We start from the raw sequence: 57105 nt of genomic DNA on the forward strand, positions 1-57105 counted from the left end.
CGCCCGGCCAGTGGCCGGGCGCCCCTTCGGCGTGCGTATCGCTGACGCTGCCGCTACGCGGACTTCTCGTGGCGGCCGCCGTCGTCGTTCTTGCCGATCGTGCGCGGCTCGCGCGGGACCAGCGTCGGGTTGACGTTGTTGCGGACGACGTCCGAGGTGATGACCACGCGGGCCACGTCCTTGCGGGACGGGACCTCGTACATCACGGACTGGAGGACTTCCTCCATGATCGCGCGCAGACCGCGCGCGCCCGTCTGTCGCAGGATCGCCTGATCGGCGATGGCTTCCAGCGCCTCGCGCTCGAAGTCCAGCTCCACACCGTCGAGTTCGAAAAGCCTTTGGTACTGCTTCACCAGGGCGTTACGCGGCTCGATCAGGATCTGGAGCAGCGCCTCGCGGTCCAGGTTGTGGACCGAGGTCAGGACGGGAAGGCGGCCGATGAACTCGGGGATCATCCCGAACTTCACCAGGTCCTCCGGCATGACCTCCTGGAACTGGTCGCTCGCCTGGATCTCCAGCTTCGAGCGGATCGTCGCGCCGAAGCCGATGCCCTTGGCGCCGGCCCGCGACTCGATGATCTTCTCCAGACCGGAGAAGGCACCGCCCACGATGAACAGCACGTTCGTCGTGTCGATCTGGATGAACTCCTGGTGCGGGTGCTTCCGGCCGCCCTGCGGCGGTACGGAGGCGGTGGTGCCCTCCAGGATCTTCAGCAGGGCCTGCTGGACGCCCTCGCCGGAGACATCGCGGGTGATCGACGGGTTCTCGCTCTTGCGGGCGACCTTGTCGATCTCGTCGATGTAGATGATCCCGGTCTCGGCCTTCTTGACGTCGTAGTCCGCGGCCTGGATCAGCTTCAGCAGGATGTTCTCGACGTCCTCGCCGACATAGCCGGCCTCCGTCAGCGCCGTCGCGTCGGCGATGGCGAACGGGACGTTGAGCATGCGGGCCAGCGTCTGCGCGAGGAGTGTCTTGCCGGAGCCCGTGGGGCCCAGCAGCAGGATGTTGGACTTGGCGAGCTCGATGGCGTCGTCACGATTCGCGCCGCCGCCGTTCTCCCCGGCCTGGACCCGCTTGTAGTGGTTGTACACCGCGACCGAGAGGGCCTTCTTCGCGGGCTCCTGCCCGACGACGTACCCCTCGAGGAACTCGTAGATCTCGCGCGGCTTGGGAAGCTCCTCCCACCGCACCTCGGAGGTCTCCGCGAGCTCCTCCTCGATGATCTCGTTGCAGAGATCGATGCACTCGTCGCAGATGTACACACCGGGTCCTGCGATGAGCTTCTTCACCTGCTTCTGGCTCTTTCCACAGAACGAGCACTTGAGCAGGTCGCCGCCATCACCGATGCGTGCCACGAGGTGCTTCCCCTTCGCCTGGGAGCAGCCTGGTTCAGCGGCTCCTGGTGCCTCTATCCGACGGTACCTTGCCTGGCCCCCCGTTCGGGCCCCCCTTGGCACGGTTCACACGGCCGGGGCCGTGCTCATGGAATGTGCCAAGGGGAAAGACCGACGTCAGACGGACGCGCCGGCTGTGGTCTTGCGGGTGGAGACAATCTGGTCCACCAGACCGTACGCGAGTGCGTCGTCGGCGGTAAGGATCTTGTCGCGCTCGATGTCCTCGCTGATCTTCTCCAGCGGGGTGGTGGAGTGCTTGGCCAGCATCTCCTCGAGCTGGGTGCGCATCCGCAGGATCTCGTTGGCCGCGATCTCCAGGTCGGAGAGCTGCTCACGGCCGGTCTGCGAGGACGGCTGGTGGATCAGCACACGGGCGTGCGGGAGCGCCATGCGCTTACCCGGGGTGCCCGCGGCGAGCAGGACGGCGGCGGCGGAGGCCGCCTGGCCCATGCAGACCGTCTGGATGTCCGGCTTCACGAACTGCATCGTGTCGTAGATCGCGGTGAGCGCGGTGAACGAGCCGCCCGGGCTGTTGATGTAGATCGAGATGTCGCGGTCCGGGTCCATCGACTCCAGGCACAGCAGCTGCGCCATGACGTCGTTGGCCGAGGCGTCGTCGATCTGCACGCCGAGGAAGATCACGCGCTCCTCGAAGAGCTTCGCGTACGGGTCGTACTCGCGCACACCCTGCGAGGTGCGCTCCACGAAGCGCGGGACGACGTAGCGGTTGTCCACCTGCGGGCCGGTGTAGAGGCCGCTCGCGGAGGCGCCGGGGAAGTTGTTCATGTGGGTGTTCACCATCCTGGTGGCGTTCATGTGGGCTGGGAGTCTCGGCGTACGAGAGGGTGCGGCGTGGTGCCCGTCCGGGTGAACCCGGATCAGGCGCCGGTGCCGCCGCCGCCCGGGATGCCCGACGCGACCGTGATGATCTCGTCGATGAGGCCGTAGTCCTTGGCCTCCTCCGCCGTGTACCAGCGGTCGCGGTCGCCGTCGCGGATGATCGTTTCCACGGTCTGGCCGGAGTGATGGGCGGTGATCTCCGCCATCCGCGTCTTCGTGCGGAGCAGGTACTGGGCCTGGATCTTGATGTCCGAGGCGGTACCGCCGATGCCGGCCGAACCCTGGTGCATGAGGATGTCGGTGTTCGGGAGCGCGAAGCGCTTGCCCGCCGTACCACCGGTGAGCAGGAACTGGCCCATCGAGGCCGCCATGCCCATACCGATGGTGACCACGTCGTTCGGGATGTACTGCATGGTGTCGTAGACCGCCATGCCTGCCGTCACCGAGCCGCCGGGGCTGTTGATGTAGAGGTAGATGTCCTTGTCCGGGTCTGCGGCAAGGAGCAGAAGCTGTGCGGTGATCTTGTTGGCGATGTCATCGTCGACCTGCTGACCGAGGAAGATGATGCGCTCGCCGAGCAGTCGGCTGTAGACCTGGTCACCGAGGCCTCCACCGAGGGACGGCTCTCCGGCGGCGTAGGGCATCAGATTCGTCACGTATCCACCTGCTCGTCTCTGACGGCTCCGGCCGTCTCAGCGTCTTCGTACCGGGTGGGCCGGGACTGACCGACCCTTCCTCTTCATGGACCCTAACGCGCAGGTGGGACAACGCCATCCCGCTTCCCCAACTGTTCGCTGGGAGCGCAAGGTGAGCAGTCCGCACAAGGGTTCTGGGGGCGCGGGGCCGATACGCCGACGGGCTCCGGACGTGGTGCGTCCGGAGCCCGTCGTATGCGGATCAGATAAGCCGATCAGTACGAGGATCAGGCCTCGGTCTTCTCGTCGGCGGCGACCGCGTCAGCGGTGCCCTCGGCGGCCTCGACCGTCTCGATGGCCTCTTCCTCGTCGTCCTCGAGCTCGACGACCTCACCGTTGGTGTCGACGACCTTGGCGGCCTCGACAACCACGGCGAGCGCCTTGCCGCGGGCGACCTCGCCGACGAGCATCGGCACCTGGCCGCCTTCGACGACGGCCTGGGCGAACTGGTCGGGGCTCATGCCGGAGGAAGCAGCGCGCCGCATGAGGTGCTCGGTGAGCTCCTCCTGGTTGACGTTCAGCTTCTCCTTGTTGACGAGCTCGTCAAGGATGAACTGGGTCTTGATGCCCTTGATGGCCTGCTCGGAGGTCTCGGCCTCGAACTCCTCGAGCGTCTTGCCCTGGATCTCCAGGTACTTCTCGAGGTCGAGACCCATCTGGCCGAGCTGGTGGTGCTCGAGGTTGTGCTTGCGGGTCTGGACCTCGTCCGCGAGAAGCTTCTCGGGGATCGGCACCTCGGCCAGCTTCAGCAGCTCGTCGAGGACGCGCTCCTGGGCCTGGGTGGCCTGGTCGTACTGCTTGGTGTTCTCGAGGCGCTTGCGGCTGTCCTCGCGGAGCTCGGCGAGCGTGTCGAACTCGCTCGCCATCTGCGCGAAGTCATCATCCAGCTCGGGCAGTTCGCGGGAGGCGACGGTGGTGACCTTGACGGTGACCTCCGCTTCCTTGCCCTCGGCGGAGCCGCCCTTCAGCTCGGAGGTGAAGGTGGCCTCGCCACCGGCCTCCAGGCCGGTCACGGCGTCGTCGATGCCCTCGAGGAGCTCGCCGGAACCGATGGTGTACGAGACACCGGCGGCCACGCCGTCCTCCAGGACCTCTCCGTCGACCTTGGCCTCCAGGTCGATCGTGACGACGTCGCCCTCGGCGGCGGCGCGCTCGACCGGGTTGGTCGAGGCGAAGCGCTCGCGGAGCTGCTCCACGGCCTTGTCGACGTCCTCGTCGGTGACCTCGAGTGCGTCCACGGTGACCTCGATGCCGGAGTAGTCCGGAATCTCGATCTCGGGACGGACATCCACCTCGGCGGTGAAGGCCAGCAGCTCGCCGTCCTTCAGTTCGGTGATGTCAACCTCGGGCTGGCCCAGAACGTTGAGCTCACCCTCGTTGACAGCCTCGGTGTAGAACTTCGGAAGGGCGTCGTTGACGGCCTCCTCCAGCACAGCACCACGGCCGAACCGCTGGTCGATGACGCGGTTGGGGATCTTGCCCTTACGGAAGCCCTTCACCGTGACCTGCTGGTTGATCTTCTTGTACGCCGCGTCGAGGCTGTCCTTGAGCTCCTCGAAGGGCACCTCAATGCTGAGCCGAACCCGGGTCGGGTTCAGGGTCTCCACGGCGCTCTTCACGGTTCGGTCTCCTTGGTGGCTGACTTCTTGGGGTTCTGCTGGGCCGCCGAGAGGCGGCTTCGCGGATCGAGCCCGGTACATCAGACACACGGGCACGCAATTTGCATAGTAACGGCAAGCGGGATGACTCCCACAACGCGATCTTGTCCGGTGATCTTGCCGGTGGTCGGGGTGGCCGGATTCGAACCGACGACCTTCCGCTCCCAAAGCGGACGCGCTACCAAGCTGCGCCACACCCCGTCGGTGCGACACGTAGGGTACATGCCGACAGGCAGTGCGCAGCACTCTTTACGAAGCCGGTCACGGACAGTCACACCGATACAGGTGTGCGCGCACCTTCTCCGACCCGCTACGATGCTTTTCGTGCCGCGGTCCACCGGACCTGCGGTGCGGTGCTTGCGGGCGTAGCTCAATGGTAGAGCCCTAGTCTTCCAAACTAGCTACGCGGGTTCGATTCCCGTCGCCCGCTCCAATCACTCAGGGCCAGGTCAGAGGTTCATCCTCCGACCTGGCCCTGATGTGTTTCCGATCCGGCCCTCCGAGGTTGAAGACCTGCTCGACCGGTGTCGATGTAGCGTCCCCCCGAGAAGGGCGGCACGGGGGGGAACACAGCGTGAGCCGGAGACGGTATGTGGCCAGAGGGGTCCCGGGCGGCTATCGCATCTGGGACAACAGGGGGCGCCGGTGGTGGGGCGACCACTACGAACTCTGCCCCGATGATCTCCTCGCCGAACTGAACGGTGTCGCCGACCACGGGAGGATCACGGCTCTTCTCAAGCGGTACAGGGCCCTGAAGCGCTGAACCGTCGCACCCGGCACGTGCCCGGTCGTTCGGAGCCGAAGACCACGGGCGCATGGATGAGTGGGGCATTTCACGGGATGAGCTGACACGCCTCGCCACCGAACGGGAGTCACGCTCAGATGGTCCTCAACACTTTCCGTTTCCGGTTCCACGTGCACGAACGGGGTGGCAGGTTCATCTCCACGCGGGAGCATGATCGTGTCTCGCGGGCCGCTGCCATCAGGCGACGAGGGGGACGAGGGGGACGAACACGCTGGGAACAATGGACCTGGGAGTCAAGATCGGCGTAGCAGTCACGATCATCGCCGTCGCAGGTCTCGCCCCTGCCGGTCGCCAGGTGGTTCAGGGTGCAGGGACGGTGGACCGGGCGCGGCAGACCGCCAGGATCGGGTGATGTGGACGCGTCCGCCGCATGCCGGGGTTCGGCCCGACGGTTGCTCGTCGGACCGGGCCGTTCGCGTGTGCGGATCAGAAGCTGATCTGGTTGATCGTCTCGGCTATCGAGTTCATGAATCTGTTGATCGACGGCGCCATGCCCGTCGATGCCAGAAAGAAGCCGAAGAGCACGGCCACGACCGCCGGCCCGCCCTTGATGGACCCGCCGCGGATCAGCACCACCAGGATGATCCCCAACATCAGCACCACAGACAGTGAAATGGCCACGACTGATCACATCCTTGGTCGGTCCGCCTTGCCGGCCCGGCGGCGTGCAGCCCAGCACACCTCCGTTGCTTCCATCGTGCCACCAACTCCCCTGCAGGTGCTGCCAGGTGACGGATAGCACTGACCGGATCACGCCATCCTCGCGCCCGCGCGCGCCTCGGGGCGGATCGCCGCAGGGGGCGCCAGGAGTAGACGCGGCAGGGCTCTGCGGGAAATCCGTACGCCCGCTGTGTGCAAGGCAGTTCGAATATCGACTGCCGTGATCGTTTCCATACCCCCACAGTTCATTCACAGTATTGCGCCGTGCGTTCGTGCGACGAAATTCACTCTCCTCAACTTCACGCCGATATGCCCTATTTAAGGGGGATTAACCATCTGATAGCGGGCGGTTGTCGGTGGTTTCATTTTCGAATGGGCGGGAACACGCGATATCTCTTGAGAGATTTACGCATGGCAATCAACAGGTCTAAGGTGCCTTAGATGTTCCAAGCTCCGAGCGAATTCAAGAGGGCCCCGATCCCCCCGGAGACCCGGGAGTCGGAGCCCAGACACCAGCGGACGACGTCGACGGCCGTCAGGACTCCCCCGGCCGCCGAGGCCCCGGCCCCGGCCCGCTCACCGGCCGCCGAGGCCCCCGCTCCGGCCAAGCGGCGCGACGCCTACTTCGACAATGTGAAGTACCTCGCGATCGTGCTCGTCGCGGTGGCCCACGCCTGGGAACCCGTGATGGACGGCAGCCGCGCCACCCGCGCGCTGTACATGGTCGTGTACTCGTTCCACATGCCGGCCTTCATCCTCATCTCCGGTTACTTCTCACGGTCGTTCGACATGAGTCCCGCCAAGGTGAAGCGACTGGTCACCGGGGTGGCTGTGCCCTACGTGCTGTTCGAGACGGCGTATTCACTGTTCAAGCGGTACGCCGGCGGTTCGGACGACGTGCCGGTCACCCTGCTCGATCCGCTGTTCCTCACCTGGTTCCTGATCGCCCTGTTCATCTGGCGGGTCACCACTCCGTTGTGGCGCTCACTGCGCCACCCGCTGCCGGTCGCCCTCACGATCGCCGTGCTCGCGTCGGTGACTCCGGGCATCGGTGACGATCTCGATCTGCAGCGCGTCCTGCAGCTCCTGCCGTTCTTCGTGCTGGGTCTCCTGCTGAAGTCCGAGCACTTCCAGCTGGTCCGACGGCGTGAGGTACGGCTGCTGGCCCTGCCCCTGTTCGCCGGTGCCCTGCTGTTCGCCTACTGGGCGGCGCCCCGCATGCAGCTCGGCTGGTTCTACCGGAGCAGTGCCGCACAGGAACTGGGCGCTCCCTGGTGGTCGGGGGCCGTGATGTCCCTGGCGATGTTCGGATGTGCGCTGCTTCTCACGATCGGCTTCCTGGCCTGGGTGCCGCGCCGTCATATGTGGTTCACCGTGCTGGGAGCCGGGACGATCTGCGGCTATCTGCTGCACGGCTTCCTCGTGAAGGGCGCCGGATACTTCGGCCTGTTCGACCGCTACGAGTGGCTCACCGGGCCTGCCGGCCTGGTGGTCGTCTCCCTCGTCGCGGCTGCCGCCGTCACCCTGCTGTGCACCCCTCCGGTCCGGCGTGTACTGCGTTTCGCCACCGAGCCGGATCTGCAGTGGGCGTTCCGCCGGGACACCGCCAAGCGCTGAACCGGCCGGGGGCTCGTCGGCCGGGACGGGTTCCGGCCGTCGCGTGGACCGGCCCCGGACCGGTCCCGGATCAGCCTGTCGTGGGGTTGGCTTGATCCTGCTGGTCGGTGGGCAATTCGCCTCCCGGGAGCCCCAACAGCCCACGCACCTGCGCATATTTCGCTGTCAGCCGGGTACGCGTCGCCGGCTCCAGGATCGCGAGGCGGTCCGGATCCGCATTGTGCGCCAGGTCCGACTCCTTGATCAGCAGCGCGCCGGGGGTGGCGAGAATCCGCCCGGTGTACGCGAAGAGGTCCTCGCCGTCCCGCTTGGTGACGGCGAGGACCATTTCTTTGACCTGCCGCGTCAGCGGGGCCTCGTCCAGCCACTGCCGGGACAGCGCATCGTCCTCGACGGCGTCGTGCAACCAGGCGGCGGCGATCTGCTCGTCGCTCCCGCCCCGGATCCGTACGCCCTCGGCGACCGCGGCGAGGTGCTCGGCGTAGGGGCGCCCCGCCTTGTCGGTCTGGGTGCGATGGGCCTCGCGAGCGATCGACTCGACCTCGGCCAGGGTCAGATACGGGGTCGGCATGCGCCCGACTGTACGCCGTCGGGGCCGGAGTCCGAGGGGTTCATAGTTGCAGCGTCAATCGTTCGGTAAACTAATTACTGACGATTCCTTGACGCCCTCTTGACCGAACGAAGGATCAGGCTCATCGGACACGCAGACACGCTCATCGCCATGGGCGGCGCCTTCCTGGCCGCCGCCGTCCTCGCCCGCGTCGGCGGCCGGATCGGACTGCCGACCATCCCCCTGTTCATCCTGGCCGGGATCCTGCTCGGCCCGCACACACCAGGTGTCGTCATCGTCGACGACCCCCACGAGCTGGAGATGCTCTCCGCACTGGGCCTGGTACTGCTGCTCTTCTACCTGGGCCTGGAATTCCACCTCGACGACCTCAAAGCGGGCGGGCGCAAGATGGTGCTCGCCGGCACCGTCTACCTCGTCCTGAATGTCGGCGCCGGACTCGGCTTCGGCTTCGTCCTCGGCTGGGGCAACGCCGAGGCGCTGGTCCTGGCCGGCGTCATCGGGATCTCCTCATCGGCGATCGTCACGAAGATCCTGGTCGACCTGAAACGCCTCGGCAGCCCCGAGACCAAGCCGATCCTCGGCATCATCGTCGTCGACGACGTGTTCCTCGCCCTCTATCTGGCCGCCCTGCAGCCGATCCTGTCCCACTCGGACGGACTCGGCGCGGCCCTGCGGGACGGTGGCAAGGCATTCGGATTCCTGTTGCTGCTGGCCCTCGTCGCCCGCTTCGGCACGAAAGTCATCAGCAGGCTGATCGACACCCGGGACGACGAACTCCTCGTCATCTCCTTCCTCGGAGCCGCGGTCTTCGTCGCCGGCGTCTCCGACTGGTTCGGCGTCGCGGACGCGATCGGCGCCTTCATGGTGGGTCTGATGCTCGGCAGCACGACGTCGGGAGACCGCATCCTCAAACTGGTCCATCCGCTGCGGGACGCGTTCGGGGCCATCTTCTTCTTCGCATTCGGACTGTCCATCAACCCCGGGGACCTGCCGAGCGTGATGTGGCCGGTGCTGGCCGCGGTCGTACTGACGGTCGCGATGAACATCCTGTCCGGCATGTTCTCCGCCCGGGTGTACGGCTTCGGCCCGCTGGCGGCGTCGAACATCTCCACCACGCTGATGGCCCGCGGGGAGTTCGCCCTGATTCTCGCGACCATGGCTGCGGGCGCGGGGCAGGACGAACGGCTCTCCCCGTTCATCGCCGGTTATGTGCTCCTGCTCGCGGTCCTGGCACCCTTGGCGGCCGGCCGCTCGGACTGGCTGGCCCGCTTCCTGCCCGGAGGTCCGACGAAGGGCCGGGAGACCGAGAAGGCGGCGGTGCCGGTCTGACCGTCGCGTACGGGTACGGGGCCGCGTCACCGTACCCGTACCCCACCCCGGTGATCACGTTCGAGTGAAAGCGGCCAGCCGCATTGACGGTTGCACCTTTTCGGATACTTCCGTACGGTTCAGGCGCGACGGGACAGGAGCAGCAGCGCACGGTCGTCGTTGACGTCCTTCGCGCACGCCTCGATCAGGTGCCAGGCCGCGCCTTCGAAACCCGTGGCGACATAGCGGTCGGCCTCGCCGGTCAGCCGGTCGATGCCCTCGGCCATGTCCCGGTCGGACGCCTCCACCAGACCGTCCGTGAAGAGCATCAGCACGTCACCGGGCGCCAACGAGCCCTTCACCGCGTCGAACTGCGCTCCGTCGTACACACCGAGCAGCGGCCCCTCCGCGGCCTTCTCCTCCCACTGGCCACTGCCTGCGTGCAGTTGCAGCGCCGGGGGGTGGCCGGCGGACAGGAGTTCGTAGTCGCCCGACTCCAGATCCAGGACCAGATGGATCGATGTGGCGAAGCCCTCGTCCCAGTCCTGCCGCAGGAGGTACCCGTTGGCCGCGGGCAGGAAGCCGTGCGGCGGCAGTGAGCCGAGAAGACCACCGAAGGCGCCGGACAGCAGCAGAGCCCGGGAGCCCGCGTCCATGCCTTTGCCGGAGACGTCCGTGAGGACGACTTCCAGGGCGCGCCCGCCGTTGGTACGGGCCGCGACGACGAAGTCGCCGGAGAAGGACTGGCCGCCGGCCGGGCGCAGCGCCATCTCGCGGTGCCAGCCCTGGGGCAGCAGGGGCAGGGCGCTCTGGACCCGGATCCTCTCGCGCAGGTCGAAGAGCATCGTGCCGCCGCGCCTCCACGGCACACCGACTCTCGCCCGGAACTGGGCGAGGACCAGCCCGAAGAAGCCGCAGGCGGCGACGACCAGCACGGTGCCCGGAGTGACCCCGGCCGGTTCCTTCATGTACGGGCCGAGGCTGAGCGACTCGACGATGAGGGCGGCGGCCGCGGCCGCGTACAGGCTCAGCAGGCTGGCAGGCCTCAGCAGCAGTCCGCCGGCGACGATCGGCAGCGCCAGCGCGGCCGGTGAGAACCACACGGGGTTCAGCAAGGTGGCGCAGGTGATCGCCGGAATGATGAGCAGGAGGCCGACGAGCGCGATCCAGTCGGAGCCGTCACCGCGGAAGTAGTCGACGCCCGACTTGCGCAGCGCGATGCGCGCCCGGTGTGCCGATCTTCGCCACCGGGCCGGGTACGCGTCTACTCCTCTGCGACGGGCCATTGCCGGGACCCTATCCACCCGACAGCCTCCGGTGCAGGGGGACCCCTGTGACAATGCGTTCGAAATCGGGCCGACTCAGTCCGGTGCGCGTGCTCCGGGGGTGCACCGGGGCCGCTTTGTCCTCAATCGCGGGACGGACCCGATGCGGCCGCAGCCCGACTTGACGTGCCCTTCTGGCAGACCGGGCACCAGAAGAGGTTGCGCGCCGCAAGGTCCGCGGTGCGGATCCCGGTGCCGCAGATGTGGCAGGCCTGCCGTGCCCGGCGGTAGACGTAGACCTCGCCGCCGTGGTCGTCGACGCGCGGCGGGCGGCCCATCGCCTCGGGCAGGTGCTCGGGGCGGACCGTGTCGATCCGGTTGTTCCGTACGCCTTCGCGCATCAGCTCACCGAGGTCGGACCAGATCGCGTCCCACTCCTGGCGCGTGAGGTCCTTGCCGAGGCGGTACGGGTCGATGCCGTGCCGGAACAGGACCTCGGCGCGGTAGACGTTGCCGATGCCCGCGACCACCTTCTGGTCCATCAGCAGGGCAGCGACGGTGACGCGGCTCCGGGAGATCCGCTGCCAGGCCCGCTCGCCGTCCTCGCCGGTGCGCAGCGGGTCGGGGCCGAGCCGGTCGTGTATCGCCCGCTTCTCGGGTTCGGTGATCAGGGCACAGGTGGTGGGGCCGCGCAGATCGGCGTAGTGGGCGTCGTTGACCAGGCGGAGCCGGACGGTGTCGGTGGGCGGTGGCGCCGGAGTCGTACCGAAGCCGAGCTTGCCGAAGAGGCCGAGGTGGATGTGGACCCAGCCCGGCCCGTCGAAGCTGTGCCTGTCGAAGTCGTGCCCGTCGAAGCCCAGGAAGAGGTGCTTGCCGTGGGCGTCCACGCCGGTGAGGGTCCGGCCGTCCAGCAGCGCCGCACTGTCGGAGAACTTGCCCTGCGGGCTGCTCACCCGTACCGGACCGCCCGCGAACCGCTCATGGTGGTCCGCTGCGAGACGGTGGATCGTATGCCCCTCGGGCACGGCGGAACTCCTCGGTGACACGACTGTGCCGCCGGGTGCGGGACCCGGCGGCACAGGGAAGCGGGTGCGGGCCGTTCAGCCCTGCTGCGGGTGGTGGGCGGGGATCGGGGGGAGCTCGCCGGTCGCCTCGTACGCCGACAGCATCTCGATGCGGCGGGTGTGACGCTCCTCGCCCGAGTACGGGGTGCCGAGGAAGATCTCGACGAACTTGGTGGACTCCTCCACCGTGTGCATCCGGCCGCCGATGGCCACCACGTTGGCGTCGTTGTGCTCACGGCCGAGCGCGGCGGTCTGCTCGCTCCAGGCGAGTGCGGCGCGGACGCCCTTGACCTTGTTGGCGGCGATCTGCTCGCCGTTGCCGGAGCCGCCGATGACGATGCCGAGGGTTCCCTTGTCCGCTGCTGTCCGCTCCGCGGCACGCAGGCAGAACGGCGGGTAGTCGTCCTGGGCGTCATAGATGTGGGGACCACAGTCGACGGCCTCGTGGCCCTGGGCCGTGAGCCACTCGACGAGGTGGTTCTTGAGTTCGTAGCCGGCATGGTCGGAGCCGAGGTACACGCGCATGGTGCGAAGTGTGGCACGGACCGGGCGGGGTAGCCGTCAGCGGGGTCGGGACCCACCGGGGGTCGGGGTCCGGCGTCGGGGTCTGTGTGCAACGCCACTCGGGCAACGATCCGGTCAACGATCCGGAAGAGGGGGTTCCCCTTCCGGTGTCACTCGGGCTTGAATGCGTGGCCTTGCCTTCGCACCACCCCCGCAGAGGCAGGACCGACACACGTGATCAGAAAACGTAAGGATTCGATCCATGACGTCGCAGACGACTCTGGCTGAGCCGGGCCAACAGCCCGGCGAACCGGACAAGCCGGACTCCACGGGCGGGCTTCAGGCCGGCCTCAAGAACCGTCATCTCTCGATGATCGCCATCGGCGGCGTGATCGGCGCGGGCCTCTTCGTCGGCTCCGGCGCCGGTATCGCCGCCGCCGGACCGGCCATTCTCCTGTCGTACGCGCTCGTCGGCCTGATGGTCGTCTTCGTCATGCGGATGCTCGGCGAGATGGCCGTCGCCCGGCCGAGCTCCGGTTCCTTCTCCGCCTACGCGGACCGGGCCCTGGGCCGCTGGGCAGGCTTCTCGATCGGCTGGCTGTACTGGTTCTTCTGGGTCGTGGTGCTCGCCGTCGAGGCCACGGCGGGTGCCAAGATCCTGGAGGGCTGGATCCCCGGCGTTCCGCAGTGGGCCTGGGCCCTGATCGTCATGGTGGTACTCACCGCGACCAACCTGGTCTCCGTCGGTTCGTACGGTGAGTTCGAGTTCTGGTTCGCCGGGATCAAGGTCGTGGCGATCGGCGCCTTCGTCGTCGTCGGCCTGCTCGCCGTCTTCGGCCTGCTGCCGGGCTCGGACAACCCCGGGTCGGGTCTCGCCCACCTCACGGATACCGGCGGGTTCTTCCCCGAAGGTCCCGGCGCCATCCTCACAGGTGTGCTGATGGTCGTCTTCTCCTTCATGGGGAGCGAGATCGTGACCCTGGCCGCCGGTGAGTCGGAGGACCCGCAGCGCGCCGTCTCCAAGGCGACCAACAGCGTGATCTGGCGTATCGCCATCTTCTACCTGGGCTCGATCTTCATCGTCCTGACGCTCCTGCCGTGGAACGACCCGTCGATCGTCGCTGACGGTTCGTACGTGGCCGCGCTGAACGCCATCGGCATTCCGCACGCCGGCCAGGTCATGGACGTCATCGTGCTGACGGCCGTGCTGTCCTGCCTCAACTCCGGCCTCTACACGGCCTCGCGGATGGGCTTCTCGCTCGGCCAGCGGGGCGACGCCCCGAAGGCCTTCGCCCGGGTGAACAAGCGGGGCGTGCCGCAGGCGGCGATCCTCTCGTCCGTCGTGTTCGGTTTCGTGGCCGTCTTCTTCAACTACCAGTGGCCCGACACGGTGTTCCAGTTCCTGCTGAACTCCTCCGGTGCCATCGCCCTGTTCGTCTGGCTGGTGATCTGCTTCACCCAGCTGCGGATGCGCGGCATCATCCTGCGCGAGTCGCCGGAGAAGCTCGTCGTACGGATGTGGCTCTTCCCGTATCTGACCTGGGCGACGATCGCGATGATCTCGTTCGTCCTGGTCTACATGCTGACCGACGACGCCGGGCGTGAGCAGGTACTGCTCTCGCTGCTGGTCGCGGCGCTGGTCGTGGCCGTCTCGCTGGTACGTGAGGCACGCAGCCGCAAGGCGGCGGCCCCGGTCGAGTGATCGGCACCGATACCTGACGGCCGGTGTCAGGTTTACCCGGGAGGCTCTCCTTCGCCACGCAACAGCGAGCGAATGGAGAGCCTCCCTCATGACTGCCGCCCCGGCCGGCCCGGCCGCCCCCCTCAGCTTCCAGACCGGCTTCACCATCGCCCCCGATCTCCTGGTCGACGCCACCTGCCCCGCCGACGTCCGGGCCGCGGTGCGCAACGCCGCCTCACGTGGGCTGCCCGTCGCCGTCCATGCCACCGGGCACGGGCTGCCGGGCGCGGTACGGGGCGGGGTGCTGATCGGCACCCGCAGGATGAACACCGTGGAGATCGACGCCGAGCACGGGAGGGCCCGTGTCGGAGCGGGCGCTACCTGGGGGCAGGTGATCGAGGCCGCGGCACCGTACGGGCTCGCCCCGCCGAACGGGTCGTCCCCGGGGGTGGGCGCGGTCTCCTACACCCTCGGCGGCGGACTGGGCATCCTGGCCCGGGAGTTCGGCTACGCCGCCGACCTCGTCCGTTCGCTGGACGTGGTGACCGCCGACGGTGTCCTGCGCCATGTCGCCCCGGACAGCGAGCCGGAGCTCTTCTGGGCGCTGCGGGGCGGCGGGCACCGGCTCGGTGCGGTGACCGGGCTGGAGATCGGTCTGCTGCCCGTGGAGCGGCTGTACGGCGGCTCCGTCACCTTCGACGGGAGTTCGGCGGCGGAGGTGCTGGGACGCTATCTGGAGTGGACCCGGACCGTGCCGGACACCTGCACGTCCTCGGTCGCCGCGCTGCGCTACCCCGAGATCCCCCAGCTGCCGGAGCTGCTGCGGGGCCGCTATGTGATCTCGGTGCGGGTCGCGTACACCGGCAGTGCCGCGGACGGCGAACGGCTGGTCGCGCCGCTGCGGGCGATCGGGCCGGCGCTCGCGGATTCGCTGCGGGAGATGCCGTACACCGAGAGCCACACCATTCACAGCGACCCGCCGTTCCCGCACGCCTACTACGGCGACAGCGTGGTGCTCCGCGAGCTGGATGCCCGGACCGCCACGCGGATGCTGGAGCAGACCGGGCCCGCGGCACCGATGATGACGGTGGTCCAGCTCAGCCATCTGGGCGGGGCACTGGCCGCGCGGCCCTCGGACGACAACGCCGTGCCCTACCGGGAGGCGGGTTTTCTCCTGCGGCTGCTGTCGCCGCTGGACGGTACGGATGTGGCGGCGGTACGGGCGCTGTACACGGCCGTGGCCGGGGTGCCTGCGCCGTACGCCATGGGCCGTTCGCTGAACTTCTCCTTCGGCGGCGGGGACCGCACCGAGGGCTTCCACGGCCCCCGGGCACACGAGAGGCTCGCCGGTCTGGTGTCGCAGTACGACCCGGCGAGCCTCTTCGGTGGGGCCTACGGCATCAGCCGCGACGCCCGATGAGCTTCCAGGACGCGGGCAGCGCGCCCATGGCCAGCGCGGCCTTGACCGCGTCACCGATCAGGAACGGCGTGAGGCCCGCCGCGACGGCGGCGCTCATCGACATCCCGGTGGAGAGCGCCAGATACGGCACACCGACCGCGTAGATGATCACGGAGCCGACCACCATCGTGCCCGCGGTGCGCAGCACCGAGCGGTCGCCGCCGCGGCGGGCGAGGCCGCCGACGACCGTGGCGGCGAGCAACATGCCCAGCACGTAGCCGAACGAGGCACCGCCGGCACCGGAGCTGCCCTCGGAGAACCACGGCATGCCGGCCATCCCGACGAGCGCGTACAGCGCGAGGGAGAGGAAGCCGCGACGGGCGCCGAGGGCGGTGCCGATGAGCAGCGCGGCGAAGGTCTGGCCGGTGACGGGAACCGGGGAGCCGGGAACCGGGACGGCTATCTGGGCCGCGATGCCGGTGAGGGCGGCGCCGCCGAGGACCAGGGCGGTGTCCACGGCGTAGCGGTGCCGGGCTGCGGGCAGCAGGTCGGCGAGGACCGCTCCGGAACGGATGGGGGCGGCAGCAGTGCTCATCGGGACTCCGCGGGTGAGGGCAGCAGGACGGGTGGGGACGGACTGAGGGTGACGTTAGCCGACGGAATATCGCTCGATCACCATCAGCCGCCCACAAAGCGGTGGTTGAGGAGTTAGTGGGATTCACACAAAGAGCGTCATGCAATCGCTCATCGGCGTGATGCTTGTCACGGAGGCCGGGGCATGCGCGGCACCCTGTTCAGGCAGGGCCGTTGTCCCGTGAGACTGTAGGTTCCCCATAAATGATCCGAGAGTGACCCGCACCTCATGCACGACGCCCCTCCCCCCGCACACTCCCCCCTGCCGCCGGAGCCCCTGGCCCACGGTCTGAAGCAGCGCCACCTGACCATGCTCGGACTGGGCGGAGTGATCGGCGCCGGGCTTTTCGTCGGTTCGGGCGCCGGGATCGCCGTCGCGGGCCCCGCCATCGTCGTCTCGTACCTGATCGCGGGCACGCTCGCGATGCTGGTGATGCGGATGCTCGGTGAGATGTCGGCGGCGATGCCCGCGTCCGGTTCCTTCTCCGTCCATGCGGAACGCGCACTGGGCCGCTGGGCCGGTTTCGGCGTGGGCTGGCTGTACTGGTTCCTGCTGGTGGTGGTGCTCGCCGTGGAGGCGACGGCCGCCGCGCAGATCGCTCACGGGTGGGTGCCCTGCGTGGATCCGTGGCTCTGGGTGCTGGTGTTCATGGTGGTGTTCACCGTGGCCAATCTGACCGCGGTGAAGAACTTCGGCGAGTTCGAGTTCTGGTTCGCCGCGCTCAAGGTGACCGCCATCGTGGCCTTCCTGGTGCTCGGGCTGCTGGCCGTCCTCGGGATCCTCCCGGACACCGATCCGGTCGGGATGGCCAACCTCACCGGACAGGGCGGCTTTCTGCCGAACGGCTGGGACGGGGTCGTCTCCGGCGTACTCACCGTGGTCTTCGCCTTCGGCGGGCTGGAGGTACTGACGATCGCGGCCGCCGAGACCGACGATCCGGCGCGCGCGGTGGGCCGTGCGGTGCGCAGCGCGATGGTGCGGATTCTCTTCTTCTACGTCGGTTCGATGCTGATCATCGTGACGGTGCTGCCGTGGACCGCCCAGCAGGCGGGGCTCAGCCCCTATGTGAAGGTCCTGGACGCGATCGGGGTGCCGTCGGCCGGGCAGATCATGAACATCGTGGTCTTCGTGGCGCTGCTCTCGGCGCTCAACGCCAATCTGTACGGGGCATCCCGGATGATCTTCTCCCTGGCCGAGCGCGGCGAGGCTCCGCGCGGGCTGCTCAAGGTCTCGGGGAACGGCGGTGGCGGGGTGCCCCGGCGGGCCGTGCTGGCCTCGGTCGCCTTCGGCTTCGTCTCCGTACTGCTCAACCTGAAGTGGCCCGACACGGTCTTCCTCTACCTGCTCAACTCCGTCGGTGCGGTCCTGCTGTTCGTCTGGGGCCTGATCGCGGCCTCGCAGCTGCGGCTGCGCCGCCGCATCGAGCGTGAGGCCCCCCGGGCCCTGACCCTGAAGATGTGGTGCTTCCCCTATCTGACCTGGCTGACCCTGGCCGGTCTGCTGGGCGTGCTGGTGCTGATGCTCACCGATGACGCGGCCCGTTCGCAGGTCCTGTGGTCGGCAGGGGCCACCGGGCTGGTGCTGCTCGTGGCAGGTGTACGGGAGTTCCGGGCGCGCAGGGCCTGACCGAGGGTCACCTCGTATGCGGGTGTGCACCATGTGTGAGCCCGGTGACCGTATAGCGGACAACGGTTCCTTGTGGGCGGGCCTCATGCCCAGACTGTGGGCCGTCCCTCGTCCCACCCAGTGAACAGAGCCTGCCGATGTCCCGGACCTCCGCGCCGCCCCCCACGGACACCACACCCACCGCCGACTCCGCGCTCACCCACGGGCTCAAGCAGCGCCATCTGTCGATGATCGCTCTGGGCGGTGTCATCGGCGCCGGGCTGTTCGTCGGTTCCGGTGCCGGGATCGCCGCCGCCGGTCCGTCGATCGTCATCGCCTACGGCATCTCCGGGCTGCTGGTCATGTTCGTCATGCGCATGCTTGGCGAGATGTCGGCCGCCAATCCGGCGTCGGGGTCGTTCTCCGTACATGCCGACCGGGCGATCGGGCCATGGGCCGGCTTCACTGCCGGGTGGGCGTTCTGGGTGCTGCTCTGTGTCGCCGTCGGCCTCGAGGGCATCGGCGCCGCGAAGATCGTCACGGGCTGGCTGCCCGGCACGCCCGAGTGGGCCTGGGTCGCCCTGTTCATGCTGGTCTTCCTCGGCACGAACCTGGCCGCCGTGAAGAACTTCGGCGAGTTCGAGTTCTGGTTCGCGGCGCTCAAGGTCGTCGCGATCACGCTCTTCCTCGTGCTCGGCGTGCTCGCGATCCTCGGCGTGCTGCCCGGCACGGACTCCCCCGGCGGCTCGAACCTCACCGGAGAGGGCGGGTTCCTGCCGAACGGCTCCAACGGGTTCATCATCGGACTGCTCGCTTCCGTCTTCGCGTACGGCGGTCTGGAGACCGTCACCATCGCCGCGGCCGAGTCCGAGAACCCGGTGCAGGGCGTCGCCAAGGCCGTGCGCACGGCGATGTGGCGGATCGCGGTCTTCTACGTCGGCTCCATGGCGGTCATCGTCGCCCTCGTCCCGTGGGACAACCCGGCGGTCGCCGAGGTCGGCCCGTTCTACGCGGCCCTCGACCAACTCGGCATCAGCGGCGCCGCGGAGATCATGAACGTGGTCATCCTGGTCGCCCTGCTCTCCGCGATGAACGCCAACATCTACGGCGCTTCGCGCATGGCCTGCTCGCTCGTCGCACGCGGCCAGGGCCCGAAGCGCATCGGCACGATCTCGTCCGGTGTGCCGCGCAACGCCGTGCTCGTCTCCTCCGTCTTCGGCTTCCTGTGCGTGCTGCTCAGCTACTGGCGTCCCGACGATGTCTTCCCGTGGCTGCTCAACATGATCGGCGCGGTGATCCTGGTCGTCTGGGTCTTCATCGCCGTCTCCCAGCTGATCCTGCGCAGCCGGCTGGAGCGCGAGGCACCCGAGAAGCTCGTCGTGCGGATGTGGCTCTTCCCGGTCCTGACGATCGTGGCGCTGCTCGCCATGGCCGGCATCTTCTTCCTGATGCTCCGTCAGCCCGACACGCGTGACCAGCTGCTGGCGACCGGCGCGCTGACCGCGGTGCTGATCGTGACCGGTCTGGTGCGGCAGAAGCGGGCGGGGCGCGACCCGCGCGCCTGAAATTCCCGTGCCCATCGCACGGGCCTTCTGGGAGAGTGCCGGGATGAACCACGTCCCCGCCGATCCCACGGTGCTGCACCCGATGCCGGGCCAGCCCCGGGTGGTGCAGCTGAAGCCCCTGGTCACCTCGGCCCTGATCGAGGTCGGCGAGTACTCGTACTACGACGACCCCGATGACGCGACCGCGTTCGAGACCCGCAACGTGCTGTACCACTACGGTCCGGAGAAGCTCGTCATCGGCAGGTTCTGCGCGCTGGGGACCGGGGTGCGGTTCATCATGAACGGCGCCAACCACCGTATGGACGGCCCGTCCACGTTCCCGTTCCCCACCCTGGGCGGTTCCTGGGCCGACCATTTCGACCTGCTGACCGGCCTGCCGGGCCGGGGCGACACGGTGGTCGGCCACGACGTCTGGTTCGGCTACCGGGCGACGGTGATGCCGGGCGTACGGATCGGGAACGGCGCGATCATCGCCGCGGGTGCGGTGGTCACGGCCGATGTCCCGGACTACGGCATCGTCGGCGGCAACCCGGCGACGCTGATCCGTACCCGCTACGACGACGCGGACATCGCCCGGCTGGTCGCCGTCGCCTGGTGGGACTGGCCCGCCGAGCACCTCACCGAGCATGTGCGCACGATCATGTCCGGCAGCATCGACGAGCTGGAGGCGGCCGCGCCCGGGGGCTCAGCCCGGCCGGGCCGCTGAGTCGCGGCCCCGGCACCAGGGCTGCGGGGCACCTACCGGTCGTGGTCCCGTGAGGGCGTGACGCCCGGGGACATCAGCCGAGTTCGATGCGGAGCAACGGCAGTTCGCGCCCCGGGATCGAGCCCGACGGCGTCGCGCCGATACGGACGGCTCCCATGGCCACGTAGAACGGCTCGGCGTTCGGGTCGGCGTCGATGGTGAGCGCTGCGAAACCGAGCCGGCGCGCCTGCGCCATGGTGTGTTCGAACAGCATCCTGCCCACGCCCCGGCCGATCGTGTCCGGCTCCACGAACATCATGCCGAGGGCGCCTCGGGGAGGATCCCCGTCCAGGGTGGTGAAGCCCAGGATGCGCCCGTCCTCCTCCGCGACCTCCGTCCGCCGGGGGCCCACCTCCGCCGGGTGGACGGTGAGTTCGTCGCGGCAGGCGGCCAGGAACTCCTCGTCGTAGTCCCAGTGCCCCTTCGACCGCAGCGCCAGCTCGGTCAGTACCGCGGCGTCCTCGGGGCGCCCCTTTCGTACCTTCATCCGCGCCGTCCCCCTTCCGGGCCATCGGCGTTCGACGCCCGCCGACGACCCTACCCACGCCCGTACATGACGCCGCAAGCCTCTGTCCGCCCTGCCGTAACCCCTCGTGGCTTTGGTGGTTCCTCCGCCTACTTCCGGCCCGCACGAGGAGCTCGCATGTCCCAGCACCCGAGACGCCGTTCGATCCTCCTGGCCACGGCCGCGGTGTCGGCCGCCGCCGCAACCCCGGCCGTCGCCTCGTCCGGCCCCGGGCGTCCCCGGGGGCCCGTCGTCATCGGCCACCGCGGCGCCGCCGGCTGGCGGCCCGAGCACACGGCCGCCGCTTACACCTTCGGGGTGCGGGCCGGAGCCGACTGGATCGAGCCCGACCTCGTTGCGACCAAGGACCATGTCCTGGTCGTGCGCCACGAGAACGAGATCTCCGGCACGACGGATGTGGCCGGGCACCCGGAGTTCGCCGGCCGCCGCACCACCAGGACGGTCGACGGCAGGGCCGTCACCGGCTGGTTCACCGAGGACTTCACCCTCGCGGAGCTGAAGACGCTGCGCGCCGTGGAGCGGCTGCCGCTGATCCGTAACCGCAATACGGTCTTCGACGGCCGCGAGCAGGTGATGACGTTCCAGGAGGTCGTCGACCTGGCCCGCACCCTGTCCAAGGAGCACGGCCGCCGGATCGCGGTCTTTCCCGAGACGAAGCACCCGACGTACTTCCGCTCGATCGGCCTTCCGCTGGAACCGGAGCTGATACGGGTGATCCGGCGCAACCGTCTCACCGCCCGCGACTGCGTCGTCCAGTCCTTCGAGCCGTCCAGCCTGCACCGGGTGGCCGAGGCCCGGCTCGGTCTCCCGCTCTGGCAGGCGCTGGGCACGAGCGGCGGTCCGTACGGCCACGCGGCCACGTACAAGGAGATGATGACGCCGGCCGGGCTGCGCGAGATCGCCTCGTACGCGCAGTGGATCGGCCCGGACAAGTCCTCGCTCATCCCGCCCCTCACCTTGCTGGCCGACGCCCACGCGGCGGGGCTGAAGGTCGGCGCGTACACCTTCCGCGCGGAGAACCAGTACCTCCCTGCCCAGTACCGCAGGGGCACGGCACCCAACGACTTCGGTGACGCGTTCGCCGAGTACGCCTTCCACTTCGGACAGGGCGTGGACGCGGTCGTGACCGACTTCCCGGACCTTGCGGCGACCGCACGCGACGGGCTCCGGTCCTAGGACCAGGGGCTGATCACTTTCGGGCCCTCCTCCTGCTAGCCTGCAATTGCGAACGACTTGCAATAACAACAGGACAGCAGTTGGAGGGTTCGAACCCATGGCCACGTATACGCTTCCGGAACTCCCGTACGACTACGCGGCGCTCGAACCGGTCATCAACCCGCAGATCATCGAGCTCCACCACGACAAGCACCACGCCGCGTACGTCAAGGGCGCGAACGACACCCTGGAGCAGCTGGAAGAGGCCCGCGACAAGGAGGCCTGGGGTGCGATCAACGGCCTCCAGAAGAACCTCGCGTTTCATCTCTCCGGCCACATCCTGCACTCGATCTACTGGCACAACATGACCGGCGACGGCGGCGGCGAGCCCCTCGCGGCGGACGGTGCGGGCGACCTCGCCGATGCGATCACCGAGTCCTTCGGCTCGTACGCCGGCTTCAAGTCCCAGCTGACGAAGGCCGCGGCCACCACGCAGGGATCCGGCTGGGGCGTCCTCGCGTACGAGCCGGTCAGCGGCCGGCTGATCGTCGAGCAGGTCTACGACCACCAGGGCAACGTCGGCCAGGGCTCCGTCCCGATCCTGGTCTTCGACGCCTGGGAGCACGCCTTCTACCTCCAGTACAGGAACCAGAAGGTGGACTTCATCGAGGCGATGTGGCGCGTCGTCAACTGGCAGGACGTGGCGAAGCGGTACGCCGCCGCCAAGGAGCGCGGGGACGTGCTCCTGCTCGCTCCCTGACGGTGTGCAGACGTCCTGCCTCGTGATCGTCTTCTCAGCCTTCACCCGGCAGGCGGATCAACGAGGAACCCCCGCGAGGACATGACTCGCGGGGGTTCTTCCATGAGGCCGGGCCGTGCGACGTCCGGGCCGGGCGGACGTGCCGTCCGCTCGCCGTCGTCAGTCGAAGGACGGGCCCTGCGTGCGGGTCCGCTTGATCTCGTAGAAGCCGGGGACCGACGCGACCAGCAGCGTGCCGTCCCAGAGCTTCGCCGCGTCCTCGCCCTTCGGGGCGGGGGTCACGACCGGGCCGAAGAAGGCGATCTGCTCGCCGTCGGCACCCGGTACGGCTATGACCGGCGTGCCGACGTCCTGGCCGACCTTGTCGATGCCCTCCTTGTGGGAGGCGCGCAGCTCCTTGTCGTACGTGTCGGAGTCGGCGTACTCCGCGAGCTCCACCGGCAGGCCGACATCTTCGAGGGCACCCACGACGGCCTCGCGGGTCGGGCCCTCGCCCTTGTTGTGGAAGCGGGTCCCGAGCGCCGTGTAAAGGGGACCGACGACGTCGTCGCCATGCTTCTGCTGGGCGGCGACAACGACCCGGACCGGGCCCCACGCCTTGTTCGCCAGCATGTCCCGGTACTCCTCGGGCAGCTCGTCCAGCTTGTCCTCGTTGAGCACGGCCAGGCTCATCACATGCCAGCGGACCTCGACGTCGCGGACCTTCTCCACTTCCAGCATCCAGCGGGAGGTCATCCAGGCCCAGGGGCAGAGCGGGTCGAACCAGAAGTCTGCCGGGGTCTTGCCGTTCGACGTGCTGTTCTCGGGCATGTCTCTCCTCATGAGGTCGTCTCGCACCTGAGGTCCAGAACGCCGCGGGGCGCTCCGGCCATTCCCGGGTGCCGGGGTCTTCGGCCGCATGCGAGGATCAAAGCTGTTCGAATGAGACACAAAGGAGTGTTCCGTGCCCGGTGAAAACCTGTCCCGCGACGAGGCCCGTGAACGGGCCGAGCTGCTGACCGTCGACGGTTACGAGGTCGCCCTCGACCTGCGTTCCGCCGTCGGTGAGTCCGACGGGGGGTCCGGTCCGCGCACTTTCCGCTCGCTGACCACGATCCGCTTCCGCGCCGCGCGCCCGGGGGCCTCGACCTTCGCCGACCTGGTGGCCCAGGCCGTGAGCGCGGTGACGCTGAACGGGAAGGCCCTGGACCCGGCGGCCGTCTTCGACGGAACCCGGCTGGCACTGGACGGCCTCGCCGAGGGGGAGAACGTCCTGGTGGTCGACGCGCAGTGCGCGTACAGCCGGACAGGCGAGGGCATGCACCGCTTCGTCGACCCGGAGGACGGCGAGGTCTACCTCTACACGCAGTACGAGCCGGCCGACGCCCGGCGCGTCTTCGCGAACTTCGAGCAGCCCGACCTGAAGGCCCCCTACCGCTTCGCGGTGACGGCACCCGAGGGCTGGACGGTCCGGTCCAACGGCGCCGAGGAGTTCCACGAGGGCGAGGAGTGGCGGTTCGCCGAGACGAAGCCCATCTCGACGTACATCACGGTGGTCGTCGCCGGTCCGTACCACTGCGAGAGCGACCTCTACACCCGTACCTTCGACGACGGTTCGAAGCTGGAGATCCCGCTGGGCGCCATGTGCCGCAAGGGGCTCGCGCGGCACTTCGACGCGGACGACATCTTCCTGATCACCAAGCAGGGCCTGGACTTCTTCCACGACCACTTCGACTACCCGTACCCGTTCGGGAAGTACGACCAGGCCTTCGTGCCCGAGTACAACCTCGGCGCCATGGAGAACCCGGGCTGTGTCACCTTCCGCGAGGAGTACATCTACCGCGGCAAGGTCACCTCCGCCTCCTACGAGCGGCGCGCCAACGTCATCCTGCACGAGATGGCGCACATGTGGTTCGGCGACCTGGTCACCATGCAGTGGTGGGACGACCTGTGGCTGAAGGAGTCGTTCGCCGACTTCATGGGGTCGTTCTCGATGGTGGAGGCCACCCGCTTCACCAACGGCTGGATCACCTTCGCCAACAACCGCAAGGCCTGGGCGTACCGCGCCGACCAGCTGCCGTCCACGCACCCGATCACGGCCGACATCCGTGACCTGGAGGACGCCAAGCTGAACTTCGACGGCATCACGTACGCCAAGGGCGCCTCGGTGCTCAAGCAGCTGGTGGCGTACGTGGGACGGGACGCGTTCCTGGAGGGTGCGCGCCGCTACTTCAAGCAGCACGCGTACGGCAACACCCAGCTGGGCGACCTGCTCTCGGTGCTGGCCGAGACGTCCGGGCGCGACATGACGGCATGGTCCCGCTCCTGGCTGCAGACGGCGGGCGTCAACGTCCTGACGCCGGCGGTGACGTACGACGCGGCGGACCGGATCACGGAGCTGGTGGTGCTCCAGGGGGCCGCCGCCTCCCACCCGGAGCTGCGCCCGCACCGGGTCGCGGTGGGCCTGTACCGCCGCACCCCCGAGGGTGCCCTGGTGCGGTACGCCCGCGCCGAGGTGGATGTCGCCGGGCCGCACACCGTGGTCACGGAGCTGGCCGGCGCCGAGAAGCCGGACCTGGTCCTGGTCAACGACGACGACCTCACGTACTGCAAGGTCCGCTTCGACGAGGGGTCCCTGGCCACCCTGCGGGACCACCTGGGCGACATCACCGACCCGCTGGCCCGCGCGCTGTGCTGGTCCGCGCTGTGGAACCTGACCCGGGACGCGCTGCTGCCTGCCCGCGACTTCGTCTCCCTGGTCCTGGCGTTCGCCGGCCGGGAGTCGGACATCGGCGTGCTCCAGATGCTGCACGCCTGGGCCCAGTCCGCTCTCGTGCACTACGCCGCGCCGGCGTGGCGCGAGGAGGGCGGCCGGGCACTGGCCGAGAGTGCGCTGCGGGAGCTGCGCCTCGCGGAGCCGGGCGGTCAGCACCAGCTGACATGGGCGCGGTTCTTCGCGGCGGTCGCCGTCTCGGAGGCGGACTTCCAGCTGCTGAGCGGTCTGCTGGACGGCTCGGCCGTGATCGAGGGCCTGGACGTCGAGACGGAGCTGCGCTGGGCGTTCCTGTCCCAGCTGGCCTCGCACGGGGTGGCCGACGAGTCGGCCGTCGACGCCGAGCTGGCCCTCGACGACACGGCGTCCGGCAAGCGCCACCATGTGCGGTGCCTGGCCTCGCGCCCTTCGGCCGAGGTCAAGGCCCAGGCATGGGCGGCGGTCGTGGAGTCGGACAAGCTGTCCAACGCGCTCGTCGGGGCGACGATCGCGGGCTTCGTGCAGCCCTCGCAGCGGGAGCTGCTGGCGCCGTACACGGCCTCGTACTTCGAGGCGATCGAGCGGGTCTGGGCCGAGCGGTCCATCCAGATCGGCATGGACGTGGTCAAGGGCCTGTTCCCGGGGCTGCAGGACGACCCGGCGACGCTGGCGGCGACGGACGCGTGGCTGACCTCCCACCCGGACGCGGCCCCGGCGCTGCGGCGGCTGGTCCTGGAGGCTCGGGACGATCTGGCACGGGCGCTGCGGGGCCAGGAGTGCGACGCCGCAGCCTGACACGGCGACACGGCCGCCCCGTACGTGTGTGCGGGGCGGCCACCGCACAATCCCTGGCGCGACCACTCTTTTCGGCAGTCGAACTCCCGTACTTTAGGACGGCGTTGTCCTGATATGCCGACGGGTTCGTAACAGGGGTTAGCGCCCCCGAGACGTGCGGGAACCTCCGGGGCATGACCCAGAACACCCCGCTGTCCCCCCGCCCCCTTCACGATGCGCGGCAACGCGTGCAGTCCGCCGCACAGTTGCGCGCCCAGGGCGTGACCGCCGCGCAGACCGCCGCGCACTGCCTGCCGGGCGGGCCGTGGCAGCAGTTGCTGCCCGGCGTGTACCTCCTGCACCCGGGCCCGCCCACGAGCCAGGAGCGCGTGCACGGCGCCCTGTTGTACGGGGGCCGGCCACCGGCAGGCGCGCGGCGGACCGTACCGGCCCAGCCCGGGCAGGGGTACGGCGAAGCGATGATCACCGGGCTGGCGGCGCTGGCTCTCCACGGCTTCGCGTCCGCGCCGCCGATGATCGCTCTCCACCGGATCGATGTGCTGGTCCCACGCACGAGGCGACTGCGTTCCACCCGGTTCGTCGACGTGAAGCGGGCGGCCTCGCTGCCCGCGCCCGAACGGCGGCTCGGGGTGCCCGTGGCCCCGGTGGAGCGGGCCCTGGCGGATGCCGTGGCCGGGCTCACGGATGCCCCCACGGTGCGCCGGATGCTGACGGAGGCGGTCCGGGGCGGGCACTGCGAGCCCGCCCCGGTCGTACGGGAGCTGAGTGCGGCCAAGCTGCTGGGCAGGTCCCATGTGGTGGAGGCCGTCGAGGCGTTGCTCATGGAGGGCAGGGCGGTGGCGGAGGCCCGGCTGTACGAGATGGTGCGCAGCTACGGACTGCCGGAGCCGTTGTGGAATGTGGATCTGTGGCTGCAGGGCGGCACGTTCCTGGGCGGCGTGGACGCGTACTGGCCCGAGCAGGCCGTCGCGCTCGAGCTCGGCAGTCGCGGCCCCCGTCAGGAGCACGTCACATACACCGCAGAACGGGAGCATCTGGAACGGCTCGGGGTGACCGCCGTCCGCGTCACGGCGAAGAAGCTGCGCGAGACGATGGCGCAGCAGGCGGTGGTGGTACGTACGGCACTGATGGCGGCCGACGACCGTGAACCGGCCGCGTATGTGGTGGTCCTGCCGCGATGAGCCGCAGCTTTGGCCCCTTTCGTCCCGCATGACGCATTGGCACCGGTGGCGAATCTACGCCATGTCCAGTACTCGCCTCTTCCAAGTCTCCACAAACCCCTGCCATTTACGTAAGGCTGACCGGTCATCGGGTACCGAATTCCGGACTCTCTCTTTCTTTCACCTACAGGGATGCTGATGACCAAGGAATCCCCCAGCTCCATACCCGGGGCGAGACGCGCGGCGCGCATTGCCGCCGCTGCCGGCCTGGTGGCCGCACTGGCCACCTCCGGCGCCGCCCCGGTCTTCGCCGCCGACGACCCGGCGACCACGCCGGTGAAGTCTGCCGCCGCCAGCAACAAGGGCGACAAGCTCGGTGAGGCCGACGCCGATGTGCTGGCGAAGGCCGAGGCCAAGGGCGAGAAGAACATCACGATGATGGTCGCCACCGCCCCCGGTGCGACCGAGCAGGTCACCGAGCAACTGGACGCCGTCAAGGGGTCCGTGCTGGGGCAGACGTACGACAAGCTCGGCTATGTCCGGGCGACCGTGCCGACCGCGACGGCCGAGGCCACCATCAAGGCGGCTCAGAAGCTGTCGTCCGTCCACGGCATCGATCTCGAGCAGGAGATCAAGCTCGACGACCCGACGCCCTCGGGCGACCGGGCCGCCGGGGCGAAGCAGACGAAGTCCACGGGCAGTTACCCGGCGCCGGGCAAGAACACGCCGGCGAAGAACCCGTACAACCCGTCCTTCGAGACGGGTGCGGTCGACTTCGTCAAGCAGCACCCGAAGGCCGACGGCCGCGGTATCACCATCGGTGTCCTGGACTCCGGTGTCGACATCGCCCACCCGGCGCTGCAGAAGACCACCACCGGCGAGCGCAAGATCGTCGACTGGGTGACGGCCACCGACCCCGTGAACGACGGCGACCGTACCTGGCTGCGGATGACCGCGGCCGTCGCGGGCCCGACGTTCACCATCGCCGGCCGCACCTACTCGGCGCCGGAGGGGTCCTACAAGATCCAGCTCTTCTCCGAGGCCGCCACCAAGGGTGGCGACATGGCCGGGGACCTGAACCGGGACGGCGACACCACCGACGTCTGGGCCGTGCTCTACGACCCGACCGCCGGCACCGTCCGCGTCGACCTGAACAACGACGCGGACTTCGGCAACGACGCCGCGCTCACGCCGTACAAGGACAAGCACCAGGTCGGCTACTTCGGCACGGACAACCCGGCGACCCAGATCGTCGAGCGCATCCCGTTCGTCGTCGAGACCCGCAAGAACGTCGTCTTCGACGCGGCGGGCACCACGGCCGACTACGTCAACATCGGCGTCATCGAGAGCGAGCACGGCACGCACGTCGCGGGCATCACCGCGGCCAACGGCCTGTTCGGCGGCGAGATGAACGGCGCGGCGCCCGGCGCCAAGATCGTCTCCTCGCGTGCCTGCACCTGGTCCGGCGGCTGCACCAACATCGCACTGACCGAGGGCATGATCGACCTCGTCGTGAACCGCGGTGTCGACGTCGTCAACATGTCGATCGGCGGCCTGCCGCCGCTCAACGACGGCAACAACGCGCGCGCCGAGCTCTACAAGCGGCTCATCGACATCTACGGCGTCCAGCTGGTCATCTCGGCCGGCAACGACGGCCCGGGTGTCAACACGATCGGTGACCCCGGCCTCGCCGACCACGTCATCTCGGTCGGCGCGTCCATCTCCAAGGAGACCTGGGCCGCGAACTACGGCTCGAACGTCTCCAAGAAGTACGACATGCTGCCCTTCTCCTCGCGCGGTCCGCGTGAGGACGGCGGCTTCGCGCCGATCCTGACGGCGCCGGGTGCGTCGATCAACACCACCCAGACCTGGTTCCCCGGCGGTCCGGTCAAGGAGGCGGGCTACACGCTCCCCGCCGGCTACTCCATGCTGCAGGGCACCTCGATGTCCTCGCCGCAGGCCGCCGGCGCCACGGCGCTGCTCCTGTCCGCCGCGAAGCAGAAGAACATCGAGCTGCCCCCGGCCGATCTGCGCACCGCGCTGACCAGCACCGCCACCCACATCGACGGCGTGCCCGCGCACGCCCAGGGTTCCGGTCTGATCAACATCATCGGTGCCTGGAAGCAGATCGAGAAGAAGGGCGCCCCGGCGCACGAGTACACCGTGAAGGCCCCGGTCGACACGGCGATCGACTTCGCGCTGAAGGACCCGGGCTTCGGCACGGGTCTGTACGACCGTGAGGGCGGCCTGAAGGCCGGCCAGACGAAGTCGTACGACGTCACCGTCACCCGCACCACGGGTCCGGACCGCAACGTCGCGCACAAGCTGTCGTGGAAGAACAACGACGGCACCTTCAAGCTGACCGGTTCGAGCACCGTCTCGCTGCCGCTCGGCAAGCCGGTGACCGTCAAGGTCGAGGCGAAGCCCCGCACCGCGGGTGTGCACAGCGCGATCCTGCAGGTGGACGACAGCAAGACCGTCGGCGTGGACCAGCAGATCCTGTCCACCGTCGTCGTCGCCAAGGACCTGGTGAAGCCGGGTTACGCGTTCTCGACGACCGGCTCGGTGCAGCGCAACAGCACCACGTCGTACTTCCTGAACGTCCCGGAGGGCGCGGAGACGCTCGAGGTCGCGCTGAGCGCCCTGCGCTCGGGCAGCCAGACGCGGTTCATCTCCATCCACCCCTACGGGGTCTCGGTGGAGGACAGCTCCACGATCTTCTGCTACCCGAACTACGAGAACGCGGCCAACACCTGCCGTCCGGACACGCGGTCCTACAAGGCCCCGCAGCCCGGCGTCTGGGAGATCGAGGTCGAGTCGCGCCGTACGTCGCCGCTGCTGGACAACCCGTACAAGCTGGATGTCTCGCTGCTCGGCGCGTCCTTCGACCCGGCGGTGAAGACCATCGCCGAGGCGAAGATCGGCACCCCGGCCGCGGTGGACTGGAAGGTCACGAACAACGCGGGCGACCTGGAGGGCAAGCTCAAGGGCGGCTCGCTGGGTTCGGCCAAGGTCGAGCGTCCGTCGATCTCCACGGGTGAGACGTACGAGACCACGGTCACCATCGGCGAGGGCGTCGAGAAGCTCGACTTCGCCATCGGTGGCACCTCGGACGCCAACGCGGACATCGACCTGTATGTCTACAACGGCGACACGGAGGTCGGTGCGTCCACGACGGCCGGTTCCGAGGAGTCGGTCAGCCTGGTGAAGCCCGCAGCCGGTACGTACACCGTCGTCGTCGACGGCTACTCGGTCCCGGCCGGGACCACCGAGTACGACTACCGCGATGTGTACTACTCCCCGTCGCTCGGCGCGATCAACGTCGACGAGTCGAAGGCCGTGAACCTGGCCAACGGCGCCTCGGCCCAGCTCGGCGCCGAGGTCGTGGTCGCCGGAGCCGCCCCCGAGGGACGTCAGTTCTTCGGTGAGGTCCAGCTGGTGAACGTCCGCGGCACCGCGGCGGGCACCGGCAGCGTCGTGATCGAGAAGGTCACGCCGTAACGACCGGCAGTACGTGAGCAGCGGGGCGGGCGCTCTTCCGGGAGCTCCCGCCCCGCTGTGCGTCATCCCCGCCCTGGGCATTCCATGGAGCGCGAGGCGGGCAGGGCAGCCGTCATCCACTGCCAGGCGGCGGCCCGGTCCCCACCGGTGAAGGACATGACCCCCTCGTCGGGGAAGCGCGAGATGCCCACAACCATGGGCGTGCCGGGCCGGAAGTAGTCCTCCTCCCCGGCCGGGACGACGAACGAGGTCTCCCGCGGTCCCCGGTCCGGCTTGAGGTACCGGTCGACCCGCAGCACGACCCGTACGCGGGTACCGGCCCGTTCCGTACGGCTGATCGTGCCGTCCGCGACGACCCGGGCGCAGGCCATGAGTCCCTCCTCGGTCAGTTTGGCGCTGCCGCCCTCCTCCGACGGCTGGGCGACAGACCAGAGGATTCCGGTCCCGGCCAGGCATGCGGCGATCACCGCCGAGGCGGCAAGCGCGAGTGGCCCCTTCCGGGCCCACCGGGGACGCGAGGGCGTGAGGGTGCCCGGTGCGCCGTCCGTGGTGGCCAGGCGGTCCCCGATGAGGTGCAGCTGCTCGCGGAGCGCCGTCATGTCACGCCTCGCGGCGTCGTACCGGGCAACGGCGGGCGCGTCGCCCGGGTCGGACGCCGACTGCCCCAGCAGGACGGCCATCAGCTCGTCGGACTCATCCGTGTCCATCGTCACACCACCTCGTCCGCGTGAACCCGCGCGAGCCGCTCGCGCATCGCTCGGGCCGCCGCGTGCAGGCGGCTCTTGACCGTTCCCTCCGGGATGCCAAGCTCCGCCGCGATCTGCCGTACCGAGAGGTCCGCGTAGAACCGCAGGACCAGGGCCTGGCGCTGCGGTGCCGGCAGTTCGTCCAGCCCCTCGGCCACCGTGAGAGCCAGCAGGCGGGCCTCCTGACCGTCCTCGGTGCCCGGGTCGGCCGGGCTCAGCGCGGCGAGCCGGGCGCCGACCCGCGCCTGTCGGTTCCTGCTCCGGTGCCAGTCGGCGGCCAGGTTCGAGGCGACCACGGCCGCCCAGGCGCCGATCTCGCGGGGGGCTTCCCGGCCGCTCGCCGAGCGCTCCAGGAGGCGCAGCCGTATCTGCTGCACACCGTCCTGCAGGTCGGAGTGCGGAACTCCGCCCAGTGAAAGAACCGCCCTGACGCGGTTCACCTGTGCCGGGCCCAGAGGATCGTCCCCCGCACCGGCCGACTTCCTTCCCAGCAAGGAATGCCTCCCCTGAATGTGTTTCCCCTCTGACGCGGGAGTGCGGCAGAACGTTCGCCCGCCGCGGGCGTCGCCGTCCGAGGAACGGACAATGGATTGGACAAGGTGGGCGGGGACATACGCATCATGGAGTGGCAACCGTGCCCGTTCGTACGTTTGAAGGAGTCCCTGTGAAGGTCGGAATCGTCGGCGCCACCGGTCAGGTCGGCACAGTCATGCGCAGGATCCTGGCCGAGCGGAAGTTCCCCGTCGCCGAGCTGCGGCTCTTCGCCTCCGCCCGCTCCGCGGGCTCCACGATCACGTACGAGGGCACGGACATCACCGTCGAGGACGCCTCCACGGCCGATTACACGGGTCTGGACATCGTGCTGTTCTCCGCGGGCGGCGCGACGTCGAAGGCCCTGGCCGAGAAGGTCGCCGCCCAGGGCGCTGTCGTGATCGACAACTCCTCCGCCTGGCGCAAGGACCCCGAGGTCCCGCTGGTGGTCTCCGAGGTCAACGCGCACGCGATCGCCGACCGCCCCAAGGGCATCATCGCCAACCCGAACTGCACGACGATGGCCGCCATGCCCGTGCTGCGCCCGCTGCACGACGAGGCGGGCCTGGAGACGCTGACCGTCGCCACCTACCAGGCGGTGTCGGGTTCCGGTGTCGCCGGTGTCGCGGAGCTGCACGGCCAGGTGTCCAAGGTCGTCGCCGACGCGGACAAGCTCACGCACGACGGCAGCGCGGTCGACTTCCCCGAGCCGGGTGTCTACAAGCGTCCGATCGCCTTCAACGTACTGCCGCTCGCCGGCTCGATCGTCGACGACGGTTCGTTCGAGACGGACGAGGAGCAGAAGCTCCGCAACGAGTCCCGCAAGATCCTTGAGATCCCGGGCCTGAAGGTGTCCGGCACCTGCGTCCGCGTGCCGGTGTTCTCGGGCCACTCGCTGCAGATCAACGCCCGCTTCGCGCGTCCGATCAGCGTCGAGCGCGCCTACGAGCTGCTGAAGGACGCCGAGGGCGTCGAGCTCTCCGAGATCCCGACCCCGCTCCAGGCGGCCGGCCAGGACGCCTCGTACGTGGGCCGTATCCGGGTCGACGAGACCGTCGAGAACGGCCTGGCGCTGTTCGTCTCCAACGACAACCTGCGCAAGGGCGCGGCGCTGAACGCGGTGCAGATCGCGGAGCTGGTGGCGGCGGAGCTCAAGGGCTGACCCCTCGCACCCCTCACCCACGAAAGGGCGGCCCCCGATGTCCGGGGGCCGCCCTTTTCGCGACGTCAGAGGGCGAGGTGCCGCCGCAGGGCCGCGTCGATCTCGGTCATGCGCTGACGCGGGACGGTGCCCACCTGCCGCACGAACCGCTCCTGGGCCATGGCGCGTACCTGCTCGCACTGCACCTTGGAGTCTCTCGCCAGACCGGTCTCCCCAGCCCGCAGGAGCACCTGGAAGGGGTAGACGCGAGCAACGTTCGAGGTCAGCGGTACGACGGTGACGACCCCTCGCCCCGTTCGCGCCACAACGGCGTTCGCTCCATCGTTGGAGATGATCACCGAAGGGCGGGCCTTGTTCGCCTCACTGCCACGCACGGGCTCGTAGTCGACCAAATAGATGTCACCGCGTTTCATCAGGGATCCCGTCCCCCGAGAAGCGGTCCCAGAACGCGGCGTCCTCGCTCGCGTCCCATTCGGCGAAAGCCGCCTCGTAGTCCGCCTCCAGGTGGGCGGAGCGCAGCAACTCGATGGCGGCGTGGATCACCGCCGACCGGGAATCCGCCTCGGTCTTCGCGGCGTACTCGTCGACGAAGGCGACATCCTCCTGCGGCAAGCTCACACTGATCTTCATGCCACCTATCCTACCGTGGGTAGGAAAGCACTGGCTACCCGAGTACTACCGCCCGGGCCGGTTCGCTCGCACCTCGAAGTGGAAGCAGCCGTACTCCACGGCCCGCACGTGCACCAGCGCCACCTCCGGATCCGCGAACGCCTCCGCGAAGGCCGCGTCGAAGCCCTGCGAGGGGTCGGCGGGGATCTCCATCAGGCTGCCGCCGACGATGTGGCCGTCAGCGTTGTAGCGGCGGACCGTGCGCAGCGCACCGGGCCGGGCGAACGGGTAGCCGTCCCGGTCCGCCGCCGGCCCCTCGCACTCCTCGGCGTGGATGAAGACGGGGCCCTGCTCGTCGTACGCCCCCGGCCGGGCCCAGGTCTCCGCGGCCCAGCGGCGCAGCGGCGCGTAGGAGACGAGGGCGATCCGCTCCCCGGGCCCGCTCCCCCGCAGGCAGCAGCGCAGCGGATCGCCGCCCTCCTCGGCCTTGTACGGGACGCAGGGCCGGCCCGCGTCGTCCGTCGTGCGGAGGTCGTCGAGGGCGGTGGGGGCGATCGGGCGTGCTTCGTAGGTGGTCATGATCCGAGGGTGGCCCGAACGTCTTTGCCGGTCCGGCGGAAAACGGACATCGCGTTGCGCGTACCCCACGTGGAAGGATGGCCAAAAACGTCGCATATCAAGGAGATGACCGCGTGCCTGGCACGAATCTGACCCGCGAAGAGGCACAGGAGCGGGCGCGCCTGCTGACCGTGGACGCGTACGAGATCGATCTCGACCTCTCCGGAGCGCTGGAGGGCGGCACCTACCGGTCCGTCACCACCGTGCGCTTCGACTCCGCCGAAGCCGGTGCGGAGACCTTCATCGACCTGGTCGCCCCGGCCGTGCACGATGTCGTACTGAACGGCAAGGCGCTGGACGTCGCCGCCGTCTTCCGCGACGCCCGGATCACGCTGAAGCACCTGCAGTCGGGTGCCAACGAGTTGAAGGTCGTCGCCGACTGCTCGTACACGAACACGGGTGAGGGCCTTCACCGGTTCGTCGACCCGGTGGACGAGCAGGCCTACCTCTACACCCAGTTCGAGGTGCCGGATGCCCGCCGGGTGTTCGCCAGCTTCGAGCAGCCGGACCTGAAGGCGAGCTTCCGGTTCACCGTGAAGGCGCCGACCGGCTGGACCGTGATCTCCAACTCGCCGACGCCGGAGCCCAAGGACGACGTCTGGTCGTTCGAGCCGACGCCGCGTATCTCCACGTACATCACGGCCCTGATCGCCGGCCCGTACCACGCGGTGCACAGCAGTTACGAGAAGGACGGCCAGTCGGTGCCGCTCGGCATCTACTGCCGCCCGTCGCTCGCCGAGTATCTCGACGCGGACGAGATCTTCGCGGTCACGCGGCAGGGCTTCGAGTGGTTCCAGGAGAAGTTCGACTACGCGTACCCGTTCGCCAAGTACGACCAGCTCTTCGTCCCGGAGTTCAACGCGGGCGCCATGGAGAACGCGGGTGCGGTCACCATCCGCGACCAGTACGTGTTCCGTTCGAAGGTCACGGACGCCGCGTACGAGACGCGGGCCGAGACCATCCTCCACGAGCTGGCCCACATGTGGTTCGGCGACCTGGTCACCATGGAGTGGTGGAACGACCTCTGGCTGAACGAGTCGTTCGCCACGTACACCTCGATCGCGTGCCAGGCGTACGCCGAGGGCTCGAAGTGGCCGCACTCCTGGACCACGTTCGCCAACTCCATGAAGACGTGGGCGTACCGTCAGGACCAGCTGCCCTCGACGCACCCGATCATGGCGGACATCCGCGACCTCGACGACGTCCTGGTGAACTTCGACGGCATCACGTACGCGAAGGGCGCCTCGGTCCTGAAGCAGCTCGTGGCGTACGTCGGCATGGACGAGTTCTTCAAGGGCGTGCAGGCGTACTTCAAGGCGCACGCCTTCGGCAACACCCGCCTGTCCGACCTGCTGGGCGCACTGGAGGAGACCTCCGGCCGTGACCTGAAGACCTGGTCGAAGGCGTGGCTGGAGACGGCCGGCATCAACATCCTGCGGCCGGAGATCGAGACGGACGCGAACGGCCATGTCTCCTCGTTCACCGTCCTCCAGGAGGCTCCCGCGCTTCCCGCCGGGGCGAAGGGCGAGCCGACACTGCGTCCGCACCGGATCGCGATCGGCTGCTACGACCTCGACGCGGCCGGGAAGCTGGTCCGTACGAACCGGATCGAGCTGGACGTGGACGGCGAGCGCACGGCCGTGCCGTACCCGGCGGGCACGGCACGCCCGGCGGTCGTCCTGCTCAACGACGACGACCTCTCGTACGCGAAGGTCCGCCTCGACGAGGAGTCGCTGGCCGTCGTCACGGAGCACCTGGGCGACTTCGCCGAGTCCCTCCCCCGCGCCCTGAGCTGGGCCTCCGCCTGGGACATGACGCGGGACGGCGAACTGGCGACGCGCGACTACCTGGCGCTGGTCCTCTCCGGGATCAGCAAGGAGTCGGACATCGGCGTCGTCCAGTCACTGCACCGCCAGGTGAAGCTGGCACTGGACCTGTACGCGGCACCCGAGTGGCGCGAGGCGGGTCTGACCCAGTGGACCGAGGCGACGCTCGCGCACCTGCGGGCGGCGGCGCCGGGCAGCGACCACCAGCTGGCCTGGGCCCGTGCCTTCGCGGCGACGGCCCGCACCCCCCTCCAGCTGGACCTGCTGCGGGCACTGCTGGACGGCACGGAGGTCATCGAGGGGCTGGCCGTCGACACGGAGCTGCGCTGGGCGTTCGTACAGCGGCTTGCCGCGACGGGTCTCCTGGACGAGGAGGAGATCGGCTCCGAGTACGAGCGCGACAGGACGGCTGCGGGCGAGCGTCACGCGGCGTCCGCACGTGCGGCGCAGCCGTCCGCCGAGGCGAAGGCTCAGGCGTGGGCCTCGGTGGTCGAGTCCGACAAGCTGCCGAACTCCCTCCAGGAGGCGGTCATCGGCGGTTTCGTCCAGACCGACCAGCGTGAGCTGCTCGCCCCGTACACGGGGAAGTTCTTCGGGGCGGTCAAGGACGTCTGGGACTCGCGCAGCCACGAGATGGCCCAGCAGATCGCGGTCGGCCTGTACCCGGCCCTCCAGGTCTCGCAGGCCACGCTGGACGCGACGGACGCCTGGCTGGCCTCGGCGGAGCCGAGTGCGGCGCTGCGCAGGCTGATGTCGGAGTCCAGGGCGGGCGTGGAGCGCGCACTGACGGCGCAGGCGGCGGACGCGGCGGCAGCGACCGCATAGCGGTCCCTCCGTACGGACGAGGGGGCGCCTCCCTTGGGGGCGCCCCCTTCGTCGTGCTCGGCTGTGGAAACCCGCCCGGCGGGCAGGCGCTGGTGCGCAGCCGTCCGCCGGGCGGGAGCGGGGGGGATTACGAGGCCGACTCCTGGTAGCGGCGGGCCAGTTCGGCCGCGCCCGTCTCCGTCAGGGAGCCGTGCAGGCGCATCCGGGCCACTCCGCCGTCGGGGAAGGTGTCGAGACGGACATGGGTGACCACGGTCCCGGCGTCCAGGGCGAAGCGGTGCAGGGTGTCGGGCTGGAGCCCGGTGCGGGGAATGATCTCGAACCACTCGCCGGTGTCACCGTCACGGCCGTGGAGGCTGATCCAGCCGGCCGCGTTGCCCTTGAGGCAGGCCGTGTCGATCTCGACGGCGCGCACCGCACCCTGGGCGGGCAGCCGGAAGCGTACCCAGTCGTTCGTGTCGCGGACCCGGCGGCGGCGGTTCTCCCAGCCGTCGTCCATCTTGCGGGAGGTCCCGGGCAGGATGATCTGGGCCGGCGAGGAGTAGAAGCGGTCCGAGGCGTCCTCGTACGTACCGCCGTTGAGGATCGAGATCAGGTCGACCGTGCCCAGCGCCGCGAGCCAGGCCGGGTCGGGGACGACCTCGCCGTGGACACGGAGGCGGGCGATGCCGCCGTCCGGGTGCTGGCAGAGACGGACGTGGGTGTGGCGCCGGTCGCCGGTGACCTCGAAGGCGTTGGCCGCGTGGCCGCGCACGGGGGTCTGCGGGACGATCTCCTCCCACTTCACGTCGTCGGCGAGGAGCTGCTCGGGGCTCGGGGTGCCTTCCACGGCCGTTGCCTGGACCGAGACGCGCTGCGGGTAGTTGCCTCGGAAGTGGGCCGTGTCGACGACGATGCCGCGGATGATGCCGGGGGCGCCGAGGCGGACGATCGCCCAGTCGTGGTCCCCGGGGGCAGGGAAGGGGCAGGCCGCGTCCGCGCCGCGGCGGCGGCGGGTCTCCCAGCCGTCCATGATCTTGCCCTTGTGGCCGAAACGCTCGGGGTCGAAGACGGCGGGTTCGCGGATCAGGAGGTTCTCGCGCTCGGCGAAGAACTCGTCGTTGGCGGCGATCACACCCGCGCCGAGGCGGCGGTCCGCGAGGTCGACGAGGTCGGTGAACGCGAGGCCGGTAGCGGTGCGGTAGTCGGCGTACGGGTCGCCGCCGCTGTAGGGGGCCGCGTCGTTGGCGTGGGGGTCGGTGTCCTGGAGTGTGCTCTCGTTCGCGTCGAAGGTCATGCGACGACTCTCGTACCGAGAGACCCATCAGGTCCATCGAAAGTTTTCGCACAGTCCGTTCAGTTCTGCTTAACGGCGACCTGCTCCAGCGCTGCCAGCACCCGTGCCACCGCCGGACCCCGCTCGGCCCCCTGCCGTACCGCCGCCACCACATGGCGGCGCGGCCGGTCGGCGTCCAGGACCCTCATGGCCACACCGTCGCGCGGCCGGTCGGCGCCCGACGCCATCCGGGGAATCAGCGCGACACCCATGCCCGCCTCCACCATGGCGAGGATCGCGGTCCAGCCGGACGCGCTGTGGGCCTGCTCGGGGACGAAGCCGGCGGCTTCGCAGGCGGCCGTCGTGATCTGCGACCAGGGGCCCGAGTTGCCGAAGATCCAGGGCTCGGCGGCGAGGTCGGCCAGTCGCAGGCCCGGGGTCCGGACGAGAGGGTGGTCCGCGGGCAGCGCCACGTCCAGGGGGTCGGCCAGGAGCGGCAGGAGGGTGAAACGGGGGTCGCGGGCGGTCGGGGCGTGCGCCGCCAGGGAGAGCGCGAGGTCCACCTCCCCGGCCGAGAGCAGCTCGTACGCCCGGGCCGCCTCCGCCTCCCGTACGCGCACCTGGGGGCCGGGCCGACTGTCCGCCCTCAGGAGCCGGACAGCCGGTACGACGAGGGCCGGGACGGCCGTCGAGAAGGCACCGACCCGCACCTGTCCCGCCTCACCGCGCAGATAGCCCGTCAGCTCGGCGTCGGCCCGCTCCAGCTGGGCGAAGACCGCCTCGGCATGGCGCAGCACGAGGTGCGCGGCGTCGGTGAGCCGGACGCGGCGGCCCTGTGCCTCCAGCAGGGGGACGCCGAGCTGCTTGGCCAGGTTCGTGAGCTGCTGCGAGACGGCCGACGGGGTCATCATCAGGGCCTCGGCCGTCGCGGTCACCGTGCCCCGGTCGCGCAGGGTGCGCAGAATGCGGAGCTTCTTGACGTCCCACTCGGTCATGGCCGCAACCTACCGGTGTCCGGACATGCGGATGCGCCGCGCGGTACGGGGTACCGGCGGCGCATCCGTGAAGAGCTTCTAGGCCTGCTTCTTGGACTTGTCGAGGACCATGACCAGCCCGACGATCACCAGGAAGAGGACGATCGGCAGCGCGACGTAGAGACCGAGGGTCTCCATCACGTTCAGTCCCTGACCCGGGTCGTCACCGTCGTCGCGGGTGAGAGCGAGCGCGGGGGACGACATGAGCAGCATCATCAGCGTCGTACCGGCCGCGACGGCGCCGGCGCGCATAGCGTTCTTCTTGTCCACGGTGCAAACGTAGCGAACGCCTAGGAGCGGCGCGCGCCCGGGGGTGCCGTACGGGACTCCGCCGGCTGCGTGTGGGGCCTCAGAACGTCCATCAGCCTGTGCAGTCGGGGCGATGCGGCAATCTCCTCCAGGCTGACCGGGTGGCCTTCCCCGTCGGCGATGGGCAGGCGCCAGTTGGGGTACTGGTCCCAGGTGCCCGGAAGATTCTGCGGGCGGCGGTCACCGACGGTGTCCGGGAGCCAGACCCCGGCCATCCGGGCCGGGGTGCGCAGCAGGAAGCGGTGGACGGCGCGCACGGCGGCCTCCTCGTCGCCGTCGCCCTCGGGCAGCAGTCGGAGCCGGGCCAGGTAGGAGAGCCACTCGGCGGTGTCGGTGGCGTCCTCGGCAAGTTCCTGCTCCAGGGGCCGGCTGAGCAGCCCCAGCCGGTGTCGCAGCGTCACATGCTCGCCCGTCAGCCGGGCGGCGGTGGACGGGAGGTCGTGGGTGGTGGCGGTGGCCACGCATTCCCGGCGCCAGCTCTCGGGGGGCAGCGGGCGCCTCGTGCCGTCCCAGTCGCGCTCGAACCAGAGCACGGACGTGCCGAGCACCCCGCGCCGGGCGAGCGCCTCGCGTACGCCGGGCTCGACGGTGCCCAGGTCCTCCCCTATGACGACGGCACCCGCACGGTGCGCCTCCAGGACGAGAACGGCGAGCATCGCCTCGGCGTCCTGGCTGACATAGGTTCCCTCGGTGGGCGGGCTGCCCTCGGGCACCCACCAGAGGCGGAAGAGGCCCATGACGTGGTCGATGCGCAGGGCGCCCGCATGGGCGAGGAGGCCGCGCAGGAGGCCGCGGTAGGGGGCGTAGCCGGACGCGGCGAGCGCGTCCGGGCGCCAGGGCGGCAGCCCCCAGTCCTGGCCGTGTGCGTTGAAGGCGTCCGGGGGCGCTCCGACGGACATACCGTGCGCGAAGGCGTCCTGCTGGGCCCAGGCGTCGGCCCCGTCCGGGTGGACGCCGACCGCGAGGTCGTGGACGATCCCGACGGCCATCCCGGAGTCCCGCGCGGCGCTCTGGGCGGCGGCGAGCTGGGTGTCCGTCAGCCAGGCGAGCCGGCAGTGGAAGTCGACCCGGTCCAGGAGCTCGGTGCGGGCGCGGGCGCTCTGCGGGGAGCGCGGATCACGGAGCCCCTCGGGCCAGCCGCGCCACTCGGAGCCGTGCACCTCGGCCAGGGCGCACCACAGGGCGTGGTCCTCCAGCGCCTGCCCCTGCCCGGCCAGGAAGTCGCAGTAGGCGGCACGGCGGCCGGGGGTCAGCGGGACCTGGGCGATGAGCTCCAGGGCCTGCTTCTTGAGCTCCCAGACGGCGTCCCGGTCGATCAGCGCCCCCTTGTTCAGGACGGCCTCGCCGAGTGACGCGGCGTCCTGGCGCAGGTCGTCCAGCGCGGCCCTGTCGGATACGTGCCCGTACTCCGGGACCGACTCGATGTGCAGATGTACGGGGTCGGGGAAGCGCCGCGATGAGGGGCGGTAGGGGGACGGGTCGGTGGGCCTGCCGGGCACGGCGGCGTGCAGCGGGTTGACCTGGACGAAGCCGGCCTGCAGGGTCCGTCCGGACCAGGCGGCGAGGTCGGCCAGGTCCCCCAGGTCGCCCATGCCCCAGGAGCGGGCGGAGAGCAGCGAGTAGAGCTGGACGAGGAAACCGTGCGTGCGGGCGGGTGGCTGGGGTACGCGGTCCGGTGCGACGACGAGCGTGGCCGTGGCGTAGCGGTGGTCCGGGGCACGGACGGTCAGCCGGTGGACGCCCAGGGGCGGTTCGTTCCACCAGGAGGGTGTGCGCGGCGCACTCCCGGCCGGGGGTGTCGCGCCGGCCATCGGGACCTGCATCCGCAACGGTGTCGGCGCCTCGGTGCTTCCCGGCTCGTTCTCGGGCTCGACTGAAAGTGTCGCGCCGGGCGGCAGGGCGGTCAGGGCGGGCGGCAGCGGCTCTCCGGCCCAGGTCACCACCGTCGGCGGGAGCAGGCGGGAGGCCGCTGCCGATTCGGCGGCGGCGAGCGATCTCCCCACCTCCGCGGGGGTGGCGGCGTCCACGCCCAGCGCGGCGAGCACGGCCTTGACCGTGTCGTCGGGGACGGACACCGTGACATCCGTGGACGGGGAGAAGGAGGTGGCGACGCCGTGCAGTGCGGCGAGCCGGAACAAGCCCATTCAGACTCCTGGGGACTCCATGCCCCCCGCGGTGCCGGGTGCTGTCGGCTCGCTGGTCAGAGGGGCGACGACGGCGAGCGGTGGCTCGCTCGTGAGTGGGGTGGCATCGGCGAGCGGAGGCTCGCTGGTCAGCGGGGCGGCGTCGGCGAACCCGTGCTCGCCCGTGAGGTGGGAGACGTCGGCGAGCGGCAGCTCGCTGATCATGAGGGGCGCGACATCGGTCAGGGGCGGTTCACTGGTCAGCGGATCACTGGTCAGCGGGTCAGGACCCGTGGGGCTCGGTACCTGTTTGGAAAGGGCGGAGAGCAGAAGCTGCGCGGAAGCGGGCACGGTGGCCTCCTGGCCGTGGACAACAGGACACAGCAGGCCTACCCAGCGGGCACGGGAGCAGGCGTAGGCGTGACACAGGCGTTATGACAACGAGCCCAACGTGCCGTGGGTCACAAACCGTTCCCGTGCACGTCGGGTATGGGTGGTTTTCGGCCACTCGCTGCCTGCCCGGTCGCGCACACGAACCACATCGTGCGACACATCGGGCATATCCGTCACAACAGCCACGCGCATTGACACCCTCGCGCCCGGGTGGTGGGCTCGGAGCCCACTGGCAGGACGAAGGGAGAACGGCGTGCAGCTCGGGCGCAGAAGGCGTGCGACGGCCGTCGCCGTCGCCGTGATCGGCGGACTGCTCGGCTCGGTCGCACCGGCAGCGGTCGCGGCCCCCGTCGTCCCCGGCACACCCGCCGCGACCACGCCCGACCGCGCCGACGGAACGCAGCTGCCCTCCGTCTGGCCGCGGCCCCAGGCGATCAAGGCGTCCGGGCAGGCCGTACCCCTCGGCACGGAGGTCACCCTCCTCGCCGACACGGATGCCGACCGCCATGCCGTGGCCGAGCTCAGGGCGGTCCTGGGCGACGCCGGGGTACGGACCGTGCACGACGCCTTGCCGGGCCGCGGCCCGGTGATCAGGATGGGCGGTACGGGCGCCGGTCAGGCGCTGCGGGCCCTCCGCGCACCCGAGCGCGCCGACCTTCCGTCCGGCGGCTACCGGATCGCCGTGGGCCTGTTCCAGGGCCGGTCCACCGTCGCCCTGGACGGCATCGGCGAGGACGGCCTCTTCCACGGCGTCCAGACCCTGCGCCAGCTCATCAGCAACGGCACCGTCGCCGGCGCCGTGGTCCGCGACTGGCCGGGCACCGCCGTGCGCGGCATGGCCGAGGGGTTCTACGGACAGCCGTGGACCCGCGAGGAGCGGCTCGCCCAGATCGGCTTCATGGGGCGTACGAAGCAGAACCGCTACCTCTACGCGGCCGGCGACGACCCCTACCGGCAGGCCCGCTGGCGCGACCCGTATCCGGCCGAGCGGCGAGCCGATTTCCGGGCTCTGGCCGAGAAGGCGGGCACCGAGCACGTGACGCTCGGCTGGGCCGTCTCTCCCGGACAGGCGATGTGCATGGCGTCCGACGCGGACGTCAAGGCGCTGACGCGGAAGATCGACGCGATGTGGGCGCTGGGCGTCCGGGTCTTCCAGCTGCAGTTCCAGGACGTGAGCTACAGCGAGTGGCACTGCGACAAGGACGCGCAGACGTTCGGCAGCGGCCCCGAGGCGGCGGCCAGGGCCCAGGCCCGGGTCGCGAGCGCGGTCGCCCGGCATCTGGCGGAGCGCCACCCGGGCGCGGAGCCGCTGTCGGTGATGCCGACCGAGTACTACCAGGACGGTGCCACCGACTACCGCACCGCGCTCGCCGCCGAGCTGGACGACCGGGTGCAGGTGGCCTGGACCGGCGTCGGCGTCGTACCGAAGACCATCACCGGGCGTGAGCTGGCCGGTGCGCGGGCCACCTTCCGCCATCCGCTGGTCACCATGGACAACTACCCGGTCAACGACTACGCACAGGACCGGATCTTCCTCGGTCCGTACACCGGCCGGGACCCGGCCGTGGCCATCGGCTCGGCGGCGCTGCTGGCCAACGCGATGGAGCAGTCGTCGGCTTCCCGCATTCCGCTCTTCACGGCCGCGGACTTCGCCTGGAACCCGAAGGGGTACCGGCCGCAGGAGTCCTGGCAGGCGGCGATAGACGACCTGGCGGGCGGCGACGCCGATACCCGGGCGGCGCTGCGTGCGCTGGCCGGCAACAGCGCCACGTCGGTGCTCGGGGGCGACGAGTCCGCCTATCTGCAACCGCTGTTCGCCGCGTTCTGGACGTCCCGCGCGACGGCGAACGCGACGGCCCGTGACGACGCGGCGCGTGACCTGCGGGCGGCGTTCTCCGTGATGCGCCGGGCCCCGCAGCAGCTGAAGACCCCGGCGGACGGGCGGCTGGACAACGAGGTGCGGCCGTGGACCGAGCAGCTGGCCCGGTACGGCCGCGCGGGCGAGCTCGCCGTCGATCTCCTCCAGGCGCAGACGCGCGGCGACGGAGCGGCCGCCTGGAAGGCCCAGCTGGCGCTGGAGCCGCTGCGCAAGGAGATAGAGGCGAGCGGCGCGACGGTCGGCAAGGGCGTGCTCGGCCCGTTCCTGGACCGGGTCCGCAAGGAGTCCGACGGCTGGAACGGCACCGACCGCGATGCGGGCACGGTGAGCCGGGACACGAACAGCTATACGGTCCGCCTGGACCGTGCCCGCCCGGTCCAGGCCGTCACCACGATGGCCGAGCCGGGCAGCGGGGCCGCGGACGCGGTCCTGGAGGCCCATGTGCCGGGCGAGGGCTGGCGCGGCCTCGGCCCGCTGTCGACGGCCGGCTGGACGCATATGTCGGTGAAGGACCTGCGTGCGGACGCGCTCCGGGTCACCGTCCCGGCTGCCCGCCCCTTCCTCACCCGGCCGTCGGCACCGGGTGTCACGGGCGCGCCCTCGGTCGTCACCGGTGCGGGCCGCAGCTCCGCGGCGGTGCGTGCGCTGGTGCCGTGGTTCGGTGACGAGCCGGCGGCCCGGCTCGACCTCGTACGCGGCGAGACGGATGCCGTGATCGGAGGCGGTACGCAGCGTGTCGAGGCGCGGCTGGCCGGCCGGCGCCCCGCCGAGGTAAGGGGTTCCCTGACCGCGAAGGCGCCCAAGGGCATCAAGGTGACGGTGCCGAAGCAGACGACGGTGCCGCGCGGGTCCCGTACGGATGTCCCGGTGGACATCACCGTCCCGGCGGACACTCCGGCCGGCGAGTACGAGGTGCCGCTGAGCTTCGGCGGCGAGGAGAGCACGCTGACCGTGCGGGCCTACCCGCGCACCGGGGGCCCCGATCTGGCGCGTACGGCCACGGCGTCCTCGTCCGGCGACGAGACTCCGGACTTCCCGGCCGCCGCGGCCTCGGACGGCGATCCCGGGACGCGCTGGTCCTCGCCCGTCGAGGACGGCGCCTGGTGGCAGACCGAACTGCCCCGGCCCGTCAGGCTGGGCCAGGTGGTGCTGCACTGGCAGGACGCGTACGCCTCCCGCTATCGCGTCCAGGTCTCCGCGGACGGCCGTACCTGGCGTACGGCGGCGACCGTGCGGGAGGGCGGGGGCGGGCGCGAATCGGTCCGGATGGACGCGAAGGACACCCGCTTCATCAGGGTGCAGGGCGACGGGCGGGCCACGCAGTACGGCTACTCGCTCTGGTCGGTGGAGGCCTACGCCGTCGCCGAGTAGCACCGCGGGGCCCGTGGCGAGCCCGGGAGCCTTGTCCCGGGACGACAGAGGCCCGGGTTCTCAGGCGGAAACGCCATCGATCCGGGCCATCACGTCGTCCGCGCCGAACGGTTGCAAGTACGGCAGCCAGCGCGGATCGCGGTGTCCTGTCCCGATGATCCGCCAGGCCAGACCGCTGGGCGGGGCGGGCTGATGGCGCAGCCGCCAGCCGAGCTCGGGCAGATGACGGTCGGCCTTGACATGGTTGCAGCGGCGGCAGGCTGCCACCACGTTGTCCCATGCGTGCTGTCCGCCGCGGCTGCGCGGAATGACGTGGTCGACGCTGGTCGCGGCGGCACCGCAGTACATACAGCGCCCGCCGTCCCTGGCGAAGAGCGCCCGGCGGGTCAGTGGAACGGGCCCCCTGTAGGGGACCCGTACGAACCGCTTGAGGCGGACGACGCTGGGCGCCGGCACAGCACGGGTGGCACTGTGCATGAAGGCGCCGGACTCCTCGAGGCAGATGGCCTTGTTCTCGAGGACGAGGACGAGCGCGCGGCGGAGCGGTACGACGCCGAGCGGCTCGTACGACGCATTGAGAACCAGGACATGCGGCACGGTGGATGCCTCCTTGTACGCCGGCGGCGCGTGGCTCGCGCCGGGACGATCCGATCTCAGTCTCTCCTCATGCCTGGTCGAAGCGCCACCACGTCCGGGTAACGGGCCGGAGGGATTTTTCTCACTCCCGGCCGGACGCACCGCCGGGAAGCAGCGGAACAGGCGCTTCACCACGGCAGCCGGTCGCACTGTGCGATCGGCCACACCCTCTGTATCCCCGGGTGAGACGTGTCTCTCCCCTTCCAGCGGCAACGAACCACTCCCCCGGCTTCGTTACTGTGGTTGGTCTGCTGTCGCCCCACCTGGAGGTCCCCGCCGTGTTCCTGTCCGCCCTCCTGGCCGCAGCCCCGTCACCAGCGCCGGCCGGCTCGCTGGACGAAGCCGCCGAACGGGCCGGGAACGCCGCCGGATGGGTCGAGGAGAACTGGTCCACCTGGCTCAACACCGGTCTGCGCATCGTGCTCATCGCGGCGATCGCGCTCGTACTGCGGTACGTGATCCGGCGGGCCCTGACCAATCTCATCGACCGGATGAACCGCAGCGCCCAGGCGGTGGAAGGCACCGCCCTCGGCGGCCTGCTGGTCAACGCGGAACGCCGCCGTCAGCGCTCGGAGGCCATCGGTTCCGTACTCCGTTCGGTTACGTCGTTCCTGATCCTTGGCACTGCTGCCCTGATGATCCTGGGCGCGTTCCAGATCAATCTGGCCCCCTTGCTGGCCTCCGCAGGCGTCGCAGGTGTGGCCCTGGGCTTCGGCGCCCGCAACCTCGTCACCGACTTCCTGTCCGGCGTCTTCATGATCCTTGAGGACCAGTACGGGGTCGGCGACCAGATCGATGCGGGTGTCGCCTCCGGCGAGGTCATCGAGGTGGGTCTGCGCGTCACCAAGCTGCGCGGCGACAACGGCGAGATCTGGTACGTCCGCAACGGCGAGGTGAAGCGGATCGGCAACCTCAGCCAGGGCTGGTCCACGGCCGGTGTCGATGTCACGGTCCGCCCGACCGAGGACCTGGACCGGGTCCGTAAGGCGATCGCCGAGGCCGCCGACTCCATGACCAAGGAAGAGCCGTGGTCGGAGCGCCTGTGGGGCCCGGTGGAGGTCCTCGGCCTGGACGCGGTCCTGCTCGACTCGATGACCGTCCGGGTCACGGCGAAGACGATGCCGGGCAAGTCGCTGGGCGTGGAGCGCGAGCTGCGCTGGCGGATCAAGCAGGCGCTCGACTCGGCCGGCATCCGCATGGTCGGCGCCGTCCCCCTCCAGTCGGAGGGGGAGTCCGCCCCGGACCTGACGGCAGGCGTGTCCGCCCCGTCGGCGTACGCGTCGGCGACCTCGCCGCAGTCGCTCGCCACCAACCCGATACCGCCTCCGAACCTGACGAAGTAGCACCGGCCCGGGTACGGGCGAAGGGGCGCCGCGCGGACTGCGCGCGGCGCCCCTTCGCTGTCCGCCCGGCTTCAGGTAACGCTTTGATTGCCGCAAGGGTGGACACCATTGACGTGCCGGTGACGTGCGCCATACGTTCCTCCCACCGAATAGGAAACTTTCCTAACAGAGGCAGGTGCATCCGTCATGGCGGGAACCACTCCGGGCACGCCGGGTACACCGCGCGTCCTTCGCGCCATGAACGACCGGGCCGCCCTGGACCTGCTGCTGGAGCACGGCCCCCTCTCCCGTACGAGGATCGGGAAGCTGACGGGCCTGTCCAAGCCCACCGCGTCCCAGCTCCTCGCCCGGCTGGAGGCGGCCGGACTCGTCGTGGCCACCGGTACGAGCGAGGGGCGGCCGGGCCCCAGCGCACAGCTGTACGCGGTGAACGCGCGGGCCGCGCACGTGGCCGGGCTCGATGTGACCGCGCATCGGATCGTCGCGGCGGTCGCCGATGTGACCGGCCGGACAGTCGGTGAGTACGAGCTGGGCACCCCGGGGCGGCGCACCGACAGCGTGGTGCGGCAGGTGACGGACGCCCTGGACGGCGCGGTCAAGGAGGCCGGGCTCGCCCGCGCCGATGTCCACCGTGTCGTCATCGGCACCCCGGGCGCCTTCGATCCCGGTACGGGACGGCTCCGCTACGCCTCGCACCTGCCCGGCTGGCACTCCCCCACGCTGCTGGACGAGCTGGCCGCGTCCCTGCCCATGCCGGTGGAGTACGAGAACGACGTGAACCTGGTCGCGGTGGCCGAGCAGCGGCTCGGAGCGGCCCGGGGACACGAGGATTTCGTCCTGCTGTGGAACGAGGAGGGCCTCGGCGCCGCCCTCGTCATCAACGGCCGGCTGCACCGCGGCTTCACCGGCGGTGCGGGCGAGGTCGGGTTCCTGCCGGTGCCGGGCACCCCCCTCGTACGCCAGGTCGTGAAGGCCAACGCCGGCGGCTTCCAGGAGCTGGCCGGTGCCCAGGCGGTCCCCCGGCTCGCCACCTCGCTCGGCATCGACACCCCGCACCAGCCGTACGCGGAGGTCGCGGCCGGGCTGCTCGCCCGGGCCGCCGCCGCGTACGAACAGGACCCGGCACTGACCGAGCTGCTGCGGCAGTACGCCCAGCGGCTCGCCACCGGTCTCGCGTCCGTCACCGCCGTGCTCGACCCCGGCCTGATCGTGCTCTCCGGCGAGCTGATCGCCTCGGGCGGCGAGCTGCTGCGCTCCCTGATCCAGTCCGAGCTCGCCGAGCTCGCGGCGTCCCGGCCCCGTCTCGCACTCGGCGGGATCAGCCGGCATCCGGTCCTGCGGGGTGCCCTGGAACGGGCCCTCGCGGACACCCGCGACGAAGTGTTCGACACCTCTCGCTGACCCCCGTCCCCCTCCTGCCTTCTCCTCTTCCACCTGTCACTGGGAGCTTTGCCATGCGCAGAAGCCGACTGACCACCACCGCAGCTGTCGCCGTCGCCGCTATCTCGGTCCTCGCCACCGCCTGTACGGGCCAGGCCGAGTCCGGTGCCGACGACGACCCGAACGCGAGGACCACGATCAATTTCTGGCACGGCTGGAGCGCGCCCTCCGAGGTGAAGGCCGTGCAGGACAACGTCGACCGGTTCGAGAAGACCCACCCGAACATCAAGGTCGACGTCGTCGGCAACATCAATGACGACAAGCTCAACCAGTCGCTGCGCACGGGGAGTTCGAACGGCCCCGACGTGGTGTCGTCGTTCACCACCTCCAACGTCGGCAAGTTCTGCTCGTCCGGTGCCTTCGCCGATCTGAAGCCCTTCATAGAGAAGTCGAAGCTGGACCTGGAGAAGACCTTCCCCAAGGTCCTGCTCGACTACACCCAGTTCGAGGGCAAGCGCTGCGCCCTGCCGCTGCTCGCGGACGCCTACGGCCTCTACTACAACAAGGACGCCTTCGAGAAGGCCGGTGTCACCGCACCGCCGAAGACCATGTCCGAGCTGGCCTCGGTCGCGAAGAAGCTGACGGTCACCAAGGGCGACAGCTACGAGCAGCTCGGCTTCATGCCGACCTACCACGGCTACGAGACGGTTGCCGAGCACTACCAGCCCTCGTGGGACCACACGTACTTCGACGCCGACGGCAAGTCCAACATCGCCAAGGACCCGGCCTTCGCCAAGATGTTCACGTACCAGAAGAAGCTGGTCGAGGACCTCGGCGGTTACGGGAAGCTGGAGAAGTACCGCGGCACCTTCGGTGACGAGTGGGGCGCCAAGCACCCGTTCCACACCGGCCAGGTCGCGATGCAGCTGGACGGCGAGTGGCGGCTGGGGATGGCCACGGACGCCGAGGTGCCCTTCGAGATCGGTGTGGCGCCGATGCCGGTGGCCGACGACGAGGCCGACAGCTACGGCAAGGGCTTCCTGGCCGGCACGATCATGGGCATCGCCCCGGCCAGCAAGAAGCAGAACGCGGCCTGGGAGCTCGTGAAGTTCATGACGAGCGACACGCAGGCCGTGGTCGACTTCGCGAACGGCATCCACAACGTGCCCTCCACCTTCGCGGCGCTGAAGTCCCCGGACCTGAAGTTCGACCCCCGGTTCAAGACCTTCCTGGACATCGCCCAGCACCCGAAGTCCAGCACCCCCGACGGGGCGGTCAACGGGTCGACGTACCAGCAGACCATCCAGGACTTCGGCTTCCAGTACGAGAAGGGGGCGGTGAAGGACCTGAAGGCCGGTCTGGAGAAGACCGCCGCGCAGATCGACACCGACATCGCCAAGGCGAAGTAGACCCCGATGACCACGCACACACTCCGCTCCAAGCACCGCAGGTCGGCGCTGCGGACGGCTGCCTTCATGTCGCCGTGGCTGATCGGGTTCACCGTCTTCTTCGCGTACCCGATGGTCTCGACCGTGTACTTCTCGTTCATGAAGTACGACGGCTTCGGGGTGCCGTCCTTCAACGGGCTGACGAACTGGACGTACGTCTTCAGCGACTACCCGATGTTCTGGCCGTCGCTGCGCAACACGCTCTGGCTGGTACTCGTCATGGTCACCTGCCGGGTCGTGTTCGGCCTCGGGATCGGCATGCTGATCACGAAGATCAGGACGGGGACGGGGCTCTTCCGCACCTTCTTCTACCTGCCCTACCTGGCACCGCCGGTCGCTGCGACATTGGCCTTCGTCTTCCTGCTCAACCCGGGGACGGGGCCCGTCAATTCGCTCCTCGGCGATCTGGGTCTGCCGACACCGGGCTGGTTCAACGACGCCACCTTCTCGAAGCCGGCGCTCACGATGCTCGCGGTGTGGGGCATCGGCGACCTGATGGTGATCTTCATGGCCGCACTGCTCGACGTGCCGAAGGAGCAGTACGAGGCGGCCGAGCTGGACGGCGCGTCCGCCTGGCAGAGATTCCGCTTCGTCACGCTGCCGAACATCTCGCCGATCGTGCTGTTCGCCGTGGTGACCGGGGTGATCCAGGCGATGCAGTACTACACGCAGCCGCTGGTGGCGGGGAAGGTCGCCTCGGGTGTGATCGGCGGATCCGGGCAGCAGTTCGAACCGGGCTACCCGGACAAGTCGACTCTGACGCTTCCCCAGCTCGTCTACAACCTCGGCTTCCAGCGCTTCGACTACGGCTCCGCCTGTGTCGTCGCCCTCGTCCTGTTCGCCCTGGCCATGACCTTCACCGCACTGCTGATGCGGGGCCGCAACAACCTGATCCAGGCCGGTGACTGAGCCATGACCCAACTCCTCGACACGCCCCGCCCGGTGCCGGCCGCCGACACCTCCACGCCCGCTCTGCACGCCGCTCGCCGCAAGGCCCTGCTGCACTGGACAGCCGTCCACTCGCTGGGCATCGCGGCCGCCCTGTTCTTCGTGCTCCCGTTCGTCTTCGTCGTCCTGACGTCGCTGATGAGCGACCAGCAGGCGCTGACCCGGGACCTCACCCCCAACACCTGGGAATGGGACAACTACCAGCGGGTCTTCGACACCCCCGGCTTTCTCACCTGGTGGCGCAACACCCTGCTGTACGCGGGGGTGGGCACCGTCCTGACCGTCGTGTCCTCGGTGCCCGTCGCGTACGCGCTGGCGAAATTCCGCTTCCGGGGCCGCAAGCTCTCGCTGATGCTCGTCATCTCGATGATGATGCTGCCGCCGCAGGTCGTCATCATCCCGATGTACCTGTTCTGGGCGAAGCAGCTGGACCTGTCCGGGACGCTCTGGCCGCTGATCATCCCGATGGCCTTCGGCGACGCGTTCTCCATCTTCCTGCTGCGCCAGTTCCTCCTCACCATCCCGGACGAGTACCTGGACGCGGCGAAGGTCGACGGATGCGGCGAATTCCGCACGCTGATCAGGGTCGTCCTGCCGATGGCGAAGCCCGGCATCGCGGCGATCGCCCTGTTCCAGTTCTTCGCCGCCTGGAACGACTACTTCGGACCGCAGATCTACGCCTCCGAGAACCCGGCGGCCTGGACACTCAGTTACGGCCTGGAATCCTTCAAGGGCGCACACCACACCGACTGGAACCTGACCATGGCCGCGACCGTTCTGGTCATGGCCCCCGTGATCGCCGTCTTCTTCTTCGCCCAGAAGGCATTCGTCGAGGGCGTCACACTGACCGGAGTAAAGGGCTGATTGATGAAGCTCGCAGTAGTGGGTGGCGGGTCCACCTACACGCCTGAACTGATCGACGGTTTCGCACGGTTGCGGGACACCCTGCCGGTCGAGGAGCTGGTGCTCGTCGACCCGGCGGCCGACCGGCTGGAGCTCGTCGGCGGCCTGGCCCGGCGGATCTTCGCCAAGCAGGCCCACGCCGGACGGATCACCACCACGTCCGACCTGGACGCCGGGGTGGAGGGCGCCGACGCGGTCCTGCTCCAGCTGCGCGTCGGCGGACAGGCCGCCCGCGGCCAGGACGAGACGTGGCCGCTGGAGTGCGGCTGCGTCGGCCAGGAGACCACCGGGGCCGGCGGCCTTGCCAAGGCACTTCGTACGGTGCCGGTCGTGCTCGACATCGCCGAGCGGGTCCGACGCACGAATCCCGACGCCTGGATCATCGACTTCACCAACCCCGTCGGCATCGTGACCAGGGCGCTCCTGCAGGCCGGGCACAAGGCCGTCGGCCTGTGCAACGTGGCGATCGGCTTCCAGCGGAAGTTCGCAGCTCTGCTCGACGTCACCCCCGCCGAGGTGCACCTGGACCATGTCGGGCTCAACCACCTGTCGTGGGAGCTCGGGGTCCGGCTCGGCGGTCCGGACGGCGAGAACGTCCTGCCGAAGCTGCTCGCCGAGCACGGCGACGCGATCGCCGACGACCTGCGCATGCCCCGGCAGATCGTCGACCGGCTCGGTGTCGTCCCCTCGTACTACCTGCGGTACTTCTACGCGCACGACGAGGTCGTCCGTGAGCTCGGCACGAAGCCGTCGCGGGCGGCCGAGGTCGCCGCGATGGAGAAGGAACTCCTGGCCATGTACGGCGACCCGGCGCTGGACGAGAAGCCGGCGCTGCTCGGCAAGCGTGGCGGCGCCTTCTACTCGGAGGCGGCCGTGGACCTGGCGGCCGCCCTGCTCGGCGGGGGCGGCTCCGCGGTGCAGGTGGTCAACACGTACAACAACGGGACACTGCCGTTCCTGCCGGACGACGCCGTGATCGAGGTGCAGGCCCGGGTCGACGGCACGGGTGCCACGCCGCTCGCGGTCCCGGCGCTCGACCCGCTCTACGCGGGACTGATCGCCAATGTGACGGCGTACGAGGACCTCGCCCTGGAAGCCGCGCTCCGGGGCGGCCGGGACCGCGTCTTCAAGGCCTTGCTCTCGCACCCGCTCATCGGCCAGTACGAGTACGCCGAGGCGCTCACCGACCGGCTGATCGCGCACAACCGGGAGCACCTCGCGTGGGCGTGAATGCTTCGGTCGTCGCCATCGATGCGGGGAACAGCAAGACCGATGTGGCACTGATCGGCGAGGACGGCACGGTCCTGTCCACGGCCCGCGGAGGAGGCTTCCAGCCGTCGGCGGTCGGTGTGGAGGCCGCGGTGGACGTGCTGGCCTCGGTGCTCGGCCAGGCGCTGGAGACGGCCGGCGAGCGCGTCGGGAGCATCGGGCACGTGTCGGCGTGTCTGGCCAACGCCGACCTCCCGGTGGAGGAGGAGGAGCTCACGCAGGCTCTGGTGGAGCGTGCGTGGGGCGCCACGGTGGAGGTGCGCAACGACACCTTCGCGGTCCTGCGGGCCGGGGTCGACGAGCCGCGCGGTGTGGCCGTCGTCTGCGGCGCCGGGATCAACTGCGTGGGCATGGTGCCCGACGGGCGTACCGCGCGCTTCCCCGCCATCGGCCGGATATCCGGTGACTGGGGCGGCGGTTCGGGGCTCGCCGAGGAGGCCATGTGGTTCGCGTCCCGGGCCGAGGACGGCCGGGGTGAGCCGACGGAGCTGGTCCGTACGCTGCCGGGACACTTCGGGTTCGGCTCGATGTACGAGCTGATCGAGGCACTGCACCGGGGGCGGATCGCGTACGAGCGCCGGCATGAGCTGACCCCGGTGCTGTTCACCACGAGCGCGGCCGGGGATCCGGTGGCGCGTGCCCTGGTGGACCGGCTGGCCGATGAGGTCGTCGCCCTGGCGTCGGTCGCGCTGGGCCGTCTGGAACTGCTGGACGAGAAGGTACCGGTGGTGCTGGGCGGCAGTGTGCTCGCCGCTCGGCACACACGGCTGGACGACCGGATCGCCGGACTCCTGGCCGACCGCGCCCCGAAGGCGGTGGTCCGGGTGGTCTCGCAGCCCCCGGTGCTGGGGGCCGGTCTGCTGGGTCTGGACCGCATCGGGGCGGCGCCGGAGGTGCACAGCAGGCTGCGCACGCACTACAACTGACACACGGTCGCACCGGAGGGGGCGTCTCGAGGCTCCGGCGCCGCGAGACGCCCCCTCCGCACGGGAACCGATCAGATGTCCCGAACGTGTTCATGGTGGGGAGATCGATCCGCTTCGGGGGATCCATCGGGAATTGCGCGGGGGGCTTGTCTTGATCGGCCGCGTCCGTCCTGATCGAATGCTCCTGATCGACTACGGGGATCGACGCGGGATCCAGGCATTCCTGGTGGATGCCGTTCCCTGCGGCCATACTTCTGGCCGGGTACCAGTCCTCCGATCGGCCGGGGGGCAGGGCCACCGCCAGTGACCGAGGGGGAGGTCAAGTGACATACCCGCCGAACGGGGACTCGCAGGAGCGCGCGCCGGATTCGGCGGCCGCGCCCACGACCGTACCCGCGCAGCGTCGTGGTGCCGGGGCGGTGGCCGCCGAGCGGCTACGGGCCGCGGCGACGACCGAACCGGGCAGGCTGCAGATCATCGGTGCCGTACTGGCGCTGCTGGTCGTGGCGTTCGGGGTGGTCACGGCCCTGGAGATCTCCGGGCGGGCCTCGGCCGCCGACGACGTGGTGACCCGCAGTCAGCCGCTCAGCGCGGACGCGGCGAGCATCTACCGGTCGCTGGCCGACGCGGACACGATGGCGGCGAGCGGCTTCCTCGCGGGTGCGCAGGAGCCCAGGGACGTCCACGAGCAGTACGAGAAGGACATCAGTGAGGCCTCCCGGCTCCTGGTGAAGGCCGCGGCGAGCACCGATGCGTCGTCATCGTCGTGGCACGAGATCACCACGCTCAACGAACTGCTTCCCGAGTACACGGGCCTGGTCGAGCGCGCCCGCGCCAACAACCGCCAGGGACTGCCTCTCGGCGGCGCCTATCTCCGGTACGCGAACCAGAAGATGACGAACGAACTCCTCCCGGCAGCCGAGCGGTTGTACGCGGCGGAGACCGGCCGGCTCGGCACCGACTCGACCGATGCCCGGCAGTGGCCGTTCTTCTCCCTGGGTGCCGGGATCGTGGCACTGTCCGCGCTGGTGTGGATGCAGCGGCGCAACCACCGCAGGACGAACCGTGTCTTCAACCACGGGCTGCTCGCGGCGACGGCCGCGGCGGCGGCGGTGCTGCTGTGGCTGGCCGTGGGACACACGGTGGCGCGGGCCGAACTGCGTGAGGCGATGGCCCACGGGCAGGAGTCACTCGATGTCCTCAACAACGCGCGGATCAACTCGCTGAAGGCGCGCGCCAATGAGAACCTCACCCTGGTGGCCCGTGGCGCGGTGCTGACCGCGGACGGCGAGCAGGACAAGTACGAGACCGACTACAGCACGGGCATGAAGTCCCTCGGCGCACAGCTCAGGAGCGCCGAGAAGCTCGCCGATGACCTCCGGGGGAGCGAGCCGGTGGCGAAGGCCATCACCAGCGTGTCCGAGTGGCAGGACCGCCACAAGAAGGCCCGTGCGACGGACGACCAGGGCGACTACGAAGGTGCCTTGGAGCAGATCATCGGTTCGAAGGGCTCCACGGGCGAGTGCTTCGAGCAGGTGGACCGGGCGCTGCAGAAGGCGCTCACCCATGAACAGGGCGAGTTCACCGCGGCGGCGAAGGACGGGCGCGGGGCGCTGGGCGGGATGCCGATCGGGGCAGCCGTCCTCGCCGTAGTGGGTGCGGTAGCGGCGATTGCCGGGGTCAACCGCAGGCTCTCGGAGTACCGGTGAGAGGGGGAGCGATGACCAGGGCCAAGGTCTGGGCCGCCTGCGGCAGGCTGCGTGGCTGGGGGGGTGTGACAGGCATGGCGGTGGCCTGTGCCATCACTGCCTCACTCACTCTGCTTCCGCTGACGCACGGCGGGGGCTCCTCGGGCAAGGAGAGCACGGGGCAGAGCGCGACGTCGGCCGTGGCCTCCGAGGCCGACGCGTGCACGGATCCGGAGGCGAGCCTGCAGCGGTCGAGCGCGGACGGTCCGAGCATCAAGAAGATCCAGGAGCGCGGAAAGCTGATCGCGGGTGTCGACCAGAACAGCTTCCGCTGGGGCTACCGCAACCCGGAGGCGGAGACCAGCACGCTCGAAGGCTTCGACATCGATCTGGTGCGGGCCATCGCGAAGAACATCCTCGGCGACCCCGACGCGGTGATCTTCCGCGCCATACCCACCAACCAGCGCATCGCCGCCCTGGAACACGACAGGGTCGACGTCGTCGTACGGACGATGACGATCAACTGCAAGCGCCTCGAGCAGGTCTCGTTCTCCACCGCCTATTTCCAGGCCGGTCAGCAGGTGCTGGCCCCCAAGGAATCGGAGATCACGGGGTACGACAAGTCGCTCGCGGGCAAGCGGGTCTGCACCGCCGAGGGCTCCACCGCGTACGAGGCGCTGGAGAAGGAGTCGTACGGTGCGACCTTCCGGGACGAGAACGACGGCACCGAGCAGGACCTGGACCAGCTGACCGTCCCCAACCAGCTGGACTGCCTGGTGCGGCTGCAGCTCGGCGAGGTGGACGCAGTGGTCACGGACAACGCGCTGGCGGCCGGCCAGGCCGCTCAGGACCCGGCAGTGGAGCTCAAGGGCGACAAGCCGTTCACCACCGAGTACTACGGCGTCGCGGCGAAGCTCGGAGCCGACGATCTCGTGGCCCGGGTCAACCAGGTGCTGCACGACTACCGCCAGGGCGGTGCCGACAGCCCCTGGATGGTGTCGTACCGCAAGTGGCTGGCGACCGGACTGCCCGGGATCACGGCGCCGCCGGCGCCCAAGTACCGGACCAACTGAACCCGCCGGGCCCCGGCCCGGCAGAAGAGCGGAGAGGTGATCGATGAGCGTCGCGGGATCCTTCCCCGGCTTCGCGGGGAGGCCCCCCGGCCCGGTCATGGACCGGGACGAGGCGGACCGTGCGCTGGCCCGGCTCGGTGCGGAGCACGAGGCGATCGAGACCTCGCTCCTC

50 protein-coding genes and 2 tRNA genes (1 of these 52 only partly in view) are annotated in these 57105 nt (G+C 69.7%); 28 read left to right on the forward strand and 24 right to left on the reverse strand.

Annotated features, from left to right (window positions below):
* Window positions 1-53: 53 nt before the first annotated feature.
* From clpX to ACFWBQ_RS05145, 5 genes are all read right to left on the reverse strand, one after another.
* Window positions 54-1355: an ATP-dependent Clp protease ATP-binding subunit ClpX gene (clpX, locus tag ACFWBQ_RS05125; RefSeq protein WP_385484041.1), complete on the reverse strand. Its 1302-nt coding sequence runs from the start codon at window positions 1353-1355 to the stop codon at window positions 54-56.
* Window positions 1356-1511: 156 nt separating this feature from the next.
* Window positions 1512-2195, reverse strand: coding sequence for an ATP-dependent Clp protease proteolytic subunit (locus ACFWBQ_RS05130; RefSeq protein ID WP_019992624.1), 684 nt, complete (start codon window positions 2193-2195; stop codon window positions 1512-1514).
* A 77-nt stretch (window positions 2196-2272) separates the two neighbouring features.
* Complete coding sequence (locus tag ACFWBQ_RS05135; RefSeq protein ID WP_164494208.1) at window positions 2273-2878, reverse strand: ATP-dependent Clp protease proteolytic subunit; 606 nt, start codon at window positions 2876-2878, stop codon at window positions 2273-2275.
* 278 nt (window positions 2879-3156) lie between these two features.
* A complete protein-coding gene (gene tig / locus ACFWBQ_RS05140) occupies window positions 3157-4548 on the reverse strand; it encodes a trigger factor (protein ID WP_385484044.1) in 1392 nt (463 codons plus the stop codon).
* A gap of 163 nt (window positions 4549-4711) precedes the next feature.
* Window positions 4712-4788: transfer RNA gene (locus ACFWBQ_RS05145), tRNA-Pro, on the reverse strand.
* A 158-nt stretch (window positions 4789-4946) separates the two neighbouring features.
* Here ACFWBQ_RS05145 and ACFWBQ_RS05150 point away from each other — a divergent pair.
* The 3 genes from ACFWBQ_RS05150 (at window position 4947) to ACFWBQ_RS05160 (ending at window position 5744) form a co-directional block, all read left to right on the forward strand.
* Window positions 4947-5020 (forward strand) — tRNA-Gly (locus tag ACFWBQ_RS05150).
* Between the two features lie 141 nt (window positions 5021-5161).
* Window positions 5162-5350, forward strand: a complete 189-nt coding sequence (locus tag ACFWBQ_RS05155; RefSeq protein ID WP_385484047.1) for a hypothetical protein — start codon at window positions 5162-5164, stop codon at window positions 5348-5350.
* Window positions 5351-5612: 262 nt separating this feature from the next.
* Window positions 5613-5744, forward strand: a complete 132-nt coding sequence (locus tag ACFWBQ_RS05160; RefSeq protein WP_385484050.1) for a hypothetical protein — start codon at window positions 5613-5615, stop codon at window positions 5742-5744.
* A 74-nt stretch (window positions 5745-5818) separates the two neighbouring features.
* Here ACFWBQ_RS05160 and ACFWBQ_RS05165 read toward each other — a convergent pair whose 3' ends face one another.
* Entirely contained in the window at window positions 5819-6013 is a 195-nt protein-coding gene (locus ACFWBQ_RS05165) for a hypothetical protein (protein ID WP_329211088.1), read from the reverse strand.
* Between the two features lie 480 nt (window positions 6014-6493).
* On the opposite strand from ACFWBQ_RS05165, the gene ACFWBQ_RS05170 reads away from it, so the two are divergent.
* Window positions 6494-7669, forward strand: coding sequence for an acyltransferase family protein (locus ACFWBQ_RS05170; protein ID WP_385484054.1), 1176 nt, complete (start codon window positions 6494-6496; stop codon window positions 7667-7669).
* Between the two features lie 70 nt (window positions 7670-7739).
* Here ACFWBQ_RS05170 and ACFWBQ_RS05175 read toward each other — a convergent pair whose 3' ends face one another.
* Window positions 7740-8240: an HD domain-containing protein gene (locus ACFWBQ_RS05175; protein ID WP_385484056.1), complete on the reverse strand. Its 501-nt coding sequence runs from the start codon at window positions 8238-8240 to the stop codon at window positions 7740-7742.
* Between the two features lie 150 nt (window positions 8241-8390).
* Here ACFWBQ_RS05175 and ACFWBQ_RS05180 point away from each other — a divergent pair, with 150 nt between their 5' ends.
* Window positions 8391-9569: a cation:proton antiporter gene (locus tag ACFWBQ_RS05180; RefSeq protein WP_385485009.1), complete on the forward strand. Its 1179-nt coding sequence runs from the start codon at window positions 8391-8393 to the stop codon at window positions 9567-9569.
* Window positions 9570-9688: 119 nt separating this feature from the next.
* Here the strand turns inward: ACFWBQ_RS05180 and ACFWBQ_RS05185 are convergent, their stop codons facing one another.
* The 3 genes from ACFWBQ_RS05185 to ACFWBQ_RS05195 form a co-directional block, all read right to left on the reverse strand.
* The gene (locus ACFWBQ_RS05185; RefSeq protein ID WP_385484059.1) at window positions 9689-10834 is read right to left on the reverse strand and encodes a PP2C family protein-serine/threonine phosphatase; all 1146 of its coding nucleotides are present in this window, start codon (window positions 10832-10834) and stop codon (window positions 9689-9691) included.
* Between the two features lie 122 nt (window positions 10835-10956).
* Window positions 10957-11838, reverse strand: a complete 882-nt coding sequence (locus tag ACFWBQ_RS05190; RefSeq protein ID WP_385484062.1) for an Fpg/Nei family DNA glycosylase — start codon at window positions 11836-11838, stop codon at window positions 10957-10959.
* Window positions 11839-11913: 75 nt separating this feature from the next.
* Window positions 11914-12402, reverse strand: coding sequence for a ribose-5-phosphate isomerase (locus ACFWBQ_RS05195; RefSeq protein ID WP_385484065.1), 489 nt, complete (start codon window positions 12400-12402; stop codon window positions 11914-11916).
* Between the two features lie 241 nt (window positions 12403-12643).
* Here ACFWBQ_RS05195 and ACFWBQ_RS05200 point away from each other — a divergent pair, with 241 nt between their 5' ends.
* Entirely contained in the window at window positions 12644-14083 is a 1440-nt protein-coding gene (locus ACFWBQ_RS05200; RefSeq protein ID WP_385484068.1) for an amino acid permease, read from the forward strand.
* An 88-nt stretch (window positions 14084-14171) separates the two neighbouring features.
* The gene (locus ACFWBQ_RS05205; RefSeq protein WP_385484070.1) at window positions 14172-15482 is read left to right on the forward strand and encodes an FAD-binding oxidoreductase; all 1311 of its coding nucleotides are present in this window, start codon (window positions 14172-14174) and stop codon (window positions 15480-15482) included.
* Here the strand turns inward: ACFWBQ_RS05205 and ACFWBQ_RS05210 are convergent.
* The gene (locus ACFWBQ_RS05210; protein WP_385484073.1) at window positions 15463-16056 is read right to left on the reverse strand and encodes a biotin transporter BioY; all 594 of its coding nucleotides are present in this window, start codon (window positions 16054-16056) and stop codon (window positions 15463-15465) included. The two genes, ACFWBQ_RS05205 and ACFWBQ_RS05210, sit on opposite strands and share 20 nt — an antisense overlap.
* A 267-nt stretch (window positions 16057-16323) precedes the next feature.
* Here ACFWBQ_RS05210 and ACFWBQ_RS05215 point away from each other — a divergent pair, with 267 nt between their 5' ends.
* The 3 genes from ACFWBQ_RS05215 to ACFWBQ_RS05225 all read left to right on the forward strand — a co-directional run bounded on the left by ACFWBQ_RS05215 (window position 16324) and on the right by ACFWBQ_RS05225 (window position 19971).
* On the forward strand, window positions 16324-17721 hold the full coding sequence (locus ACFWBQ_RS05215) for an amino acid permease (RefSeq protein ID WP_385484076.1): 1398 nt from the start codon (window positions 16324-16326) through the stop codon (window positions 17719-17721).
* 137 nt (window positions 17722-17858) lie between these two features.
* Window positions 17859-19265, forward strand: coding sequence for an amino acid permease (locus ACFWBQ_RS05220; RefSeq protein WP_385484078.1), 1407 nt, complete (start codon window positions 17859-17861; stop codon window positions 19263-19265).
* 43 nt (window positions 19266-19308) lie between these two features.
* Complete coding sequence (locus tag ACFWBQ_RS05225; protein WP_385484081.1) at window positions 19309-19971, forward strand: CatB-related O-acetyltransferase; 663 nt, start codon at window positions 19309-19311, stop codon at window positions 19969-19971.
* 73 nt (window positions 19972-20044) lie between these two features.
* Here ACFWBQ_RS05225 and ACFWBQ_RS05230 read toward each other — a convergent pair whose 3' ends face one another.
* On the reverse strand, window positions 20045-20497 hold the full coding sequence (locus ACFWBQ_RS05230) for a GNAT family N-acetyltransferase (RefSeq protein WP_385484084.1): 453 nt from the start codon (window positions 20495-20497) through the stop codon (window positions 20045-20047).
* A gap of 156 nt (window positions 20498-20653) precedes the next feature.
* Between ACFWBQ_RS05230 and ACFWBQ_RS05235 the strand changes: the two genes are divergently transcribed.
* Both ACFWBQ_RS05235 and ACFWBQ_RS05240 read left to right on the forward strand, forming a co-directional pair.
* Entirely contained in the window at window positions 20654-21712 is a 1059-nt protein-coding gene (locus ACFWBQ_RS05235; RefSeq protein ID WP_385484088.1) for a glycerophosphodiester phosphodiesterase family protein, read from the forward strand.
* Between the two features lie 97 nt (window positions 21713-21809).
* Complete coding sequence (locus ACFWBQ_RS05240; RefSeq protein ID WP_385484090.1) at window positions 21810-22451, forward strand: superoxide dismutase; 642 nt, start codon at window positions 21810-21812, stop codon at window positions 22449-22451.
* Between the two features lie 159 nt (window positions 22452-22610).
* Here ACFWBQ_RS05240 and ACFWBQ_RS05245 read toward each other — a convergent pair whose 3' ends face one another.
* Window positions 22611-23261, reverse strand: coding sequence for a DsbA family protein (locus ACFWBQ_RS05245; RefSeq protein ID WP_385484093.1), 651 nt, complete (start codon window positions 23259-23261; stop codon window positions 22611-22613).
* A gap of 133 nt (window positions 23262-23394) precedes the next feature.
* Between ACFWBQ_RS05245 and pepN (ACFWBQ_RS05250) the strand changes: the two genes are divergently transcribed.
* The 3 genes from pepN (ACFWBQ_RS05250) to ACFWBQ_RS05260 all read left to right on the forward strand — a co-directional run bounded on the left by pepN (ACFWBQ_RS05250) (window position 23395) and on the right by ACFWBQ_RS05260 (window position 30638).
* Window positions 23395-25977, forward strand: a complete 2583-nt coding sequence (gene pepN, locus ACFWBQ_RS05250) for an aminopeptidase N (RefSeq protein ID WP_385484096.1) — start codon at window positions 23395-23397, stop codon at window positions 25975-25977.
* Window positions 25978-26150: 173 nt separating this feature from the next.
* Window positions 26151-27158 (forward strand): hypothetical protein, encoded by a 1008-nt coding sequence (locus ACFWBQ_RS05255; protein WP_385484099.1) that lies wholly within the window; start codon window positions 26151-26153, stop codon window positions 27156-27158.
* A 171-nt stretch (window positions 27159-27329) separates the two neighbouring features.
* Complete coding sequence (locus ACFWBQ_RS05260) at window positions 27330-30638, forward strand: S8 family serine peptidase (RefSeq protein WP_385484102.1); 3309 nt, start codon at window positions 27330-27332, stop codon at window positions 30636-30638.
* A 62-nt stretch (window positions 30639-30700) separates the two neighbouring features.
* Here the strand turns inward: ACFWBQ_RS05260 and ACFWBQ_RS05265 are convergent, their stop codons facing one another.
* Both ACFWBQ_RS05265 and ACFWBQ_RS05270 read right to left on the reverse strand, forming a co-directional pair.
* Complete coding sequence (locus tag ACFWBQ_RS05265; protein WP_385484105.1) at window positions 30701-31345, reverse strand: hypothetical protein; 645 nt, start codon at window positions 31343-31345, stop codon at window positions 30701-30703.
* Between the two features lie 2 nt (window positions 31346-31347).
* On the reverse strand, window positions 31348-31878 hold the full coding sequence (locus ACFWBQ_RS05270; protein ID WP_385484108.1) for an RNA polymerase sigma factor: 531 nt from the start codon (window positions 31876-31878) through the stop codon (window positions 31348-31350).
* A gap of 170 nt (window positions 31879-32048) precedes the next feature.
* Here ACFWBQ_RS05270 and ACFWBQ_RS05275 point away from each other — a divergent pair, with 170 nt between their 5' ends.
* On the forward strand, window positions 32049-33077 hold the full coding sequence (locus ACFWBQ_RS05275; protein ID WP_385484111.1) for an aspartate-semialdehyde dehydrogenase: 1029 nt from the start codon (window positions 32049-32051) through the stop codon (window positions 33075-33077).
* 65 nt (window positions 33078-33142) lie between these two features.
* On the opposite strand, the gene ACFWBQ_RS05280 is transcribed toward ACFWBQ_RS05275, so the two are convergent.
* The 3 genes from ACFWBQ_RS05280 to ACFWBQ_RS05290 are packed head-to-tail and all read right to left on the reverse strand — an operon-like array spanning window position 33143 to window position 34265.
* Entirely contained in the window at window positions 33143-33490 is a 348-nt protein-coding gene (locus tag ACFWBQ_RS05280) for a type II toxin-antitoxin system PemK/MazF family toxin (RefSeq protein ID WP_385484114.1), read from the reverse strand.
* Window positions 33477-33707: a ribbon-helix-helix domain-containing protein gene (locus tag ACFWBQ_RS05285; protein WP_385484117.1), complete on the reverse strand. Its 231-nt coding sequence runs from the start codon at window positions 33705-33707 to the stop codon at window positions 33477-33479. The genes ACFWBQ_RS05280 and ACFWBQ_RS05285 overlap by 14 nt, the downstream gene beginning before the upstream one ends.
* Before the next feature lie 45 nt (window positions 33708-33752).
* Complete coding sequence (locus ACFWBQ_RS05290) at window positions 33753-34265, reverse strand: DUF1203 domain-containing protein (protein ID WP_385484120.1); 513 nt, start codon at window positions 34263-34265, stop codon at window positions 33753-33755.
* A 113-nt stretch (window positions 34266-34378) separates the two neighbouring features.
* On the opposite strand from ACFWBQ_RS05290, the gene pepN (ACFWBQ_RS05295) reads away from it, so the two are divergent.
* Entirely contained in the window at window positions 34379-36955 is a 2577-nt protein-coding gene (gene pepN / locus ACFWBQ_RS05295) for an aminopeptidase N (RefSeq protein ID WP_385484122.1), read from the forward strand.
* Window positions 36956-37082: 127 nt separating this feature from the next.
* Here pepN (ACFWBQ_RS05295) and alc read toward each other — a convergent pair whose 3' ends face one another.
* The 5 genes from alc to ACFWBQ_RS05320 all read right to left on the reverse strand — a co-directional run bounded on the left by alc (window position 37083) and on the right by ACFWBQ_RS05320 (window position 42027).
* The gene (gene alc / locus ACFWBQ_RS05300; RefSeq protein ID WP_385484125.1) at window positions 37083-38231 is read right to left on the reverse strand and encodes an allantoicase; all 1149 of its coding nucleotides are present in this window, start codon (window positions 38229-38231) and stop codon (window positions 37083-37085) included.
* Window positions 38232-38290: 59 nt separating this feature from the next.
* Window positions 38291-39205 carry a LysR substrate-binding domain-containing protein gene (locus tag ACFWBQ_RS05305; protein WP_385484128.1) on the reverse strand — a complete coding sequence of 305 codons (915 nt, stop codon included), beginning with the start codon at window positions 39203-39205 and terminating at the stop codon, window positions 38291-38293.
* A gap of 78 nt (window positions 39206-39283) precedes the next feature.
* On the reverse strand, window positions 39284-39496 hold the full coding sequence (locus tag ACFWBQ_RS05310) for a hypothetical protein (protein WP_385485011.1): 213 nt from the start codon (window positions 39494-39496) through the stop codon (window positions 39284-39286).
* A 38-nt stretch (window positions 39497-39534) separates the two neighbouring features.
* Complete coding sequence (gene malQ / locus ACFWBQ_RS05315; RefSeq protein WP_385484131.1) at window positions 39535-41697, reverse strand: 4-alpha-glucanotransferase; 2163 nt, start codon at window positions 41695-41697, stop codon at window positions 39535-39537.
* Complete coding sequence (locus tag ACFWBQ_RS05320) at window positions 41698-42027, reverse strand: hypothetical protein (RefSeq protein ID WP_385484134.1); 330 nt, start codon at window positions 42025-42027, stop codon at window positions 41698-41700. It abuts the gene before it with no gap.
* A 295-nt stretch (window positions 42028-42322) separates the two neighbouring features.
* Between ACFWBQ_RS05320 and ACFWBQ_RS05325 the strand changes: the two genes are divergently transcribed.
* Entirely contained in the window at window positions 42323-45319 is a 2997-nt protein-coding gene (locus ACFWBQ_RS05325) for a beta-N-acetylglucosaminidase domain-containing protein (protein ID WP_385484137.1), read from the forward strand.
* Window positions 45320-45379: 60 nt separating this feature from the next.
* On the opposite strand, the gene ACFWBQ_RS05330 is transcribed toward ACFWBQ_RS05325, so the two are convergent.
* Window positions 45380-45916, reverse strand: coding sequence for an HNH endonuclease (locus ACFWBQ_RS05330; RefSeq protein WP_104785722.1), 537 nt, complete (start codon window positions 45914-45916; stop codon window positions 45380-45382).
* A gap of 317 nt (window positions 45917-46233) precedes the next feature.
* Here ACFWBQ_RS05330 and ACFWBQ_RS05335 point away from each other — a divergent pair, with 317 nt between their 5' ends.
* The 10 genes from ACFWBQ_RS05335 to ACFWBQ_RS05380 all read left to right on the forward strand — a co-directional run.
* Window positions 46234-47298, forward strand: a complete 1065-nt coding sequence (locus ACFWBQ_RS05335; RefSeq protein WP_385484140.1) for a mechanosensitive ion channel family protein — start codon at window positions 46234-46236, stop codon at window positions 47296-47298.
* Window positions 47299-47484: 186 nt separating this feature from the next.
* Window positions 47485-48699 (forward strand): ROK family protein, encoded by a 1215-nt coding sequence (locus tag ACFWBQ_RS05340; protein ID WP_385484143.1) that lies wholly within the window; start codon window positions 47485-47487, stop codon window positions 48697-48699.
* Window positions 48700-48752: 53 nt separating this feature from the next.
* A complete protein-coding gene (locus tag ACFWBQ_RS05345) occupies window positions 48753-50087 on the forward strand; it encodes an ABC transporter substrate-binding protein (protein ID WP_385484146.1) in 1335 nt (444 codons plus the stop codon).
* Window positions 50088-50093: 6 nt separating this feature from the next.
* Entirely contained in the window at window positions 50094-51035 is a 942-nt protein-coding gene (locus tag ACFWBQ_RS05350) for a carbohydrate ABC transporter permease (protein ID WP_385484149.1), read from the forward strand.
* A gap of 3 nt (window positions 51036-51038) precedes the next feature.
* Entirely contained in the window at window positions 51039-51938 is a 900-nt protein-coding gene (locus tag ACFWBQ_RS05355) for a carbohydrate ABC transporter permease (RefSeq protein WP_385484151.1), read from the forward strand.
* Window positions 51939-51941: 3 nt separating this feature from the next.
* Window positions 51942-53207, forward strand: coding sequence for a 6-phospho-beta-glucosidase (locus tag ACFWBQ_RS05360; protein ID WP_385484154.1), 1266 nt, complete (start codon window positions 51942-51944; stop codon window positions 53205-53207).
* Window positions 53198-54172, forward strand: coding sequence for an N-acetylglucosamine kinase (locus ACFWBQ_RS05365; RefSeq protein WP_385484157.1), 975 nt, complete (start codon window positions 53198-53200; stop codon window positions 54170-54172). Before ACFWBQ_RS05360 ends, ACFWBQ_RS05365 begins: the two co-directional genes overlap by 10 nt.
* Before the next feature lie 323 nt (window positions 54173-54495).
* Window positions 54496-55881, forward strand: a complete 1386-nt coding sequence (locus tag ACFWBQ_RS05370; RefSeq protein ID WP_385484160.1) for a hypothetical protein — start codon at window positions 54496-54498, stop codon at window positions 55879-55881.
* Window positions 55882-55892: 11 nt separating this feature from the next.
* Window positions 55893-56933 (forward strand): glutamate ABC transporter substrate-binding protein, encoded by a 1041-nt coding sequence (locus tag ACFWBQ_RS05375; RefSeq protein WP_385484163.1) that lies wholly within the window; start codon window positions 55893-55895, stop codon window positions 56931-56933.
* A gap of 43 nt (window positions 56934-56976) precedes the next feature.
* On the forward strand, window positions 56977-57105 hold the 5' end (the start) of the coding sequence (locus tag ACFWBQ_RS05380; protein ID WP_385484166.1) for a hypothetical protein. It continues 1215 nt past the right edge of the window; the window shows 129 of its 1344 coding nt (coding positions 1-129); its start codon is at window positions 56977-56979; its stop codon lies beyond the right edge, outside the window.

Origin of the sequence: Streptomyces sp. NPDC060035 (genome assembly GCF_042736635.1) — a bacterium.
Classification (GTDB): Bacteria; Actinomycetota; Actinomycetes; order Streptomycetales; family Streptomycetaceae; genus Streptomyces.

Bases quoted from the DNA above. Each gene is read 5' to 3' on its own strand.
- ACFWBQ_RS05130 (WP_019992624.1), bottom strand. From the start codon at position 2,195: ATGGTGAACACCCACATGAACAACTTCCCCGGCGCCTCCGCGAGCGGC.
- ACFWBQ_RS05135 (WP_164494208.1), bottom strand. From the start codon at position 2,878: ATGCCCTACGCCGCCGGAGAGCCGTCCCTCGGTGGAGGCCTCGGTGAC.
- ACFWBQ_RS05160 (WP_385484050.1), top strand. From the start codon at position 5,613: ATGGACCTGGGAGTCAAGATCGGCGTAGCAGTCACGATCATCGCCGTC.
- ACFWBQ_RS05170 (WP_385484054.1), top strand. From the start codon at position 6,494: ATGTTCCAAGCTCCGAGCGAATTCAAGAGGGCCCCGATCCCCCCGGAG.
- ACFWBQ_RS05175 (WP_385484056.1), bottom strand. From the start codon at position 8,240: ATGCCGACCCCGTATCTGACCCTGGCCGAGGTCGAGTCGATCGCTCGC.
- ACFWBQ_RS05180 (WP_385485009.1), top strand. From the start codon at position 8,391: ATGGGCGGCGCCTTCCTGGCCGCCGCCGTCCTCGCCCGCGTCGGCGGC.
- ACFWBQ_RS05185 (WP_385484059.1), bottom strand. From the start codon at position 10,834: ATGGCCCGTCGCAGAGGAGTAGACGCGTACCCGGCCCGGTGGCGAAGA.
- ACFWBQ_RS05195 (WP_385484065.1), bottom strand. From the start codon at position 12,402: ATGCGCGTGTACCTCGGCTCCGACCATGCCGGCTACGAACTCAAGAAC.
- ACFWBQ_RS05200 (WP_385484068.1), top strand. From the start codon at position 12,644: ATGACGTCGCAGACGACTCTGGCTGAGCCGGGCCAACAGCCCGGCGAA.
- ACFWBQ_RS05205 (WP_385484070.1), top strand. From the start codon at position 14,172: ATGACTGCCGCCCCGGCCGGCCCGGCCGCCCCCCTCAGCTTCCAGACC.
- ACFWBQ_RS05210 (WP_385484073.1), bottom strand. From the start codon at position 16,056: ATGAGCACTGCTGCCGCCCCCATCCGTTCCGGAGCGGTCCTCGCCGAC.
- ACFWBQ_RS05215 (WP_385484076.1), top strand. From the start codon at position 16,324: ATGCACGACGCCCCTCCCCCCGCACACTCCCCCCTGCCGCCGGAGCCC.
- ACFWBQ_RS05220 (WP_385484078.1), top strand. From the start codon at position 17,859: ATGTCCCGGACCTCCGCGCCGCCCCCCACGGACACCACACCCACCGCC.
- ACFWBQ_RS05225 (WP_385484081.1), top strand. From the start codon at position 19,309: ATGAACCACGTCCCCGCCGATCCCACGGTGCTGCACCCGATGCCGGGC.
- ACFWBQ_RS05230 (WP_385484084.1), bottom strand. From the start codon at position 20,497: ATGAAGGTACGAAAGGGGCGCCCCGAGGACGCCGCGGTACTGACCGAG.
- ACFWBQ_RS05235 (WP_385484088.1), top strand. From the start codon at position 20,654: ATGTCCCAGCACCCGAGACGCCGTTCGATCCTCCTGGCCACGGCCGCG.
- ACFWBQ_RS05240 (WP_385484090.1), top strand. From the start codon at position 21,810: ATGGCCACGTATACGCTTCCGGAACTCCCGTACGACTACGCGGCGCTC.
- ACFWBQ_RS05245 (WP_385484093.1), bottom strand. From the start codon at position 23,261: ATGCCCGAGAACAGCACGTCGAACGGCAAGACCCCGGCAGACTTCTGG.
- ACFWBQ_RS05255 (WP_385484099.1), top strand. From the start codon at position 26,151: ATGACCCAGAACACCCCGCTGTCCCCCCGCCCCCTTCACGATGCGCGG.
- ACFWBQ_RS05260 (WP_385484102.1), top strand. From the start codon at position 27,330: ATGCTGATGACCAAGGAATCCCCCAGCTCCATACCCGGGGCGAGACGC.
- ACFWBQ_RS05265 (WP_385484105.1), bottom strand. From the start codon at position 31,345: ATGGACACGGATGAGTCCGACGAGCTGATGGCCGTCCTGCTGGGGCAG.
- ACFWBQ_RS05280 (WP_385484114.1), bottom strand. From the start codon at position 33,490: ATGAAACGCGGTGACATCTATTTGGTCGACTACGAGCCCGTGCGTGGC.
- ACFWBQ_RS05285 (WP_385484117.1), bottom strand. From the start codon at position 33,707: ATGAAGATCAGTGTGAGCTTGCCGCAGGAGGATGTCGCCTTCGTCGAC.
- ACFWBQ_RS05290 (WP_385484120.1), bottom strand. From the start codon at position 34,265: ATGACCACCTACGAAGCACGCCCGATCGCCCCCACCGCCCTCGACGAC.
- alc (WP_385484125.1), bottom strand. From the start codon at position 38,231: ATGACCTTCGACGCGAACGAGAGCACACTCCAGGACACCGACCCCCAC.
- ACFWBQ_RS05305 (WP_385484128.1), bottom strand. From the start codon at position 39,205: ATGACCGAGTGGGACGTCAAGAAGCTCCGCATTCTGCGCACCCTGCGC.
- ACFWBQ_RS05310 (WP_385485011.1), bottom strand. From the start codon at position 39,496: ATGCGCGCCGGCGCCGTCGCGGCCGGTACGACGCTGATGATGCTGCTC.
- malQ (WP_385484131.1), bottom strand. From the start codon at position 41,697: ATGGGCTTGTTCCGGCTCGCCGCACTGCACGGCGTCGCCACCTCCTTC.
- ACFWBQ_RS05340 (WP_385484143.1), top strand. From the start codon at position 47,485: ATGGCGGGAACCACTCCGGGCACGCCGGGTACACCGCGCGTCCTTCGC.
- ACFWBQ_RS05345 (WP_385484146.1), top strand. From the start codon at position 48,753: ATGCGCAGAAGCCGACTGACCACCACCGCAGCTGTCGCCGTCGCCGCT.
- ACFWBQ_RS05350 (WP_385484149.1), top strand. From the start codon at position 50,094: ATGACCACGCACACACTCCGCTCCAAGCACCGCAGGTCGGCGCTGCGG.
- ACFWBQ_RS05355 (WP_385484151.1), top strand. From the start codon at position 51,039: ATGACCCAACTCCTCGACACGCCCCGCCCGGTGCCGGCCGCCGACACC.
- ACFWBQ_RS05360 (WP_385484154.1), top strand. From the start codon at position 51,942: ATGAAGCTCGCAGTAGTGGGTGGCGGGTCCACCTACACGCCTGAACTG.
- ACFWBQ_RS05375 (WP_385484163.1), top strand. From the start codon at position 55,893: ATGACCAGGGCCAAGGTCTGGGCCGCCTGCGGCAGGCTGCGTGGCTGG.